The 54364-nt window shown below is 57.7% G+C and carries 65 protein-coding genes and 1 other RNA gene (2 of these 66 running past the window's edge); 9 read left to right on the top strand and 57 right to left on the bottom strand.

Annotated elements, in window-relative coordinates; genetic code table 11:
- The 39 genes from ACZ46D_RS13545 to ACZ46D_RS13355 form a co-directional block, all read right to left on the bottom strand.
- A protein-coding gene (locus tag ACZ46D_RS13545) for a DNA circularization protein (protein WP_464927970.1) crosses the window boundary here: on the bottom strand, positions 1 to 480 show its 5' end (the start). The gene continues 837 nt to the left of window position 1, outside the view; 480 of the gene's 1317 nt are visible here — the first part of the coding sequence; it begins with the start codon at positions 478 to 480; its stop codon lies off the left edge, out of view.
- A gap of 13 nt (positions 481 to 493) precedes the next feature.
- Positions 494 to 2398 carry a phage tail tape measure protein gene (locus ACZ46D_RS13540; RefSeq protein WP_464927969.1) on the bottom strand — a complete coding sequence of 635 codons (1905 nt, stop codon included), beginning with the start codon at positions 2396 to 2398 and terminating at the stop codon, positions 494 to 496.
- 138 nt (positions 2399 to 2536) lie between these two features.
- Entirely contained in the window at positions 2537 to 2899 is a 363-nt protein-coding gene (locus ACZ46D_RS13535; protein ID WP_464927968.1) for a hypothetical protein, read from the bottom strand.
- Between the two features lie 3 nt (positions 2900 to 2902).
- Positions 2903 to 3256: a hypothetical protein gene (locus ACZ46D_RS13530; protein WP_464927967.1), complete on the bottom strand. Its 354-nt coding sequence runs from the start codon at positions 3254 to 3256 to the stop codon at positions 2903 to 2905.
- 50 nt (positions 3257 to 3306) lie between these two features.
- Positions 3307 to 4728, bottom strand: coding sequence for a phage tail sheath subtilisin-like domain-containing protein (locus ACZ46D_RS13525; protein ID WP_464927966.1), 1422 nt, complete (start codon positions 4726 to 4728; stop codon positions 3307 to 3309).
- Positions 4728 to 4901 carry a hypothetical protein gene (locus ACZ46D_RS13520; protein ID WP_464927965.1) on the bottom strand — a complete coding sequence of 58 codons (174 nt, stop codon included), beginning with the start codon at positions 4899 to 4901 and terminating at the stop codon, positions 4728 to 4730. Before ACZ46D_RS13520 ends, ACZ46D_RS13525 begins: the two co-directional genes overlap by 1 nt.
- Positions 4902 to 4911: 10 nt before the next feature.
- Positions 4912 to 5421 (bottom strand): phage protein Gp37, encoded by a 510-nt coding sequence (locus ACZ46D_RS13515; RefSeq protein WP_464927964.1) that lies wholly within the window; start codon positions 5419 to 5421, stop codon positions 4912 to 4914.
- On the bottom strand, positions 5421 to 5855 hold the full coding sequence (locus ACZ46D_RS13510; RefSeq protein WP_464927963.1) for a gp436 family protein: 435 nt from the start codon (positions 5853 to 5855) through the stop codon (positions 5421 to 5423). The genes ACZ46D_RS13515 and ACZ46D_RS13510 overlap by 1 nt, the downstream gene beginning before the upstream one ends.
- A 6-nt stretch (positions 5856 to 5861) precedes the next feature.
- Positions 5862 to 6146, bottom strand: a complete 285-nt coding sequence (locus ACZ46D_RS13505) for a hypothetical protein (protein ID WP_464927962.1) — start codon at positions 6144 to 6146, stop codon at positions 5862 to 5864.
- A gap of 12 nt (positions 6147 to 6158) precedes the next feature.
- Positions 6159 to 7082, bottom strand: coding sequence for a major capsid protein (locus tag ACZ46D_RS13500; RefSeq protein WP_464927961.1), 924 nt, complete (start codon positions 7080 to 7082; stop codon positions 6159 to 6161).
- A 52-nt stretch (positions 7083 to 7134) separates the two neighbouring features.
- A complete protein-coding gene (locus tag ACZ46D_RS13495) occupies positions 7135 to 7479 on the bottom strand; it encodes a capsid cement protein (RefSeq protein WP_464927960.1) in 345 nt (114 codons plus the stop codon).
- Between the two features lie 28 nt (positions 7480 to 7507).
- A complete protein-coding gene (locus ACZ46D_RS13490) occupies positions 7508 to 8632 on the bottom strand; it encodes a peptidase (protein WP_464927959.1) in 1125 nt (374 codons plus the stop codon).
- Between the two features lie 119 nt (positions 8633 to 8751).
- Positions 8752 to 9288 carry a phage virion morphogenesis protein gene (locus tag ACZ46D_RS13485; RefSeq protein ID WP_464927958.1) on the bottom strand — a complete coding sequence of 179 codons (537 nt, stop codon included), beginning with the start codon at positions 9286 to 9288 and terminating at the stop codon, positions 8752 to 8754.
- A gap of 120 nt (positions 9289 to 9408) precedes the next feature.
- Positions 9409 to 10605, bottom strand: coding sequence for a PBECR2 nuclease fold domain-containing protein (locus ACZ46D_RS13480; RefSeq protein WP_464927957.1), 1197 nt, complete (start codon positions 10603 to 10605; stop codon positions 9409 to 9411).
- Entirely contained in the window at positions 10602 to 12062 is a 1461-nt protein-coding gene (locus ACZ46D_RS13475) for a DUF935 domain-containing protein (RefSeq protein ID WP_464927956.1), read from the bottom strand. The genes ACZ46D_RS13480 and ACZ46D_RS13475 overlap by 4 nt, the downstream gene beginning before the upstream one ends.
- The gene (locus ACZ46D_RS13470; protein ID WP_464927955.1) at positions 12063 to 13400 is read right to left on the bottom strand and encodes a terminase large subunit domain-containing protein; all 1338 of its coding nucleotides are present in this window, start codon (positions 13398 to 13400) and stop codon (positions 12063 to 12065) included.
- Positions 13400 to 13999 carry a hypothetical protein gene (locus ACZ46D_RS13465; protein ID WP_464927954.1) on the bottom strand — a complete coding sequence of 200 codons (600 nt, stop codon included), beginning with the start codon at positions 13997 to 13999 and terminating at the stop codon, positions 13400 to 13402. The genes ACZ46D_RS13470 and ACZ46D_RS13465 overlap by 1 nt, the downstream gene beginning before the upstream one ends.
- 3 nt (positions 14000 to 14002) lie before the next feature.
- Positions 14003 to 14251, bottom strand: coding sequence for a hypothetical protein (locus tag ACZ46D_RS13460; protein WP_464927953.1), 249 nt, complete (start codon positions 14249 to 14251; stop codon positions 14003 to 14005).
- Positions 14248 to 14661 carry a hypothetical protein gene (locus ACZ46D_RS13455; RefSeq protein WP_464927952.1) on the bottom strand — a complete coding sequence of 138 codons (414 nt, stop codon included), beginning with the start codon at positions 14659 to 14661 and terminating at the stop codon, positions 14248 to 14250. Before ACZ46D_RS13455 ends, ACZ46D_RS13460 begins: the two co-directional genes overlap by 4 nt.
- A complete protein-coding gene (locus ACZ46D_RS13450; protein WP_464927951.1) occupies positions 14658 to 14894 on the bottom strand; it encodes a TraR/DksA C4-type zinc finger protein in 237 nt (78 codons plus the stop codon). The genes ACZ46D_RS13455 and ACZ46D_RS13450 overlap by 4 nt, the downstream gene beginning before the upstream one ends.
- Positions 14895 to 14960: 66 nt before the next feature.
- Positions 14961 to 15194, bottom strand: a complete 234-nt coding sequence (locus ACZ46D_RS13445; RefSeq protein ID WP_464927950.1) for a hypothetical protein — start codon at positions 15192 to 15194, stop codon at positions 14961 to 14963.
- Position 15195: 1 nt separating this feature from the next.
- A complete protein-coding gene (locus tag ACZ46D_RS13440; protein ID WP_464927949.1) occupies positions 15196 to 15456 on the bottom strand; it encodes a hypothetical protein in 261 nt (86 codons plus the stop codon).
- Positions 15457 to 15481: 25 nt separating this feature from the next.
- Entirely contained in the window at positions 15482 to 15868 is a 387-nt protein-coding gene (locus tag ACZ46D_RS13435; RefSeq protein WP_464927948.1) for a D-Ala-D-Ala carboxypeptidase family metallohydrolase, read from the bottom strand.
- A 307-nt stretch (positions 15869 to 16175) separates the two neighbouring features.
- Entirely contained in the window at positions 16176 to 16553 is a 378-nt protein-coding gene (locus ACZ46D_RS13430; protein WP_464927947.1) for a hypothetical protein, read from the bottom strand.
- Positions 16554 to 16566: 13 nt separating this feature from the next.
- The gene (locus ACZ46D_RS13425) at positions 16567 to 16785 is read right to left on the bottom strand and encodes a sigma factor-like helix-turn-helix DNA-binding protein (RefSeq protein WP_464927946.1); all 219 of its coding nucleotides are present in this window, start codon (positions 16783 to 16785) and stop codon (positions 16567 to 16569) included.
- Positions 16785 to 17108, bottom strand: coding sequence for a Mor transcription activator family protein (locus tag ACZ46D_RS13420; RefSeq protein ID WP_464927945.1), 324 nt, complete (start codon positions 17106 to 17108; stop codon positions 16785 to 16787). The genes ACZ46D_RS13425 and ACZ46D_RS13420 overlap by 1 nt, the downstream gene beginning before the upstream one ends.
- Entirely contained in the window at positions 17105 to 17560 is a 456-nt protein-coding gene (locus ACZ46D_RS13415) for a regulatory protein GemA (protein WP_464927944.1), read from the bottom strand. The genes ACZ46D_RS13420 and ACZ46D_RS13415 overlap by 4 nt, the downstream gene beginning before the upstream one ends.
- A complete protein-coding gene (locus ACZ46D_RS13410; RefSeq protein ID WP_464927943.1) occupies positions 17544 to 18047 on the bottom strand; it encodes a hypothetical protein in 504 nt (167 codons plus the stop codon). The genes ACZ46D_RS13415 and ACZ46D_RS13410 overlap by 17 nt, the downstream gene beginning before the upstream one ends.
- Complete coding sequence (locus tag ACZ46D_RS13405) at positions 18038 to 18289, bottom strand: hypothetical protein (protein WP_464927942.1); 252 nt, start codon at positions 18287 to 18289, stop codon at positions 18038 to 18040. Before ACZ46D_RS13405 ends, ACZ46D_RS13410 begins: the two co-directional genes overlap by 10 nt.
- 68 nt (positions 18290 to 18357) lie before the next feature.
- Positions 18358 to 18573, bottom strand: a complete 216-nt coding sequence (locus tag ACZ46D_RS13400; RefSeq protein ID WP_464927941.1) for a hypothetical protein — start codon at positions 18571 to 18573, stop codon at positions 18358 to 18360.
- Between the two features lie 8 nt (positions 18574 to 18581).
- Positions 18582 to 18647, bottom strand: an RNA gene (locus tag ACZ46D_RS13395) — hammerhead ribozyme type II.
- Positions 18647 to 18853: a hypothetical protein gene (locus ACZ46D_RS13390; RefSeq protein WP_464927940.1), complete on the bottom strand. Its 207-nt coding sequence runs from the start codon at positions 18851 to 18853 to the stop codon at positions 18647 to 18649. The genes ACZ46D_RS13395 and ACZ46D_RS13390 overlap by 1 nt, the downstream gene beginning before the upstream one ends.
- A gap of 3 nt (positions 18854 to 18856) precedes the next feature.
- Entirely contained in the window at positions 18857 to 19645 is a 789-nt protein-coding gene (locus ACZ46D_RS13385; RefSeq protein ID WP_464927939.1) for a DUF3164 family protein, read from the bottom strand.
- On the bottom strand, positions 19620 to 20039 hold the full coding sequence (locus tag ACZ46D_RS13380; protein ID WP_464927938.1) for a hypothetical protein: 420 nt from the start codon (positions 20037 to 20039) through the stop codon (positions 19620 to 19622). The genes ACZ46D_RS13385 and ACZ46D_RS13380 overlap by 26 nt, the downstream gene beginning before the upstream one ends.
- A gap of 2 nt (positions 20040 to 20041) precedes the next feature.
- Complete coding sequence (locus ACZ46D_RS13375; protein ID WP_464927937.1) at positions 20042 to 20605, bottom strand: hypothetical protein; 564 nt, start codon at positions 20603 to 20605, stop codon at positions 20042 to 20044.
- Positions 20606 to 21343: an AAA family ATPase gene (locus ACZ46D_RS13370; protein ID WP_464927936.1), complete on the bottom strand. Its 738-nt coding sequence runs from the start codon at positions 21341 to 21343 to the stop codon at positions 20606 to 20608. It abuts the gene before it with no gap.
- A gap of 65 nt (positions 21344 to 21408) precedes the next feature.
- Entirely contained in the window at positions 21409 to 23577 is a 2169-nt protein-coding gene (locus ACZ46D_RS13365) for a transposase (RefSeq protein WP_464927935.1), read from the bottom strand.
- Entirely contained in the window at positions 23574 to 24053 is a 480-nt protein-coding gene (locus ACZ46D_RS13360) for a hypothetical protein (protein WP_464927934.1), read from the bottom strand. The genes ACZ46D_RS13365 and ACZ46D_RS13360 overlap by 4 nt, the downstream gene beginning before the upstream one ends.
- Positions 24046 to 24360, bottom strand: coding sequence for a hypothetical protein (locus ACZ46D_RS13355; protein WP_464927933.1), 315 nt, complete (start codon positions 24358 to 24360; stop codon positions 24046 to 24048). The genes ACZ46D_RS13360 and ACZ46D_RS13355 overlap by 8 nt, the downstream gene beginning before the upstream one ends.
- Before the next feature lie 218 nt (positions 24361 to 24578).
- On the opposite strand from ACZ46D_RS13355, the gene ACZ46D_RS13350 reads away from it, so the two are divergent.
- The 5 genes from ACZ46D_RS13350 to ACZ46D_RS13330 all read left to right on the top strand — a co-directional run bounded on the left by ACZ46D_RS13350 (position 24579) and on the right by ACZ46D_RS13330 (position 28509).
- Entirely contained in the window at positions 24579 to 25262 is a 684-nt protein-coding gene (locus tag ACZ46D_RS13350) for a LexA family transcriptional regulator (RefSeq protein ID WP_464927932.1), read from the top strand.
- An 11-nt stretch (positions 25263 to 25273) separates the two neighbouring features.
- Positions 25274 to 26008: a hypothetical protein gene (locus tag ACZ46D_RS13345; protein WP_464927931.1), complete on the top strand. Its 735-nt coding sequence runs from the start codon at positions 25274 to 25276 to the stop codon at positions 26006 to 26008.
- Positions 26009 to 26398: 390 nt separating this feature from the next.
- Positions 26399 to 27334, top strand: a complete 936-nt coding sequence (locus tag ACZ46D_RS13340) for a Tim44 domain-containing protein (protein WP_464929292.1) — start codon at positions 26399 to 26401, stop codon at positions 27332 to 27334.
- Between the two features lie 182 nt (positions 27335 to 27516).
- The gene (locus ACZ46D_RS13335) at positions 27517 to 28050 is read left to right on the top strand and encodes a DUF2127 domain-containing protein (protein ID WP_464927930.1); all 534 of its coding nucleotides are present in this window, start codon (positions 27517 to 27519) and stop codon (positions 28048 to 28050) included.
- A gap of 129 nt (positions 28051 to 28179) precedes the next feature.
- On the top strand, positions 28180 to 28509 hold the full coding sequence (locus tag ACZ46D_RS13330) for a hypothetical protein (RefSeq protein ID WP_464927929.1): 330 nt from the start codon (positions 28180 to 28182) through the stop codon (positions 28507 to 28509).
- Positions 28510 to 28661: 152 nt separating this feature from the next.
- On the opposite strand, the gene ACZ46D_RS13325 is transcribed toward ACZ46D_RS13330, so the two are convergent.
- Together ACZ46D_RS13325 and ACZ46D_RS13320 are read right to left on the bottom strand one after the other, a co-directional pair.
- Positions 28662 to 28838, bottom strand: coding sequence for a hypothetical protein (locus tag ACZ46D_RS13325; protein ID WP_464927928.1), 177 nt, complete (start codon positions 28836 to 28838; stop codon positions 28662 to 28664).
- Positions 28839 to 29378: 540 nt separating this feature from the next.
- Entirely contained in the window at positions 29379 to 30467 is a 1089-nt protein-coding gene (locus ACZ46D_RS13320; protein ID WP_464927927.1) for a glucokinase, read from the bottom strand.
- Positions 30468 to 31175: 708 nt separating this feature from the next.
- On the opposite strand from ACZ46D_RS13320, the gene ACZ46D_RS13315 reads away from it, so the two are divergent.
- A complete protein-coding gene (locus ACZ46D_RS13315; protein WP_464927926.1) occupies positions 31176 to 31730 on the top strand; it encodes a YcbK family protein in 555 nt (184 codons plus the stop codon).
- 26 nt (positions 31731 to 31756) lie between these two features.
- The gene (locus ACZ46D_RS13310) at positions 31757 to 32917 is read left to right on the top strand and encodes a L,D-transpeptidase family protein (RefSeq protein WP_464927925.1); all 1161 of its coding nucleotides are present in this window, start codon (positions 31757 to 31759) and stop codon (positions 32915 to 32917) included.
- 43 nt (positions 32918 to 32960) lie between these two features.
- Here the strand turns inward: ACZ46D_RS13310 and ACZ46D_RS13305 are convergent, their stop codons facing one another.
- The 5 genes from ACZ46D_RS13305 to ACZ46D_RS13285 are packed head-to-tail and all read right to left on the bottom strand — an operon-like array spanning position 32961 to position 37815.
- Complete coding sequence (locus ACZ46D_RS13305) at positions 32961 to 33323, bottom strand: DMT family transporter (RefSeq protein ID WP_464927924.1); 363 nt, start codon at positions 33321 to 33323, stop codon at positions 32961 to 32963.
- Positions 33323 to 34459, bottom strand: coding sequence for a dTDP-4-amino-4,6-dideoxygalactose transaminase (gene rffA / locus ACZ46D_RS13300; protein ID WP_464927923.1), 1137 nt, complete (start codon positions 34457 to 34459; stop codon positions 33323 to 33325). The genes ACZ46D_RS13305 and rffA overlap by 1 nt, the downstream gene beginning before the upstream one ends.
- Positions 34456 to 35148: a WbqC family protein gene (locus tag ACZ46D_RS13295; RefSeq protein ID WP_464927922.1), complete on the bottom strand. Its 693-nt coding sequence runs from the start codon at positions 35146 to 35148 to the stop codon at positions 34456 to 34458. The genes rffA and ACZ46D_RS13295 overlap by 4 nt, the downstream gene beginning before the upstream one ends.
- Positions 35145 to 36089, bottom strand: a complete 945-nt coding sequence (locus tag ACZ46D_RS13290) for a glycosyltransferase family 2 protein (RefSeq protein ID WP_464927921.1) — start codon at positions 36087 to 36089, stop codon at positions 35145 to 35147. The genes ACZ46D_RS13295 and ACZ46D_RS13290 overlap by 4 nt, the downstream gene beginning before the upstream one ends.
- A 52-nt stretch (positions 36090 to 36141) precedes the next feature.
- On the bottom strand, positions 36142 to 37815 hold the full coding sequence (locus ACZ46D_RS13285; RefSeq protein WP_464927920.1) for a hypothetical protein: 1674 nt from the start codon (positions 37813 to 37815) through the stop codon (positions 36142 to 36144).
- A gap of 441 nt (positions 37816 to 38256) precedes the next feature.
- Here ACZ46D_RS13285 and ACZ46D_RS13280 point away from each other — a divergent pair, with 441 nt between their 5' ends.
- Positions 38257 to 39894 carry an ABC-F family ATP-binding cassette domain-containing protein gene (locus ACZ46D_RS13280; RefSeq protein WP_464927919.1) on the top strand — a complete coding sequence of 546 codons (1638 nt, stop codon included), beginning with the start codon at positions 38257 to 38259 and terminating at the stop codon, positions 39892 to 39894.
- 225 nt (positions 39895 to 40119) lie between these two features.
- Here ACZ46D_RS13280 and ACZ46D_RS13275 read toward each other — a convergent pair whose 3' ends face one another.
- The 8 genes from ACZ46D_RS13275 to ACZ46D_RS13240 all read right to left on the bottom strand — a co-directional run bounded on the left by ACZ46D_RS13275 (position 40120) and on the right by ACZ46D_RS13240 (position 50707).
- Complete coding sequence (locus ACZ46D_RS13275; RefSeq protein ID WP_464927918.1) at positions 40120 to 40770, bottom strand: bifunctional 4-hydroxy-2-oxoglutarate aldolase/2-dehydro-3-deoxy-phosphogluconate aldolase; 651 nt, start codon at positions 40768 to 40770, stop codon at positions 40120 to 40122.
- 69 nt (positions 40771 to 40839) lie between these two features.
- Positions 40840 to 41082 carry a DUF6868 family protein gene (locus ACZ46D_RS13270; protein WP_464927917.1) on the bottom strand — a complete coding sequence of 81 codons (243 nt, stop codon included), beginning with the start codon at positions 41080 to 41082 and terminating at the stop codon, positions 40840 to 40842.
- 76 nt (positions 41083 to 41158) lie between these two features.
- A complete protein-coding gene (locus ACZ46D_RS13265; protein WP_464927916.1) occupies positions 41159 to 41662 on the bottom strand; it encodes a hypothetical protein in 504 nt (167 codons plus the stop codon).
- Between the two features lie 47 nt (positions 41663 to 41709).
- A complete protein-coding gene (gene edd, locus ACZ46D_RS13260) occupies positions 41710 to 43566 on the bottom strand; it encodes a phosphogluconate dehydratase (protein WP_464927915.1) in 1857 nt (618 codons plus the stop codon).
- A 13-nt stretch (positions 43567 to 43579) separates the two neighbouring features.
- Positions 43580 to 44275, bottom strand: coding sequence for a 6-phosphogluconolactonase (gene pgl, locus ACZ46D_RS13255; protein WP_464929291.1), 696 nt, complete (start codon positions 44273 to 44275; stop codon positions 43580 to 43582).
- A 212-nt stretch (positions 44276 to 44487) separates the two neighbouring features.
- Positions 44488 to 45939, bottom strand: coding sequence for a glucose-6-phosphate dehydrogenase (gene zwf / locus ACZ46D_RS13250; RefSeq protein ID WP_464927914.1), 1452 nt, complete (start codon positions 45937 to 45939; stop codon positions 44488 to 44490).
- A gap of 147 nt (positions 45940 to 46086) precedes the next feature.
- Positions 46087 to 47229, bottom strand: coding sequence for a glycoside hydrolase family 26 protein (locus ACZ46D_RS13245; RefSeq protein WP_464927913.1), 1143 nt, complete (start codon positions 47227 to 47229; stop codon positions 46087 to 46089).
- 25 nt (positions 47230 to 47254) lie between these two features.
- Entirely contained in the window at positions 47255 to 50707 is a 3453-nt protein-coding gene (locus ACZ46D_RS13240) for a glycosyltransferase (RefSeq protein ID WP_464927912.1), read from the bottom strand.
- A 220-nt stretch (positions 50708 to 50927) separates the two neighbouring features.
- Between ACZ46D_RS13240 and ACZ46D_RS13235 the strand changes: the two genes are divergently transcribed.
- On the top strand, positions 50928 to 51542 hold the full coding sequence (locus ACZ46D_RS13235; protein ID WP_464927911.1) for a 3'-5' exonuclease: 615 nt from the start codon (positions 50928 to 50930) through the stop codon (positions 51540 to 51542).
- Between the two features lie 19 nt (positions 51543 to 51561).
- On the opposite strand, the gene ACZ46D_RS13230 is transcribed toward ACZ46D_RS13235, so the two are convergent.
- The 3 genes in view from ACZ46D_RS13230 to ACZ46D_RS13220 are tightly spaced (at most 37 nt apart) and all read right to left on the bottom strand, a layout consistent with a single transcriptional unit that may run on beyond the window.
- Positions 51562 to 51822 carry a TFIIB-type zinc ribbon-containing protein gene (locus ACZ46D_RS13230; protein WP_464927910.1) on the bottom strand — a complete coding sequence of 87 codons (261 nt, stop codon included), beginning with the start codon at positions 51820 to 51822 and terminating at the stop codon, positions 51562 to 51564.
- Positions 51823 to 51839: 17 nt separating this feature from the next.
- On the bottom strand, positions 51840 to 52061 hold the full coding sequence (locus ACZ46D_RS13225; protein WP_464927909.1) for a hypothetical protein: 222 nt from the start codon (positions 52059 to 52061) through the stop codon (positions 51840 to 51842).
- Between the two features lie 37 nt (positions 52062 to 52098).
- Positions 52099 to 54364 carry the 3' portion of a cation-transporting P-type ATPase gene (locus ACZ46D_RS13220; protein WP_464927908.1) on the bottom strand. Its footprint extends 467 nt past the window's final position, so the window shows 2266 of its 2733 coding nt (coding positions 468–2733); its start codon lies off the right edge, out of view; it ends in the stop codon at positions 52099 to 52101.

The raw sequence follows: 54364 nt of genomic DNA, 5'->3' as shown, positions 1-54364 counted from the left end.
CCCCAGCGCCTCCTTCACATCGTCGGCAAATTCTTTTTTCTGATCTTCGATGCCGTCGTTGTATGCCTCCTCGGCAGCGGCCTCGACATCCGTGTGGCTGGTATCGCCTCCGTCCTCGATAAGGCCCTCGACAAAGGTGACATCGATCTCCGCCGTCCGATCGCGATCATCATGCCGCACCGACATCGACTCGACGCAGCCCCGGAGAGGACCGTATTTCGGGTGGACCAGCTCGCTGATCTCCTGAGACGCCAGGTGTTTCACCAGCTCGATGTGGGTGTCGTAGGTTGCATGATCCGCGCCGTCGTCCCAGAAATAGCAGCGGAACTTCACGATCCGCGCCTTTCGGCCCATGTCCTCCAGGAGCGCCCCATCTTTGAACGGGTACTCGTGCCGGACAATGGCTTTCTCGAACGCATCGTCGGTGGTTTCTATCTCCAGGGCGAAACCGTCGAGCTGGGCTGTGTAACGATCAGGCATTCAGTCAGTCCTCTTAATGGGACGAAGCCATCGCTGCCGGAGCAAAACTGCCCCGCCGCATGGTGTTGATCTTGGTGTGGGTGTTGGGATCGCTGGTTTGCGTTACCACCCGGTTGTTGCCGTCGATCGCGATGCTCAGGTTGATGTCGTTCTTTGTTTCACGGCCCTGGTCTGGATGGAAAAAATCGTAAGCCCTTGAGCCCAACCACCCATCGCCACCGTACTGGCCGTTGGAGAGCATGCCGCTCAATTTGCCAAGGCCTTGGTTTATGCCGGTGCCGACTAGATAACCGCCTCCGGCAGATGCCGCCGTCATTGCGGCCACCGGCAAACCCGTCCCTGCAACCCATGGCATCACGCCGCTGGCGAGTATCCCTGCCTTGACAGCCATCTTTTTCAGGACACTGCCACCGGCTGCCCCGGCAGCGACTTCAGCCACCGCGCTTGCTCCGCCGCCAAATCCACCCGGCCAGTTGGTGATAAAGACAGGCTGCACCCCGGTGGCCGCCTGTATTGCCTTACCCTCGGCTACCCCCAGGGCAGTTCCACCAGCGCCTTTCAGCAGCCCCTTGATTCCACCGATGCCCTTGAGCACCCGGCCTCCGGCGATACCACCTTTCAACAAGTGATACAGCCCGTATCCACCAGCCGCAACAACCGCACCGCCCGCCATGTAATTGGCCCCCTTGGTCAGGTCGGGATGCTTGTCGGCAAGCTGCCCGACCAGGTCAACCATGTCATTCAACTTCTTGGTTCCCTCAGTCAACCCACCCAGCATAGGGTCGAACAGCGTGGCCAGGGTGGTTTTGGTGGTACCAGCCAAAGCCTTGACATTGGCGTTAAAGCCTTTCAATCGCTCCGCCATTTTCTCTTCAAGGGTGACGGCTTTCTTGATACCCTCACCAACTTCCTCCCACGACCCAGCTCCTTCATGAGCCAAGGCCAGTGCGGCGCGACCGCCCTGTTCACCAAACATTTTTTCGATGATGTACATCTGCTCTTTGTCGGTGAATCCTTTCAAGGATTGCCGCAAATTTTGGATGATGACAGGCAGCGTCTTGAGTTTGCCCTGATGATCCCAGAAAGCCAGGGGATCACGCCCCTGGCTTTTCAGTTCGGCGTTCACCCCGCTCAACACTTTTCTTGTGATCCGGGAAGCGCCGACCAGGCGAACTAAGAAATCATTGAGCGAAGTGCCCCCCATTGATCCCCGCAGCCCCTGTTGGGCGATAACCCCCTGGGCCTGCAACATCTCCTTCCAGGACAATTTCAATGTGGCGGCGGTGCCGGATACGTATTTTGCCCCTTCCATCAGTTCCGGAACATTGGTCACCGATGCCATATCAACCTTCTGAAGATAGTCCGCCAATTCGCCGAACTGCCCACCTTTGATATTGAACGGGGATGCCATGCTGACCATGGCATCGGCAATGGTCGCTGGGGCCTCACTGGTAATGGTGGCCAAAGCCGTGGCAGCCCAGGCAGCACCGCCCTCAGCAGCGACATCCTTCAAAGAAAGCCCGGCTTTCAGGAACGTATTTTCAATTTCCACCACGTCCTGCGCCGAAAACGGGGCGACCTTGGAAACCTGTACCGCCGTCGCTCGCACCTTGGCCAGCTCGGCATTCAGAATCTTGGCATCCTTGCCCGATTCCATCAGGTTCATCTTTACATTGATCATGGCCTCCTGGAGATCACCAGCCGGGGCGATCCCCTTGGCGAGTTGCCGCACGCCATATAAGCTTACGGCAACCCCTTGCAGCCCCTTGGTGATGTGGGCGTTCATCCGGTCAAAGTCGCGGGCAACAGCCTGGCCAGCCGGACCCAAACTCAGGATGTGCTGTTTCGCCCGATCCAGGACTCCAGACATCATGTCCACGGCGGTCAACTGTAGGGCTAATTTCATGGTATCTGACATGACTATCTGTTCCCTTTTGGCCGCTTGCCTGACTTCACCACATATTTCTTCGCTTTATTCTCGCCGGACACGAGTTGGCTGTACGACCCCAAATAGCCTAAGGCTTCCGCCTCCGACATCGAGAGGACATCAGCCAGATCAAACCCCACCTTCAGCAGGGCCAGCACCTTTTGTCGCCACGGTCGCAGTTTGTCTTCGAAACGTGGCCTCCTGCTCTTCCAACCTCTTCCCGGCCTTTATAATGGCCTCGTAATCGTCTTGATGCATATCTAAGAGCATATCCACCGTGATCGCTTCCTTGGGGATATCTCCCAGCCGGACGAGGCGACCCGCGAAGAGGCAGGCGGCAAAGTACTGGTTGTTTTTCTCCGCTCTTTTGCCAGCAGCCGGGTCTTCAAAGATGTCCACCGTGTCGCGTACATATTGCGGCCGCAGCTCAAACTCCCGGTGAGTCTGGCCCTCAAACTCCACCCCGAAGGGCAATGTCCCTTTTTCCGTCATTACCTACACCCTCCCGGTCGCGCCGAAATCAATCTGTCTGGTCGCTTCCTTTTCGCCGTCGTACTTGGTGCTGCCAACCTTGAGGCAATAGACGCCGGTGTATGTCTCCCGCACGCCGTTGGTCTTGTCGATGGTCAGCGTTCCGTTTCTCACGGCCGGAAAATCGAACTCCGGCCCATCCTTTGGCACCACATACTCCACCTCGATTCCATAGCGCGGGGTGGCGGAAGCAAAGCCGGTCTTGTTCATCAGCTTTACTTCCTTGTTGACCTCGACTTCTTTTTCAGTGACGCTACTGAAGTCGCTGATCTCCTGGCCGTTTACCTCCAGAAGCACTTGCGATACGTATTCAGGCATGGTGTTCTCCTTTGTTTAGCTGACAGCCGTCAGCCGGTAGCCCGCAGTTTTTACAGCAACAGATCAATTCGCCCGGCAAAGACATGCAGGCCGTTGACCACGTCGCAGGGGATCTTCGCATCCAACCGATTGGGATCTTGCAGATCACGCTCCACGATCAGTCCAGCCATGTTGGCCGCTACCTCTTCGACGATCTCCAGTTCCTCCAGCTTGAGCAGTACATCCATCAGCTCGGTTTTAACCTTGGGTGGAGTCTTGCTGGAGAGCTTCTCGCGGGGGAAGCGCAGCGCGATCCGGGTGCGGCACGCCAGCCGGACATAGTCCAGGGTCCGGATGGTGGTCACGTCCAGGAGCGAGATATCGAGAATCCCCTGGGGATCTTTAACGTAGGTGGTAATGGCCCGCACGATCTGCACCTTCTCGCCCGGCCCGACTTCCAGCGGAGCAACCCCGTTGTTGAGGCAGTTCTCCTGTTCGGTGCGGGAGAGGCGCTGGTCGATGGACGGGGCGGAGATGCCCTTCAGCTCCAAGGTGTTCAGGGGCCGGGCAGGATCTTCCTCGTAGGCCATTACCGCAGCAAAGGCGCAGGCGATCTCGTAGGCCGGGCTCTTGGTGCCCCGCAGATATGCTCCCACTACTCGGCCATGATTGACCTGGCCTGCCAGGGTGGTGGCAGTAGCCAATGCCCCATCAATACCGTAGACACCCACCGCCCCCCGCTGCTCCATAGAGCCGGAGACGGCGTCCAGGTGATCACGGAGAGTAGTCAGGTTGGTCTGGTCGTTATACGGGGTGGCCACCACATGGTATTGTTCGGCAAAAACCTTGGCCAGGGCTGTGGAAAGGGTTGGATCAACACTGCCGCCGGTCATGGCCACCACCGTGGCGGCTACACCCTTGGCGGTGCAGTCAGCCAGCAGATCGATCTGGTTGGCCACGGTGCCCTTGTTCTTGGCGGTGAACGTCACCACGCCCACGGCTGCTACAGCCGTCACCGGCAGACCGGGGTACTTGGCCAACTCCGCCACCAGTGCAGCGGCGATGACGGTGGCGGTATCTCCGGAGGCAACACCGAGTTCGACGCGCTGCGAGCCGATGGAGATACCCAAGGTGCCGCTGGTGGTGGCAGGCCCGGCAACAGTAATGCTGCCGCTGGCTGCAACGGCAGAGCCACCATCGTCCAGGGCAATCACGGTCAGATCCAGATAGCGGTTGGCGGTGATCGCCGCCCGGCACATCAAATGGGCCAGAGAGCCATTACCGAAGTAGTCCGCTGCCTGGGCATCACTGAACACCTGAGTCGGCACCAGGGCCGCCACGGTACCGGCGACCAGCCGCTGGCCGATGATCAGCATCCGCTGAAGATTGGAGGGCAGGGTCCGGACCGCGAACCTGGTGTTGAATTCAAAATACTTGCCCGGCTTCCGGATACTGGCCGGGATGGTGTCAAAGCTGATATTCTTGGATGCCATTACTGGTCACCTCCCTTGGTTTTTACCGGGACCAGAACCAGTGAGCCATCATCGAGCAGGCGCTGGTAATAGCTGGTGTCCGGCACGACGACTCCTTTCGGGTCGTCATTGATGTACTCTCTGGGCTTGCCTTCCATCGGGCACATAAGGCCCGGAGCGGCTGTCACTTTCATTGCCTGCCTCCTATAACGTTACGGTGTCACTGGCATCGACGGTGTCGTCGCCAGGCTTGAGATAGTAATTGAGGCCGACGGTCAGAAGATCCGCCACCACCTCTTCATCGAGCTTTCCAATAACAAACGAGGTGGCCAGCTCCAGCGAGTAGACAATGAGTCCTTTCTCCCTGAATTCCTCGGTGGTGACATTCTTCCAGTTGCGCGGCACCAGCTCCTTGATGGCCAAACCCAGATTTTGCAGCAGCAGGGTTTGCACGATGCCTTGCAGGATCAGATAAACACCCTTGCGCCGCTCACCCTCGCTGGCCAGATGCGAAAAGATGACATCGACAAAAATAGTCACCTCCTGGCGGTAGCTCTGCATGGTGACCTTCTCAAACCTCGCTGCCTCGGTGGAGACATAAACGGCAGGGTGCGGAAGGCCTTCTGCCCCTTTCTGCACGGAAACCATCCCGGCAGTGGCAGCCAGCTTTGTTTTTATGCGATCGACAATCGCGTCTTCAATCTGGGTGAGCATCAATAATCTTCCAGGGTATTCCTGCTGAATACACGATCCGGCGCGTTAAACTGCGGGCCGCCAGTCTCTGGTGTCACCTCGCCGCCTGTGTTCTCGGCTCCGAGAGAAATCTTCCCGGATTGGATCTGCTCCAGGAGCTTCTGGGCGTTCTTGTAGCGCTCGGTAACGCCTTCCGGCGGAGTGAGCTTTATCCGCCTGGCGTAGAGCCGATAGATCGCCACGTCAGCGGCTAGGGTATTGATCAGGCCCGGCACCGGGGACAGGGGGAGGGGATACCTCCCCCTGAGATAGCCGTCTATCAGCTCCCCGGCGTCGGTTATGGCCCGGTCCACGTTCACCTGGTTGACAGCCACCGCCGGGGTTGAGTCGTCGGTCAACTGGACCAGGTCGTTCTCCGGCACCGTGGCCCGGATATCAGTCAACGTGCAGTACATGGCCGCTTATGCCGCCAATTCAGTGCGGCGCTTAGCAATAGCCTCCAGCACGCCCTTTCTGGTTTCCTCGGCGGCCAGCCCTTCGAGTTCCTCCACCGTGCTGGCCGCCTGCACCAGCTTGACGGTGTCGGCTACATTGAGCGGTGCTTTTTCACTACCGGGGGTTCCTTCTCCGAGGATGCCGTTGGCAATCAAGGACTCGGCCTCCTCCGGGAGCATGGTGACAGTGTCGCCCGGCAGATAGGGGGTCGGGCGGTCAAACAGCAAGGGTTCTTTCACGGGATAGTTCATGGTCATATCTCCTTATTTGACAGCCTGGATCAGGTAGCCGGAGGTAATGCCGGAAAGCACCGGCACCCGCTCGAAGCCCACACCGTAAATCCAGCTTTTAGCGTTGTTGTCGTAATAGGGCTCTTCCACCAGGGGATGACCGGTCAGGGTATAGGTGTAGCCGTAGGAAGGCTGCTCCATGCCTGAGGGGCTATCCGGCACATAGGCCAGGATGGCGTTATTACCCCAGACGTCGGTCACCACCCCGGCATCATCGGAGACAACCGCCTCGCCCACCGCGATCCGTTGCACGTCGAAGACCCGTTTCAGCATCTCCAGGGTAACGGAGTCGGGGTTCGTGTACTGGAACTGCGCCCGAATTTTGGCGTTGGTCTTGGCCGCCGAAAAGGCCTGGGCTGAGAGCAACAAGGTATTGGGCCGGATGCCGACGGAAGAGCGGATGGCTTCCTTATAGGTGTCCATCTGGGAAATAGGATCGGATGCCGGGTCGGACCATTTCGAGGTACCGGCCAGGGTGACCTTGTGGTTGGCGTCGTACTGGGCGGCATCGGTGGCCAAGGTCGCCTGTGCCGACTCAAGACCCAAGAGCAGAGAGCGCATGACAGTGCTTACCGCCCGCTGGCCAAGGTCGATGCCGGGTACTATCGCGGCATCGCGTAAAAATTCTCTCGGGACCGGGGCCTCAAGAGCGTCATTTAGCAGGGCGAAGGGCTTGCCCAGGTAGCCGAAAGAGATGCGCTTGGTACCACTACCGGGCGCTCGGCGGGAGTTGTAGAGCTTGAAGTGCTCCTTACCGAACTCAAGAATCTGGCCGCCAGAGATCTCGACCGGAACCCGAGGGAAGAGGGTGTCGCCGACCAAGTCGGCCTGTCTGTAGCCCTGGACATAGGTGGAAAGGATCGGGTTGATTACCCGTGTAGCTGCTGCATTCAACATGATGGTCTCCTTGTAGGATAGTGCGGGCTCGATACGTCATGCCCGCCTGGGTTTAATTCGGGATCAGCAATACTTCGACGAATTGACCAGCGGCAGTGGCAACCTGACCGGGCAGCAGTCGAGCCACCGCGACACCGGCGGCCTTGTTCACCGCGCGGCCCGAGGCGTCGGTCTCCAAAAGTCCTCCAGCCGTCAAGGCAGCCCCGGCTTCAACGACGGCAGTACCCAAAACATCCACCGGAATGCAGTCGCCGAGGGCGGCAGCCATCCTGGCAACCCCCAGAGTATTGACCGCAGCCCCGGCCTGAGCGCAGGCCGGGGTGACGAATCGATATTCGCCGATGACGCCAGTGGCAGTGATAGAAAGGCCCATGATCTGTTGTGCTTGTCTTGACATGATTTTCTCCTTGAGATGTGGACTGTTATTATACGGCTTTGGCGGCGTCTATATACGCGGTGCCTGGGTTCTGGCGCTGATAAGCCAGGGCCTTGTGGTGTAACTCAAGACCGGCGGGATCGACGACACAACCAGGCGCTGCGGCGAATTCAACCGTGGTCCTTTCTCCCTCGGGCTTCGCAACCTCACCGAACTCAATGATCTTCGGCTGGCCGGAGAGGAGGTTCTTGAACAACTCACAGGCGGGCACGCTCTTCTTCCCGTCTCCCTCGCCGAACTCGATCTTCTGCCCGTCCTCACGGTCAGCGGCGAAGTCGAGCATGGCCACGGCCTGTTCCTTGAGCGCAGGAAGCATTTTGCCTTCCTTCACCAGTCCCTCGGCAAAATCCAGGTGCGCCTGATGGCGGGCATTTCGCTCCTGTTGCAGCAGCTTCACCTCACGTTCGGCAAAAGCGGCCTCTTTCTGTTGCAGCGCCGCTTCCTGGGCGGCAAGTTGTTCCGGTGTCTGCATGTGGACATCCTCCTTGTTATGGTGTTGCCTCTCCGCAAACAGCGATGTGGAGGCATCTTCTTCCGACGGCTCTGGTCTTGCCGCCTCCTCAGCCAGTATTGTTACCCCGTAATCAGGGACAGCCCGATCTGCCTCTTCCAGTCCGAACTTGCCGATGAGGAAGTCGCGCAGGCTGCGCCATAATCCTGCGTTGGTCCGGTCTTCCCACTGGCCGAACTCAATTACCCCCTCTTCGGAGGCGGCAAAGCTTGCATTCTTGAGCCCCTTCACCGCCGGGGGTTGCGCTCCGAGAAATCCGACATGGCGCAGGTAATAAACCCCTGGCGCAGGGTTGCCCGGCGCGTCCGGCAAGTAGAAACTGGCGCTGATCTTCTTGAACCGTCCTGCGTTGACCAATTCGGCAAAGGCCGCATCAACCTGGTCCGGCTCTGCGGCCATGGCTCCCTCGGAGAACGAGAGGCCCTTTACCCAGCCGTAGGCGGGGGCATCGATTCCAGGATGCCCGACAACCAGAGGGGCCTCGTGCAGCCCAGGGTCATACGCCGCGATGGTGGCACGCAGATCCGCTTCACTGAACGCCAGGGTCTGTCCATTGAGAGCGGTGTGTTTCCCCGGCTTGAAAATTTCCAACGTTTTTTTCATGCTGTCCTCCATTGCCAACCGCGTTTAAAACATCTTTAGATTCTCTTGTGTGAGGCGCGGGCATCTTCGCCCGTGCCTCCAGACGTTTTGTCGACCAAAACGCCGCAACGGGCCTTTATTTACATTTTCATCCTGAGATGATCGGAGACCACCTCCAGTATCCGGTCACGGTCCTGCCGCGAGATCCCCAGAAATGGCCGGGCCGGGATATTGGACCCAGGGTGATTCACCGCTCTTGCCGGGTGTCTTCCCCCTGGCCAGGCCAGGGCCTTCTTGTTTTTCGGCCGGATCACATGCGCCCGAGTCTTGCCGCCGAACTGGTGGATCGCGCCGTATATCCGGTTGGTGCCGATCCGGACGCCATTCTCGTCCGCCTGGTACCTGATCGAGTCCGCCAGGTAGCCCCGCTGCCGCAAAATCTTGTCGCTATGGCCGCGAAGAGATTTGCTGGCAACGGTAGATGCCTTGAGCCGCTGCCAGGGGCGACCGTCCGGATCTGTCTGGTTGCTGAATCGATCCCGGGTGGAGCGCAGCAACACCTCACCGATGTTTTTGAAGGCCGGGGCAAGCCTTCTCGCTTTGGCATGCAGGCGATCGAGAGCCCTGATGATCTCGCGGTCGTCGATCTTGCTGATGATTTTAAAGGCTCCGGCCATTTGACAATCCCCGTGAATTGAGCTACATTATCCAAACGATGGTGCTGGTTGGGCCGCAGTCCCGATAACCGGCACCTGGCCGCCCGCTCTGCTGCGGAGAGAGTGAGGGCCCCATCTGTTTTACTTCCTGCCCCATAACAACTTCCCATCCCGTTGCCTGTTCAGATAATTCCGATCTGAAGTCGGCACCAGCGTCCACGCCTCCAGCATGCCGTTCTTCGCCTGGGCCGTGACCAGCACCCCGCGATCCTTGTCCAGTTGCACCAACTTGACCAACCGCTGCCGCAGCACCACCTTGCCTGTCCCCTTGTGCTGCTCGAAAGACAGCCACGTTTCGTAGGGATCTTCCAGCACCTCCGGCAACAACGGCAGATACGGGGTGCGGTCAAGATCGACATGGCTTGCCAGGCTCTCGGCGTTTACCAGCATCTTGCCTCCGGAAGGCAGCGTATAGATCCGCTCCTCGCCACCCATGATCTCGGTCAACGCCTTGGCCGCCGCGCCGGTGGAGGTGAGCTTGGGGCCAAGAGCCGCCTTTGGGGTGTCCGCCGGGATGCGTTCTGGCCGACCATTGCTTTTCCAATCGCCCGGCGTCAATCTGGCCCATGCCTTTGCGCCCTGCGCCCGCCATTCGTTCATGGTGCTTTCGGAGAGCGGCTTACCCCAGGCTGCCTCGCCCACGTTGTAATCCCAGCCCTTGTCAATACCCACCGGCGTGCCGGTCTTGGGATCGATCACGAGAGGCGGCGCTTTGTCCGGTCCGCTCTTGCCCATCCGTCCCATATCCCGCTCGGAGAGTGGTTCAACCGAGCATTTGCAACCCCAGCCGTTGGGCGGGTAATGGCTGGACCAAAAGCCGTCATCATGCGGCAGCACCAGTCCATTCCAGGCAAGATGCTGGGGCCTGGGCCTGCGGCTGTCGCCATGGCGATACCGCCAATAAGGCTGGTAGGCCAGCACGTCAGGATCGGTCATCTGCTTGTAGCGCCCGGCCATATATGAGGTGCGCAGGTTGGTGTCGTAGATCACCCTGGTGCGCCATCCTTGGCCGCCGTTATAGCTCCAGCCGTAGCGGTCCACGATCTGGTCGAAGTCCTTACGGAACGTCTCCAGGGTAGTGCCCTGCTCTATAGCCTTGCGCAGCGCCACCTGGAAATCGCAAAGCATGTCATCCCGCTGCGCCCCCGCGATCATGAAGCCCCTGGCATGCTGGCCCTTCTTCAGGTCATCCCATTGCCGAGTGGGGATGCGGACCTTGTCGCGGAAGAATTTTTCCGCTTCCTCAAAGGCCAGGCTGCCGTATTCGGCGGTCGTCATTTGCCCGCCTCATCGAGCACTTCGGCACGACCGGTCAGGTCGGCTTGGAACAGTCTGTTGCCCAAGGTCTCGCCGGTCGCAGCCACCGGAATGCGGTCGTAGACATCGAGCAATTTCTCCTGGGCTTCCTCCAGGCTGCCGACCTCGGCCAGCAGCCGGTACACTTCATTCACCATGTTGGAGCCGTCAGCCTCGGCCAGAGTCTGCTCGGTGAGCAGATCTACGGCATCCTGAGCAGCCTCGGCAAATTGCGCCGATGGCGGGCCACCTGTCGCTGACGGCTGGGGGCCGGAGACTGATAGCTTCTTCGTCCATTTGCCGCCGTAGGTGTCGTTGATGTACTGCTCGTCAGGCTCCCACCCCATATCACTCAGGTTCTTGTCCGTATCAGAGCGGGTTTTGAGATCCTCGCCCTCGGAAAAATCACGCCACACCTTGGGCGGGTTGGCATTGGGCAAATTGAACTCCACGATCCAGCGGACCACAGTCTCGTTGATGGTGTCGGACAACAAGTCTGAGTCGCCTTTGGCCAGCTCCAGCCGCACCTCGTTATGGGTCTTAGCCGCCGCCAGACTGCCGCTGCTGCCGATATTGGTGGAGAGCGTCTCTCCCAGCACGCATTCGCTGATCTGCTCGTCCATGTAACGGGCCAGGCGCTCATAGGTATCGATGGAGCCCGACCTGGCTGCCTCCAGAAACTTGACCACCATTCCCTGAGGTACGATGACCCCGGCCTCGGAGGCAATGGCCGATACTGCGGCCAGCAATTTTTTCTGGTCAGCATCGCTGGTGCCGGATGGGTATTCACCCATGGCCGTGGGGCTGGCGAACTTGTCCACGAAGGTGAGCCAGAAGGTGATGTCTTGCCGCTTGAAAAAGACCGGCCAGAAGAGCTTATGCCCGAGGCCCAGGCCGTAGGGGTTGTCATCGTCTTTCTCGCCGTAACGATGAACGATGAACTTCCTTGGCGGCAACGGCTCGCCGGGAAACAGATTGTTCAGAGTGAGCAGGCGCGGCTCCTGGTCCTCATCGAACATAAAGCGCCGCTGCGGCTTTACCTTGACCTTGGCTGCCACGATCTCAGAGCCGTCGGTCTCCCAGAGGATCTCGCCAACGCTGTATCCCTTGAGCGTGGCATCCAGCAGCTTCAGGCACATCTGGTCGAATTTGAGATTGCTCAACTGCCTCTGAACCAGCTCTGCGGCTTTTTTATCCAGGGCGCTATCCGAAGCGGGCAGCACCTGCCATTCGCGGGCGATGATGGCCAGCTTGCGTTTTTGAAGTACGGAAAAAGCGTGGCAGTCCCGCTCGATCTCGTCATAGATCTTGAGCCCCTTGCCGCCGCCCCTGGAGAGCAGGGTGTCGTCCTGGTTGCGCAGCACTCCGCCATAGGCGGGGATCATCGGGTCTTTGCCGATGGTGGCGATCTCTTCTCTCAGTTTTTCTTCAATCGCCATTTAGAACCCCACTGTGTCACGTCGACCAGCAACGCCGGTAAAGTCTGAGTAGCCTGCCGCCGGGCGCATCTGGCCGGTGGAGTGGATTACTGGGTCGAAGCCGGGTGTGGCAGCCGCATTGGCAGCCAGGAACTTGGCCCAGGCCCGGTCGGCGTGGCCAGTAGCGTCCGAGTCAGCCACAAAGCGGGGCGTGCCCGTGGGGCCGGTAATCTTCTTGAGCTTGTGCAGGTCGGCGCGCAGAGCCGGATCACCCATGGGGATGCGGCTCTTGCGGTCCTCGAATGCCTGCTTGCCCAGGGTGGCCATGGCCAGCTTGTTGGGTCCGGTGAAGAGCACTCCCTCCACCCGGCTGGTGCCGTGGCGGCGCTGCGCATCCTCCACCGGCTTTTCGCCCATGCCGGTCTGGTCCATGCAGCAACGCAGCACCCGGTAACGGGCAAACACATCATCGAGCAAGGCGTCTTGCTGGGCAAAGCTGATGCGGCGCTGGGTGATCACCTCGCGGGTCCAGGCAATGTCGCCCACCAGCTCGTCCACCCAGATCACAAAGAGATCATTCCGGGCCGCGATATCCACGCCCACATAACAGGGGCCGCCTGTGTACAGCTCCGGCCTGCCAGCCTGGTCATCCTCGCAACCGCTGATCAACTCAAAGCTGAGCCAGGCCGAGGCCTCGTCCAGCCATTTCAATTCGTATTCCTGTGCCCAGGCATCGTCATCGCCCAGGGCTAGCCGCAGCTCCTCGATGTTGCGGGGCAACCCGTCTTCCACGGCCTGGTAGATGTCGGTGGTCTGCCGGTACCAGACATCATCGCTGCCGGTCATCAGGTCGTAGAACTTGTTGCCCTTGCCGTTGGGGGTGGATACCACCCGCAGCTTGTGCCCGGCGGAGATCACGGGGAAGAGGGCGGTCCAGATCTTGCGGCTGTCGGCATGGAAGGCAAATTCGTCCAGAAAGACATTGGCCGAAAAGCCGCGAGCCGTGTCCGGGTTGGCGGGCAGAGCCGTAATCCGTGAGCCGTTGGGGAACTCGACCTCCAAGGCCTTGTAGCTTGCCCCGGCGGTCTGGTAGTCCGTCTCGAAGCTTTTTACGATGCTGCCCAGAGCCTGACAGTGGCGCTTGACCCCTTCCTCCATGGCCTCCTTGGCCTGCCGCTCGCCACGGGAAAGGATCACCCAGCGGGTTCGAGAGCCTGCCACATCCACAAGCTGACAATCCTTCGCAACCTCATAGGTGGTGGTGAAGGTCTTGCCGGTCTGCCGGGCGAACATGCCGATCTTGAACCGGCTGTCGTTTGCGGCCCAGCGTTGCTGGTATGGGTAGAAGATCTTTGACATCAGGCTCCGTACACCTTCTCGATCCGTTCTTTAAGTGCCTGCACATCCACTTCCTGGGCTGGCTCCGTGCCCGTGCCCTGGGCACCCTTGGCCTTGAGCTTTTCGATCATCTCCAGGGCCTGCTGCATTTCCTTGATCCCGGCAAGCGACACCGCGCCGGGCTGGGTGAGCATGGTGTTGATCTTTCTCTCCACTGTCTCCTGTAGGGCGGCAACCGCATCCTCTGCGGTCTTGATCGGCCTTTCGATGGTGCCCATGGCCGGGTCAGTCTGGGCCATGGCCCGGTTATCCCGCGCCTCTTGCTCGATGATCTTGCCGGAGCTGACCAGGGAGGCGAAAGCATACGCCGTCTGCGGGTCCATGGTGGTGAGCAGGGCATTGACCGCCTTGGCCTTGGCCAGCATTACTCCCCGCCGGATTGTGCTTTTAGCCTGGCGGTACTCCTTGCGCCGTTCCACCCAGCCGTCTTCGCCGCCCCACCGCTTGAGCTGCGAAATCGAAACGGTTGTCCGTTCCGCCGTCTGCTCGTAGGTGAGGCCGTCGATGATGTAGAGTTCCTCCGCCTGTTCGCGGGTCTCCCAGGAGTACGGTTCGGGCATGGATCAGATCCCCAGGGCCTTATTGAGGGCCTTGATCTCTTCAAGCAGGCCACAATACTCGGCATGCTTGCCTGCCAGCTCTACGGCCTGGGTTGCTGCCACCTCGGCATGCAGATCCTCGATCTTGGCGAACGGGTCCAAGAGATCTCGGATGGCCGCCATATCTCCCTGGATTCCCAAAGCCAGGCGTTTTGCTTCCTGCTCTTTTTCAGCCAGGCGGCCCCGATGCTTTAGTCGTTCGGTGTCTATCATCCTCTCGGCCCCTTCTCCCGGATCGCCGGGCAGTACATGTTGTTGTCGATCTTCTCAACCAAACGGGTCTGCACCTGGATGTTGAGGTGGATGACGCTGGTCAGGTCGTTGGCCAGCTTCTCATAGCCCCGGACCAGCAGGACGTTGTCCTCATACATCCGGACAACCTCTTCGAATCGCTGGTTGTGCGCCTCCAGGGTCGCGCTGAATTGTTCCTTCAGTGTCGCAACAGTGATGACGCTCTGCTTGTCATGATCTGCTGCTCGCCGTTCCAGGCTGCGGCTGACCAGAAACAGCGTCAGCCAAGGGCAGACCACCACCAGCAACAGTATCAGTCCGATCGGCCAGGAGCCGACACTGCCCAGGATCTCGGCCATGGCCGTGGCGATTGCAATGTGTTCTCCTGTCACATTCCCCCCTTTATGCGCTCATACAGCGATTGGCATTCAACACATCTGGTGCAGCCCGGCTGTTTCTTGCGACGCTCTTCCGGGATCTTCTCTTCGCAGTCATCGCAGATCTCCAAAGACGGAGCCGCCATCTGGTTTGTCATTTCTGCCCGGTGGGTGGCAATGGCTGCGGCATTGAGCCTAGCCTGATAGTCCTGGGCTATCTCGCCCTCGTCCATTGGTTCACGATCCACTACCTGCACCCCTCCAACGCCTTGAGCAGCGCTTCGTTGTCGCTGTAGAGCTGGTCCAGCTCCTGTTTACTGATGGTCACTTGCTCTCCCCCCGGCATGACCACGTAGCGCTTCGCGCACCCGGTCATGCTGTTCGCCAAGAGCGCCATGCACAGCAGCAGGCTCGTCATCCGCCAGCGCCTCGCGCAGCTCGTTGCGTTTGGTTTCATGGCTTTGCTCCCGCTCCTTTTTTCCAGTAAGTGCGGCGTTGAGCAGCAGGCCAAGGAGCCCGACGATCACCGCCGCAATGGTTTCCGCCATGTCACTTGCCAGCCATGGACTTGAGGCCGTTGACCACCAACTGGAAGATGGAGTTGGCCTTGATGCCCGGAATAAGCGCCAACACTTCGGAGACCGCCAGGAGCGCAGCCAGGAGCACGGCTTTGTTGGCGATGATGGTATCCAGCAAGGAGGCGTTGGTCATGGCCGGAGTAGCGACCACAGCCGCTTCCATAGCGAGGGCTACACCAGTGCTAATCAAACAGGCCAGGCAGGCAGTCAAAAGCATCAACAACTTCTTCATGGTGATTTTCTCCTATGCGTGTGGGTTAATAGGTCCACACCCGAGGGCGCGGATGGATGTTAGGTGGCAGATCGTCCAGATGGATAAACCTGGCTGCGAACGGCCCTTTCTGCTTGATGCCGATCCCCGTAAAGCCGACCAGATAGGCCAACTGCAAGAGCTTGTGGGCGTCTGCCCCGGAGATTGCAATATCCACCGCGCCCACGGTATGCGGCCCTGCATCGCCGGTTTCGGCAACCTCCGCATTGTGCTTGGGGCAGCGGTAACCGGAGTTGATAATCATGGGCTTGTCAAAGGCGGTCCGCAGATCCTCCAGCTTGTCGAGGAAGGGTTGCGGGATCTCCATGCGATCGCAGCCGCATTTGCACTTCAGTTCGTCGCGTGAGAAATGCTTGGTAGCCATGAGGCTCATGCGTTTGCCCTCCGCCAACGCCAGATCATAAGCAGGTTCTCCAGATACTGGAGCCGTCTGGCCTGGCCCATGGTCTGCATCATGTTTTTCTTCATCGTGTCTCCTTGTGGAAAAAGCATCCGGACCGGACAGTCCGGCCCGGATGCGCAAGGGAGGTGGGTGGTGCATTCAGGGATATAATTACAGGGGTTTGGGGGAGGGGGTAAGGCTGAACGGGTTCAGTAGTGGGATTGCAGGGTGGGGAAAAAAGGTGCTGGATATAAAGCGATGAGGCGGGGCGGCGCAGGGGCCGCCCCTAGGGGGAAGATTACTGCTGAGACGGGCCGATTGACCAGGTATCGATCGGCAGGTTGAAGTGCTTGATCGTGCTGTTCAGCCGCAGCCAGTACACGCGGTCTTGCGGATCTTCCAGGATGAGGACAACCCCGGCCCGCTTGCCGGTTTGCAGCGAGTAATAAAGGGCTTGGCCGATGGCCTCGGCCCATTTCGGCCCGAAGTCGTGCTCGACAGCATGGGTGGCCGTGATGCAATCGGCGCGTGTGCTGTCCGGAAGAACCACCTCGGCCTGTCCGCCATGCTCGGAGCACCATTGATCTTGGTACCACTTCTCCTTATGCAGATGCGCAGCGGAGGCGATTGCAGGAAGGCATAGGCAGGCGAACAGGATTATCGTTGTTTTCTTCATGGTTGATTGCTCCTTACAGCGCATCGCGTAGCCCGGCGGCAATCAGCCGCGCTCGCAATTTCTTCATGGCCTGGCGCTCGATCTGCCAGATCAGTGACCGCGAGCAGTCGCACACTTCCGCGATCTCTTGGCATGTCAATCTCTGGCCGCGATGGGCTATGATCGCCAGTATAGCCAGTCCGGCGTCAATCGTGTCGTTTTTTTGCTGGCCGTTCCCTTTCCAGCCTTCCATCACCACATCCTCATCTGCCGTTCATCCGCCTCTGCTGTGCCGAGGATATTCCAGATGTGCCGCTCACTGAGCTTGTATTTGCGGCCCAGTTCGACGGCGGAGACGCCCTTGTCTGAATCCTTACGGATACAGCGATCTCGGTGGCGGCGTAGCCATTTCTGCACACCATAGATGCGGATCGGTGTCCCGCCGAAAGCCTGGGCAATCCGCAAGGCCATTCCAACACCAACCAACTCAGCCAGCAGGCGCAGATCTCCAGATATCTGGTCTATCTCCGGCAGCGCATCTTCCGGCAGTTCTATTACGTCCAGTTCGTCAATCATCCTGGCTCCGGATCGATACCGACATTCATGCACCGCTGACGCAGATCCGTGACCAGGACGAACAGATCGTGGGCATCTTCAAGCCACTCGAACCGCTCCACATTAAACTGCTTTTTGCAGCGGGCATGCAGCTTGGCAACGTCATAGTCCAGGGCGTTCCACAGGGCCAGGATGTAGCGCTTTTGTTTTGCATTCGGCCCAGGCTTGATCTCGATAAAGTTGTCATCCTTACGGCGCTGGGCAGAACGGCCATGTTTTACAACCGCGCTTTTCTTCGGCTTCCAGCCTTTGGCCCGAAACTTGTTGAGCAGCACCACAACCTGCTGGGGCTTGAGGTCTTTGGCGCTCGACACCTGAAAATGCAGGTGCAGCATATCGCGGTATGCCTCATCGGTGAGGCCCAGCTCTTTCTTGGCGATGTGGATCTTGGCAAGATCAGCTCTGTTCATCATCAAAATCAAACCCCATCAGTTTGGCCAGCGGACTTGTGCTGACAATGCGTTCCCTGGGCTGGTTCCCGGCCCGTTCACTTTCGTTGCGCTGCTTCTCTCCCTTGGCATCCGCCTCGTCGGCCAACTGCCAGGCCACCTGGCGCAGGTAGTTGTGGTTCGGCATGGGCCGGGTGATCCGGTCCCGCCGGTCCAACATCTGCCCCATGGCCTCGGCCCAGATCCTGGGCGGACATGGCCGGGAGGGCTTACCCTGCACTTGGACATGGCCGGAACCAACGAGCTGCGCCAGCTCCGCCACGATCCGGCCCGCTTTCTTCCAGCTCAAGGCCCGGTTCTCCGGGCGAAACAGCCCCAGGTACGGCAGGCAGGCTTCCGGTAGCGGATGCGGCAAGCGGGCCACAATCAGCAGCAGCTCACGGGCCTCAGCATCATTGAGCCACGCCTCCACCGAGGCGGTGAGGCCGCAGCCTGGGCAGATCAACCGCATGTGTCACCGTTCAAGGCGTTTCTGGTCATCGCCTCCAGGGATGCAGGGTAGGGGCAGGCAGGACAGCGGGTCGGGTCTTTGGGCGACAACGCCTCGACCATCACGCCAAGCCGGGTGAAAATCAACTCCAGGGCCTGCAATTCCTTCTCTATGGCAGCGGCCCCGGCCAGCTCAGAACCCAGCACCGGATTCATCCGCCGCAGGCATTGCCTGATGTGTTCGATCCTTTCTATGGGAGACATCCGTTGTTCCTCGCACTCCAGTTGTATCTTCACCGGGCACCAATCGCACCAGCCGCCCTGGCAGTTATTCACGCTATTTTCCACTTGCACTTTCCGCAAGCCGTCATCTTGCCTTGATTATCTCGACACCACTCAATGCCGGCCCCGGCATAGATGCCTGTTGTTGGCCAGGCCGGACAACCAACAAGCCTCACCCCGTTGCTACCAGGGCGCAGCTTGACCACCACCGGCTTGTTCCGTGAGGGGCGTTGTTCTTCTTCCTGTTCCAATGGTTCCGCGCTCATTTTTTATCCTTCGGCCGCATCATCAGACCCAGGCAGCCACGCCTGGATGACCGGGCCAGAACCCGGTTTCGCACTACCGCTTTGCCACAAAATAAAGTTGCATCGTTTCCTGGTCGATACTTACCCAACCGATCAACCCAGCCTGGTTCAACCGTTCCATTTCAAGTCTGGCAATATCCACCCGCAGCTGCTGGTTGACGTGGGCGAAAATTGCCGCCCCGGCAACTAGCACAAGAAACATGGCTGTGACTATCTTGTCTGGGTCCACGCCGCGCTTCATCGCTCACACCCCCGAGAAATCCAGTTGAACCTGCTGGTACTCGCCGCGATCGTCTCGCTCATACACCCGGTAGTAGGTGCAGGAACCGGTCACGGTGAGGGCGTCGCCGATGGCCTCCATGGCTTTGAGCCAGGTTGGGTCATCGATCTTGAGCTGCCTCAAGCCCAGGATTCGTTTGGCATTAATCCGGCCCTTCTTGTCCACCTGGAAGGCGTTGTCGATGAGCGCCCGGATCTCGGAGCGGCTGTCCTTGGTCCATTCCCGCAGGCAATCATCGATTAGACTTTTTGCTGCCTGGAGCCGTTCATCAAACTCCAGGCGGTCTGCCACGGCCCGCAGCACCTTGTACTTGCCGTCGAAGCTCACCAGGCTCAGGTTGCCCCTGGCTCCGCCCATGTCGGCCCCGTATCTCTCGGCGGAAAGTTCCAGGAAGGCCTGGATGTCTCCGGCCAGCGCGGCCTTGAACTCGGCGAGCATGGCGCTGATCTGCTCCGCCTTCTTAATCACGCCCAGGACAAACTCATCCCTGGTCAGGTCGATCTCTCTGATGTTTTCGATGGGCACCAGATTGCCTGCCGCATTGCGTTTGTAGCCTTCCGGCACCGGTTTTTCGTTCATTGCCTTGCCTCCGTAAATTTCCAGCACCTTGTCGCGGATCGCGTCGGTGCTGCCGTTGTAGTTGCCGCCCAGCACCAGGCTGATGGTGGCCGCGCTGTAGTCTATTTTGCGGCCTACGGCAGCTTGACCGCCTTCGACCCGTACCGCTTTACGCAGTAAGCTGAGCCAGTCCATTGCCGCCCTCCCGTCGCCGCATCATGTTCTCTGCCCGCTTTACCAGCAGATAATTGTTGATCCGGTTGTGTGCCGCCTCCGCAGCCAGGGCGATCAGATGCAGCTCATCGTCGGTTCTGTCTCCATCCGCCCCGGCTGTTTTGTTGACCAGCGCCGAGGTCAACCCCTGGAGCACTTCAAGTACGTCCAGCCGATAGCCTTGGCCGATTGGTCCGTCCGGTAGTGGTTCTGCCTTCCCTCCAGCCAGCAGCGCCCTGGCCTGAATCTGGATGTTACGCAGCCCCTGCCGAACCACCACCGGGACCATGCACTGCCCGTTTACCGCCGTTTGCACTGCGACCACATCGTCAAGGATGCTGTGAGCCGCATCTTGTACCGTCTGATTCTTGTCCATGGCTATTCCTCCATCTCCGTTATGGCCTGGTGCGCCTTACCGAGCAGCTTCTGTGCCGCCGCAAGGTCCGCCAGGGCCTGTTGTTTTATCTTCTTGCGCCGCTCCCTGAGGTATTCCGCCTGCTTTGTGTCCTCAGGCATCTCCACGGTGTCTTTGATGAGATGCCAGACACGGGGCTTGCTCGCTCCGCCTGGGCAAGTCTTGCGCACCACCTCGCGGCCTTCGAGCATACACAGCCAATCGCGGGCATAGTTCACGCTGGCCCCGGCCATCTCCACCAGATCGTCCACCGTGACCCGGCGGCGCATCCGCAAGATCCGCCACATCACCTCCCGGAGTTCCGGCTGGTTCTCGCGCAGGATCAGGGCATACACCCCCTGGCGCACCCGGACCACCTTGCCAGCATTTTTCAGATCAGAAAGCGTGTTGAGCATGCGTTTGTGCGTGACCCTGGTCTGGATCATCAGGGCACCGGAAAGATCAGTAACGCTTACCTCCCCGCCATGGCCTCCGGCCATCCGTGTCAGGGTATCCAGCACTGTTTTCGCAAAGGAAGCGTGCGCCATTTACTTGCCCCCCATGCCGCATTTACAGGCGATCTTGGCCAGCTCCGCATCCACCTCGCCAGTACGTTGCAGGCTGGTGGCAGCATGGGCCAGGTTGATGGTGTCCCGACGCACAACCCGAAGATCACCGCCGCTGGCCTGGTGCATCATCTCCGCAGCTTGGGCGCTCAAGGCAAGCCCGGTTGTCTGCCCCACATAGGCAACAATGTCGCTGGCTGAGACCGGATCAAACTCCATCTCCCGGTAGGTGCGGGACCACATCCTCCGGTTCTGTTTCATCAGGTGTGGCAGCTCCTCTTCTCCGATCAGTACGATAATGCCGCCGGTGATCTTGGCCAGGTCGCGGACAATCTCCAAAAACCGCTGGCCGAACCGCTCGATCTCATCAATAAAGATGGGCCTCGGCGTAACCAGCATCGCGTCGATTGCCGCCTTGAAACACAGGCCCCGGCGGCCAGGGGATTGCCGGAGGCCCAGCTCGCGGCAGAGCGCCTGAAGAAAATCCAGCTCGCTCCATACCGAGACAGTTTCGAGGTACACGCAGCCGTTTCTGGCCGCCCAGGTCTGCACCGTGCGCGTCTTGCCGCGCCCGGCCCGACCCCAAACGCAGCCCAGCCGCTCGTCACCTTCCCCGGCCCCGCCCTTGCCTATAGCCAGCCCTTTCATCATGGTGTCGAATCCACGCACGTTTTTGGTCTGGACAAATGCCGGGTTAAATTTTATAATCTGCTTTGACATGAAACCTCCCTTTGGTTGGGGTTGATGGATGGCCGGTGCTCGTAACACCGGCCTTTTTTTTATCTTTACTGCGATACCCGCTCCGCCCGGTGCATGATGGCATACGCCATCCGGCGCTGATCCCAAAACTCCGGTGAATCCAGGTACTCGTCGCTCTTCTCGAAAAAGGCCATGAAGCCGGTCCATTCCTCGGCCAGTTCCACACCCTTGGCTGCCAACTCCAGCAGACGGTCATACCGATCGAACGATTCAAGGGCCATCAGATCATCACGGAAGTCTCGTTCGTCAGCCTCTGCTTGGTATCTGGCGTTCTCCGCGACCTCTCGGGCCAGCTTCTCTGCGTCGATATGCACCACTTTTGCCGTCGGAGCCGGGAGCTGTCTTTTCTCTTCACCGTCCGGCAATAGGCCGATCTGTTCTAGTTGCCGCTGATGCTCTGGCAGTACCACCGTGCGCAGCAACTTGCGGGCCGGACCCACGGTCAGGCTCTTCATCCGCTGCTTGGTGGCGGCCTCCTGCTTGAAAATATCCAGTTCATCGTCATTTCCCAGCAGGCGAGCCGCCGGGTGCACCCCTATTTGCGGCTCGGCCCGGCAAATGAACTCGCCGGTCTTTTCATAGAGATACAGGCAGGATCGGTCCCGCAGGTCGAAGCGGGCCACCACCGGCTCACGGCGTCCATAGATGGCCGGGTGGTAGTAAAATTCGCCGAACATCTTCACCCCTTCCTTGCTCACCGACCGGATCTCCACGCTCATCATCAGCTCGTGCAGATCCTCCTGGTCCACTCCTGGCCCGCGCCCCTGTTCGAATACAGCGAGCGGGCTCTTGCCGTTCAGGTGGCCGCGTTGCGGCCTGAGGGCGTAATCGTCAAACCAGGCCGCAAGAATCTCGTGGGCCTGTTCAAGGCTGAGGGTGATCTGCGCCCCGCCGTATTTCTCCCACAGCTGTCGGTGCATCCTCTCGCCACGGTGCAGCCTGGCGGGCTTATTGCTGATCGAGTTACCGGTGTAGGTGGGTAAAATAGACTCCGCCTCCAGCAGGGTGCCGAAAAAGCGCTCAACGGTCTTTGCTTGTCCGTGGTACGGGGTGGCAAAGGTGGTGGCAATACCCAGCCGGGCGTACAGTCCGGCGATGGCCCCATTATCGAAATCGCTTGCGCCGGTAAAATGCTTGCCCTTAAAGGCGCGGCCGTTATCGAGATATGCCACCCGAGGCAGCTTTCCCAGGGCTATAATCGCCCGGCGCAGGGCCGTGTGGATCGCCGCCGTGTTCTCAGTGGGCATCAGCTCCCACCCCAGGGGCATGTTGCTTGCACAGTCGTACCAGAGAATCAACACCGGGCGGCAGGGCTTGCCGGTCCAGGGGTTGATGACTTGGAAATTCATCACATGACCGTCCGCCGTGAGCAGATCTCCCACCGCGATCTTGCTCCAATCGCGCTTTATGGTGTAGCCGCACTTGTTTTCCAGGGCCTGTTCGCCCTCGCGACAGAAGATCCAGAGCGGGTAATCCTTGTCACGCAAGTTCTCTATGTAGCGCTGATAGGTGGCCCCGCTCATGGTGTCGATACCGCGTTTGCGCATCACCAGCCGCGCCCAACGCACCGCATGCGCTGGTTTCAACTTGTTCGGGTGGTGGGCGAAGGTCCGCAGGATGCCCATTTGCTCGATACTGAGGCCGGTCTTGCCGCGCCTGGATACGCCCCGCGTGTCGGCCAGGCTATACGGGTCGCCGGTTTCGCGCAGGGTGAGCTTCCAGGCCTCGATGGTCTTCCAATGCACCTCGCCCAGCAGCTCCCGCAGCGCCTGCCACTCCCCGGCCTGGTACAGTAGAATGAATTCGTCCCGCGCCTGGGTCTTTCTTTTGTGGAGCGCCTTGGCAAGATAGGCCACATACAGCCGCACCATCTCGTATTTGGCCCGCGCTTTTGACTTTTGCTCCTCGCACAGAGCGGGCGCAGGGCCGCATGGTTTTATGGGTATGGCCTCTCCTTTGGGCATTGCCATGGGCAGGTTTGGGTCGGACGGTGAATGGTTTTGATTTGGCTGGCCTATGAGGGAGAGACGGGTTTCTTCCGGGAGTGATTCTGTGGCATACTCGCGCCCGCCGCCACGTCCTGCCCGCTGGCGGAACAACCAGTCGGCCTTTTTGGCGAGACGAATAACTCCACTCTCGGTGCCCGGCATCCCAGGCAGACCTGCCAGCTCCCTGGCGCTACAAAACTCATTCACTTTTCCATCTCCCTTAGAAAAAGTTCCCGTTTTCTCCGTTCGGCGTTGATGCGCCGCGACTCTTCCTCCAACCTTCTGATCTCGCTCCGCAAGGCATCCGGCCCCGGCAAAGCGAAGAGCCCGGCAGTCTCGGCCAGCACGCGCAGCGGCCCGTGGTCTGCCGTCACCAGGCAGAAGGCGGGCAGATACTCGCCGGGCAGCCGGTGGCCGTCCTTGCTCTCCGCTGTCCAAGCATCAATCTGATACTTGCTGATTTCGCAGCCCAGAAGGTGGCTCATTCGCCCGGCTATCTCCCAGCGGGAGAGTGGGCATTGCTTGATCGCCGTGCACAGGGCCAGCCGCAACCGTTCCCGCACATTGGCAGTTCCCTCTTCGCCCGTAGTTTCCAAGCGGGCCGCGTTCTGGACCTGGGTCAGCAGATCCAACAGGCTCATCTGGCCTGGGGCAACGTCTACTTTTTTCGACCTTTTAGCCATTGACCGCTTTCCGCCGCGCTGATATTGTGGGGGAAACGAGGAATTTAGCTTTCAGCTTGCCCTCGTATTCGGTGCGCTTCCTATTGATCTCGCACTCGATAAGCGGCTTGAGGTGGCGGGCCGCACGTGGTCCAAAACACTGCTCAACGGTCAGGCAGAGGTACCCAGCCACCGGCCCCTGGATGAAAGGGTTTTTTCTCACTCCCTTGACGTTCTTTTGCACCGAGTGGTGGTCAAGACACAGGATATCGGCTAGCGCCTGCATACTGATGCCGCGTGCTCTGAAAAGTCTTTGGAGGTCGTTCATAATTTCACCAATTTTGTCGGTTACGTGTCTAACGTAAAGTTATTTTCAGACATAAGTTAAAGTTATTTTTTATGGATGTCAAATTAAAACTTGATGGTCAGAGTTATTTTTTTGTGAAAAATGAAAAGAAAGCCAATAAAAAACAAAACATCAATGAGATGCGTAACTCTGACCATGCCAGACGCAGGTCAGAGTTACGTCAGAGTTATCTTTGAATTATGAAGCGAAACTCTGACCATAACTTTGACGCAGCATGGGATCGGATACGCACGCTCACTGGATGGAAAAACTATGGCGACTTAGCTGATTATCTCGGAATAAAATCCCCCGGCGTCTCTGGAGCTAAAAAGCGCGGGATTATGCCGCTTGAGTGGGCGTATAAAGTTGCCAGCGGCCATTATGGGTCAACAGCCTGGATTCTCACCGGAAGAGACCCCGTGCGCCGTGGAGACACCGGGGGTGCCGAAGCCCCAGCAATCGGAAGCGATTTTGTCCATATCCCCCGCTACGAGGTAGAGGCCAGCGCCGGTGGCGGGGCTATTATCCACAGTGAACAGGTGGTCGATTTTCTTTCTTTTCGGGCGGAATGGGTAAAGAACACTCTGGGTGTCTCGGTACGCGATCTGGCACTGATCAGCGTGATCGGTGACTCCATGGAACCGAGCCTTTCCGAGGGGGATGTGGTACTCCTGGACATGACCACCAAAAGTGTTTTGGATGGGTCAATTTATGCGCTACAATTGAATGGTGGCTTGCTCGTCAAGCGCATCCAGCGCATGCTCGATGGCAGTATTGTGGTGAAACCAGATAACCCTCGCTATGACACGGAAATTATCTCCGAAGACAGCGCTGATCTGCTCAAAATTATTGGCCGTGTCGTCTGGGTAGGAAGGCGGCTATAAAGGTGAACAAAATGAATAGAATGATCCTGGTTGCAGTGTGTTGTCTTTCAGTATTCACCGCGTGTTCGGAAAACCCGATTGACCGCCTTATCCCACTAAGCGCCACAAAAGGAGGCTTGGCAAACTTCACCGTTGCTGGAGTAGAGGTGCAGGAAGGTAAGTCGAGAAATGGCGGCACGCTTGTTTCTGCTTTTGTGGCGGTCCCTCACGACATCAAAAGAGAGCAGGTAAAACCAACTCTTTTGGCTGCAATCAAGGGACTGAAGGATAAATACAGAAAGTGCGAGTGGATAGTCGTCTATGCTATTCCAAGCCCGGCATTAAAAGGGACTGGCATAAATGCTGGAATGGCGGAATATGCCGAAGGGAAAATCAGAATTGATTATGGGGTTCCAAGCGCAACACAACTCGCTGAACCAATCGGAGAAGAATTTAAAAAAACCTTGGGTGCTGATTATGAACCGGTACGGCTTATGAGTCAGGAAGAGTTTGACCTAGCTGTTTCCGTGGATTCAACCTGGCAAGAACTTCATTTAAGGCTGCTTGACGAAGCCCAGAAAAAAGCGACACAAAACAGGGCTAGGTACTCAGAGGTTTATCGTCACGAAACAAAAGATATCTCGGATGCAAAATTACTCAAATTAACATCTCAAAAACTGAATATACCTGAAGCCCAGGCCAAAAAACTGCGAAAACAGCTCCTTATGTATTATGGACCTTTTTGGGGTAATGAAACCATCGGTTAAGGAAATGAATGTTTTGTTGTAAAATTTTCTTAGCTCATTTGCAAAAATCACATAAAGTTATGAACTGACCGGCCAATTTTCTTAACATGGAAATCGCGCCGAAAAATATTTTCTCATCATCTGAAGGTCCGCATAAAGTCTGGCAAAAGTCTCATTCAAGTCTCATCAAATCCAGCAATATCAATTTTCTTATTCTTCATGCCCCCCTATATCAGGGAACATAGTGAACCTCTCGTTGGTCTCTTAAGTTACCAAGATCCCGCAAAGTCCTCAAAAACCACCATGCAACAATGTAGATTGTCGACACTAACCATCTGAACTCAAAAGGAAGTTACGAATATTATGTACAAGAGAATTTTTACCGCAGCTTTTTGCATCATTGCGGCGGTTATGCTCATTTCTATTACTCCTCAAGACTCACAGGCCCGTGCGGGTGGCGGTCGCTCTATGGGGAGCCGGGGCTCACGCAGCTATTCAACGCCAGCTGCTCCTACCCCTCAGTCCAGCCCGTATCGGCAGGGGACACCGCAACAGGATCCCAGGTCGTCAAGCCCTCCACCATATCAAGCACCCCAACCATCTGGCGGAGGATTTTTCCGCAATATGGGTGGTGGCATCCTCGGCGGTATTGCCGGTGGGTTGTTGGGCGGCATGCTCTTTCGCAGCCTTGGCATGGGAGGTGGCTGGGGTGGTGCAGGTGGCGGTGGAATCGGGATCTTTGAAATACTGTTGATTGGCGGCATTATTTACCTCCTCTACCGTTTTATAAAAACCAAACGAGAAGCAACTCAGTCCAGCCAGGATGTTTATTCCATGGATGATTACCGGGAACCTTCCATGTATCAATCGGCAACACAAGCACCAATCTCTCCGCCTGTGGATATGGCGGCCGGTATTTCGCATATCAGGGAGTTCGACCCATCCTTTGATGAACAACGCTTCTCCGATCAGGTTCTGGATATCTTCTTCCAGATTCAAAGCGCCTGGATGAATCGGGACCTCTTACTTGCCGGGGCATTGCTGACACCAGAGGTTAGACGCACACTTCAGGATGATATCGACCGGTTGCTCAAAGAAAAAAAGGTTAATCGACTGGAAAATATTGCTGTACGGAACGTTGAGATCGTGGAAGCCTGGCAGGAATCTGGCCAAGACTATATAACTACGCTGATCTATGCCAATCTGCTGGATTACACCACTGACGACACTACCGGACAGGTGGTTGAAGGAAGCAAGACCGAACCGGTCAAGTTTGAAGAATACTGGACGCTTACCAGACCAGCTGGAAACAATCAGTGGCAGCTTTCGGCCATTGGCCAGAAATAGGACAGCGAATGATTGAGGGGAATTTACTTTCTGCGTTACAAGAACTGCTGGAGGCATCAGATGCTATAATGGATGGACAACCTGCGTCTGCGCGAGCCACGTTGCACGCTATCACCGTGCTCGTGAATGGACATAGCATCTATTAACCGTGCAGAAAAATCACGAGCACTGGGATAGCCATTTTGGACAAACAGTCAGGTGTTACAGACTTCCCAATAAGATCTGAGCCCACAGAAAAGGGCCTCAGAATTGTTGCGTTTTTTGAAGGTGCAAAAGGCGCTATTGTGCTGCTCACAGGCTTCGGGTTTTTCCTGCTTGTTCACAAGGACTTACATCGAGCAGCAGCTGACCTTGTCAGGCAGCTACACTTTAATCCTGCTAGTAAATATCCTCATATTTTTCTCGACCTCGCGGACCAGACCAACGATGCAAATCTATGGGCCATGGCATGTGCTGCGGTCATTTATGCAGCAGCCCGATTTGCCGAGGCTGTTGGTCTCTGGCTTAATCGTAGATGGGCAGAATGGTTTGGGCTTCTGACTGGAGCGATGTATATCCCTGTTGAGCTATTTGAGCTGGCCCAAGGGGTTACATGGCCTAAAACAACTGTATTCACGATCAACGTGATTGTAGTCCTATATCTGCTGTTTGTGCTTCTGGAACGTCGCAAAAATCGGAAACGTCCTAGTCACACATTACAAAAGACCATATCATGACATTGAGACGCTGCAAAAAATCAGGCGGGCAAAAAACACATATGGGGAAATCTGAAAAAGCTTGGCAATGCTGACAACACCCCCACATTGCCAAGGTTATCCAGTCGATGCACTGTCGAGGAAAGGGAAATGCTGAAAAACATTACAAATCCAAAAGATGCCCGGGAAATTATGCTTTCGCTACTGTCGACGAGTGGAACGCTGGCAGGTGTCAGTCTCGTCCTCGTTAGCATAGTTAGCCTGATGGTACACAACACAAAAATTCAAACAATAGCCGACGATCTGTTTTTGTTTGCCTCCTGTGGCTTTGTAGTGGTGTGTTATATTATTTTTTTTGCATTGAGACGTCTTCACTCTACGCGTTTACACTATTGGACGAACTCGATTGACGCTTTCTTCCTTTTCTCGCTTACTCTTTTGGTATTGGCAGGCTCCGTGGTAGTTTATTCGTTTTTGTAGTTAGATCCAGAGCATCAGCAGGGAAACAAGAAACGTAACCGAAAGATTCCCCTCAAAACAGATTACTAACCTCTTGGCGCAGAATTCTGCCTAGCCCCTGACAGAGACCTGGGCTAGCTTATGTAGACCTCCCGAGCAAACGGATTCTCGGTTTAGTGGACGGCCTGGATCTTCAGAACTTTGCTGTCAGTAACCTTGGTGGCCTGGGTCAAATTGGTCGGATTAGGCTTGTGGTCGCTTGCGAATTCCATAGCAAATTCGGGTTCGTTTTCCTCGGCAAAGGTAATTGCAGCCATCAATCGGTCAAAATGAGTCAGAATGGTCTTCATGTTGATTCTCCTTATGCTTTGTTATGTGGCGTAAAATGGAGGAAACTATCGTTCCCTGCCTATTCAATGAGCAACAAGCGTGCCACCCAAGATGTATTTTTTTTTCACGTTATATCAGTGAATTGACGCTTAGACGTGGCACGAGGCAGCGTTTCTAATTTGCAACATTAATCTGCTTAATAAAATAAAATCACATAATATTAGCCGGATACAAAATGCTGCAACCAGTAAGGCAATGTTGCCAAATGCAACGCCTAGAGTTTCCCGGACACAGGGAGTCCTTCTCGCCGCCACCAATGCAACTGACCGTCCCCTGAAAACTGAGCCATTGCGGAGTTTGCAAACCAGATAGAGAGATGTGATGTGCACGAGGTGGACTTGGTGGGCGCTGACAACTCAGCTCAAATGATGTGCTGGGCATCAGGCGGAAATGAAATACTTCACTCCGGCCTTCCGGCAAAGAGTGATCATAAATTTTTTCCGTTTATTGAACGGCCCTACCTGCCATGCGTTTTCGGTTCTGCTCCAATGCCGATGCCTTTAGCCTTGCGTTGCTATGCTCATTTTTTCCCTAACCCCCCGCAGAACTGCCCCGATGAGCCCGACTTTGGGATTCAGGATAACGTGAACGGGGATCTTCTCCAGCTGCAGACGCATGCGTCCTTTGTTGCAAAAGGCCTTCATAAAAACCTCCTGCTGGAGCATCGGCAAAATCTTTGGCGCTATTCCCCCTGCCAGGTAAAGCCCGCCAAAGGGAAGCATCTTCAGGGCAAGATTTCCCGCCTCGGCACCATAAGCTCTGACAAAGAGGTTCATCGTCTGCTCGCATAGAAAATCACCGCCCGCCAGCGCAGCCTTTGAAACCTCTGCGGCCAGATCGACTGTCTTGTCTTTCTTGCCGATTTCCCGTGACCAGAGCTGATACTTTTCAGCCATCGCGGCAGACTCTTCCTTCGGGTTGGCATCCCTGAAAAACTGGTAGATCGAGGCAATGCCTGTTCCTGACACCACTCGTTCAACCGAAACCCGAGGCAGGTTGTTTTTCTCCCGCAGATATTGCAGCAACTGAAATTCAAGGTCGGACTGGGGTGCAAAATCGGTATGTCCCCCTTCGCTGGAAAAGGCGTGATAAGTCCCATCGGGACCCGGGATCAGAAATCCTTCTCCCAGCCCCGTGCCCGCACCGATGACCGCTATCGGCGCCGTGGGATCAGGGGGTGCGTCCTGCAAGGTTGCCGATTCCCCTTTCTGCAGACCGAAGATTCCGTACCCAATAGCAGCAAAGTCATTGATCAGGGTAACCCGTGGAATGGCAAGGGCGTTCTCCAGGCGTTCTCCTGACAAGGACCAACTCAAATTCGTCAATTCCGAGGCGTTAGCGGAGACAGCGCCGGCAATGCCAAAGCAGGCATGGTCCACGGCTGAAACAACTCCGGAGGATTCGGCAGCCTCTTTCATAAACTGGTGCACCATCGGCACCAGGTCGGAGAAGTTCTTGCTCGCATACGTCTTTTCCGACAGAGTGGTCAACACAGGGGCTGAGTGACCAGTGCCACCCACCTCCACACTCACCAGTCTCAAGCTCGTTTTTGTTCCGCCAATGTCTCCGGCAAGTATGGTCAATTTCATCTCTTTACTCCTGTCAGGCAACTGCCCCTGATGTTCGATCCCAACCGCATACTCCGGAATGGTCGGCACACTCCCTCCCAAAGGAGCGTCGACGGTCACGTAGAGTTGCTGCCCATCGCAAGTAATCTTCTGGTAGAATACGTGATTGCTGACAAAATAGCCCCTGGTCGTTGACCGTTACCCTGTAGGGCTTGGAGAGGGAGGGGAGCACGGCGCCAACCGGTGGAGATGTCACCTTTTTTGCTTACCGGAGAGGGTATGCAAGGAGACGAGAGGCCGACTTTTCCCCAAACACACCGATGCTAAGCCTTCAAAAGTGTCCAGCGGAACTTTCCGTCTTTCTTAAATTATAGGGCACCCTCCTCATTAAAATCAAACTCTTTCCGGCGATTTTGGCAGCAGCATGAACAAGGCAAACAGAAACGTCAGGTTGACAATTTTTTACAGGAAGGAGCTGTTGGGGCAGGCCTGTCCGGTGGCCCCGTGGGGATGACAGAAATGAATTCCGCTTCTTTTTGAAGTAACCATAACTTCTACATATGTTTACTTTTTTATTTTCTGCCCCCACCAGATTCCGTATGTGTTGAAAAAAAATAGGCAATTCCAGGCAAATACGGTTAAAATGGTGCGCACGATCCCGGTTTTCTGCGGCGCAGCCCCGCGCTGACCGCACAAACTTTTCCTCAAGAAACCCAGGAGAATCTTTCCATGCATCTTCCCACCAGCAGACGCTCTTTCCTCAAAGTCTCGCTGCTGACAACCTTTGCCTTTCTCCATCCCGGAAAGGCAAGGGCGAATTTCCCCACGGAAAAGCAGCCGTCAGGCCGACTGAATTTGTACAACATCCATACCGGCGAAAAAATCAACACCACGTATCGCGACCCGGACGGTCAGTACAACACCCAAGCCATCAACGAGCTGAACCGGCTGTTGCGCTGCCACTATACAAACGAGCAGCACCCCATTGATCTCCAGACCCTGGATTTTCTCGATCTGGTGAACAGTCAACTGGGCTGCAACAACGAAATTCATATCATCTCCGGCTTTCGCTCGCCGAAATACAACGACTATCTCATCAGCCAGGGCCACAAGGTGGCGAAACACAGCCTGCACATGGAAGGCCGCGCCCTCGACATCCGCATCCCTGGCACACCCCTGTCCAATCTCCAGCGCACCGCCCTCTCGCTCCGCATCGGTGGGGTTGGCTATTACCCAAGCAACGATTTTGTCCATATTGATTCAGGATCATTCCGCACTTGGTAGCCTGGCCGAAGAAATCACCTACCCCCATGTCCCTTGCCAAAAATCTCTTCCGCTTTTTCGGCTGCGTCTTTATCATTGCCCTGCTTTCTGTTCCCGCAATGGCAGAACCCGAAGTCCCCACGGCAAGGGGCGAACTCTGCCTGCTGCCCGCCCTGGAGAGCGCTCTTTCCCACTATCGGCAACTTGCCGCGCAAGGTGGCTGGCCCCAGATTGCTGTGGGCCCCACCCTGCACGAAGGCGACATGGATGAACGCATCCACTTTCTCAGGAAACGCCTTGCCGCAAGCGGAGACCTGGCTACGCCACTGGATCAGGGAGTTTTTTTCGATGAACTTCTCAAAGAGGCGGTACAGAGATTCCAGGCCCGCCATGGCCTTACCGCCGATGGGGTGGTCGGGACCAGAACCCTGACCGAGCTCAACGTCCCCATCAGCAAACGCATCCAGCAGCTCGCCGCAAGCCTCGAACGCTGCCAGCCGCTACCGTCTCTTTTAGAACCGCGCCATATCCTGGTGAACATCGCCGACTTCACCCTCAAACTGTACGAGGATGGCAAACTCCGGCTCTCCATGCCCGTGATTGTCGGCAAGACCTACCGGCAAACCCCGGTGTTCACTGGCCGCATCTCTTCCCTGGTTCTCAATCCGAGCTGGGAGGTGCCGCGCAGCATCGCCACCAAGGATCTTCTTCCGAAGATCAAAAAAAATCCAGGCTACCTGACCCAGTTGCACCTCCGGGTATTACGGGACTGGACAAGCGAAACAGAGCTGGACCCGGCCACCATCGCCTGGGCAAACCTTTCCCAGGCGCACTTTCCTTACCGGCTTCGCCAGGATCCCGGACCAGCCAATGCCCTTGGCCGGGTGAAGTTTCTCTTTCCCAACCCCTACGATGTCTACCTGCACGACACCCCGGCCCAGGCGTTGTTCCAACAAGATTCACGCACCTTCAGCTCCGGCTGTATCCGCCTGGCAAGGCCTATGGAACTGGCCGTTTATCTCCTCCAGGGCACTCCCCTCGGTTCCATGGATGCCCTGAACGCAGCGCTCTCCCTCGGAAAGACGCAGAGCGTAGCAATCCCCTCGCCCATCGCCGTCCATATCGCCTACATGACCGCCTGGGTTGATCGGGAAGGCATCATCCAGTTCCGGCCCGATATCTACAACCGCGATCCGGCTCTGCAATAGTGGGTTTTAAAAAATTGCGGGAAGGGCAGAATGGCGCTGAGAATCAGCCCCTGCTGGAGATGACGATGCCCAGCACGATGAGGATCAGGCCGACAACCTTGTACATGGTGACCTGTTCGCTGAGCAGGATAGCAGAAGCCAGGAATACCAACACAAAGTTGAGGCCCATGAAGGGGTAGGCGTAGCTGAGCTCAAAGGCGGTCATGGCCGCCATCCAGCAGAGCGAGGCGAGAAAGGCCGCGACAAAGCCGCTCATGATGAAGGGGTCGAAAAACAGCTTGAGCAGAAAGATCAGCTTGGGGAGCATCTCGCCGGGCAAGCTCCCGTGAAACGGCACCCGCCACTTGATGACCAGCTGGCCGTAAACCGTGAAGAGTATAGTGCCCAAGATATAGAGATGTGCCATCAGTTTTTCCCGCTCCATTCCACGATCTGCTCGCAGACCGTATCAATCTCTGCCATGGTAATGCCATAATAGAGGGGCAGCCGGATAAGCCGCTCACTCTGGCTGGTGGTGTAGATATCCCTTCCGGAAAAACGCCCGTATTTCAGGCCTGCCGGCGCGCTGTGCAGCGGCACATAATGGAACACCGCCCAGATCTCGTCCTGCCTGCACTGTGCCAGAAGCTCGGTGCGCTCCTCCAGATCCTTAACCTTGACATAAAACATATGGGCATTGTGCTCGCAGGTTTCCGTGACCACCGGCAGCTCGATAACCCCTGCCGCCGTTAGGGGCTCAAGCCTATCGCGGTAGGCGAGCCAGCTTTTGAGCCGGTCGGCGTTGATGGCCTCCGCCATCTCCAGCTGCCCCCAGAGATAGGCGGCCTGGAGTTCGCAGGGCAGATAGCTGCTGCCGATATCCACCCAACTGTACTTGTCCACCATGCCGCGAAAGAACTGGCTGCGGTTGGTCCCTTTCTCGCGGATGATCTCGGCCCGCTCGGCAAACCGCCCGTCGTTGATGATCAGCAACCCGCCTTCGCCGCCGCTGGTGTAGTTCTTGGTTTCATGGAAGCTGTAGGTACCGAGATGACCGATGGTCCCCAGCGGCCTGCCCTTGTAGCGGCTCATCATCCCCTGGGCCGCATCCTCGATGACAAAAAGGGAATATTTTTCAGCCAGGGTCATGATCACGTCCATCTCGCAGCCCACGCCGGCATAATGCACCGGGACGATGGCCTTGGTCTGGGGAGTGATCGCCGCTTCGATCCGGGTTTCGTCGATGTTCATCGTGTCGGGACGAATGTCCACGAAAACGATGCGGGCCCCGCGCAGGGCAAAGGCGTTGGCGGTGCTGACAAAGGTGTAGCTGGGCATGATCACCTCATCCCCGGGCTCAATGCCGATGAGGATCGCCGCCATCTCCAGGGCATGGGTGCAAGAGGGGGTGAGCAGAGTCTTCCGGCAGCCAAGTTGCTCTTCAAACCACCGCTGACACCGCTTGGAGAACGGGCCATCACCGGAGATTTGCGGGCTCTTCATCGCCTCAAGGACATACTGCTCTTCGTTCCCGGTATGCGGGGGCTTGTTGAAGGGGATCATCGTTGTACGCCTTTCATGAATTTCGGGGCATTTTTGCCTTCGTTAAACAGCAGATCCACAATACTCACTCCGTGTTCAAAGGGCGGAAAGAGCTGGCTGTATTCCGGGTAGCCCCTGTAATCCATCCACTCGACCTCTATTCCCACCGCCGCGAAAATCGAGGCATCGAGATAGTCGCTGGCGGCAGGCCCGCTCAGGTAGGTGGTCGCGCCCAGGGTCTTGCATAATTCCAGGAGTCGCTCGCTTTTCCCCGGCGCCAGGGTAAACTCGCTGGAGCAGCGGATGGTGGTGGTAATCCCCAGCAGCCCATTGATGGCCAGGATGAATTTCCGGTTTATCTCGCTGAGATAGGTCTCGGTGGCGCCCAGGTACAGCTCCTCGAAGACATCCTTGTACTCCTTGAAATGCGCGGCCTTGGCGTAGTTCTGGGCGAGCATCTTCCAGTGCTGCTTGTGCCAGGCCGGATTGGCGATCTTGGTCTCCAGGATCGTCTGGGACAGCGATTCCACCCGCACGGGGATGGTGATCCACTCCAGGCCGTTTCTGGTCTTGATCTTGTTGCGATTGCGCCAGTCGTTCTTGGTGTACTGCATGTCGTCGTAGAGCACGAACTCGTCAACGCTGCCGATGATGTCGAAATATCCCTTCCAGGGGATATAGTTGGACTGGAGAATGGCGATTTTCTTCATGATTTTGGCTCGAGATTGACGGCTTCCTGGATGATGTAAAGCGGCCTCCCCTTGACCTCGTCAAAGATCTTGCCGATGTACAACCCCAAAATCCCCAGGATGCCGAAAAGAAGGCCGAACATGAAAAACATCGAGACCATCAGGCTGGTCCACCCCTCGGCGATATCGCCGTAGAGAAAATAGCTTAAAACCAGCCAGAGGGCGTACCCCATGCTGCCCAGGGCAATAAAGAAGCCAAACTGGATGAAAAGCCGCAGCGGCTTGTTGGAGTGGGCCACGATGGAATCGATGGCCAGATTGACCAGCTTGGCAAAGTTGTAGGACGACTTGCCGTACAACCGGTCATCGTGCTCCACCGGAATCTGCGTTCTCTTGAAGCCGACGATCTTGACAAACAGGGGAAAGGAGCGGTTCTGCTCCCGAAAGCGATTGACGGTTGCGATCACCTGGTGCGAAAAGATGCCGAAATTGGCAATGGTCTTGTCGTGCTCCGTGTCGGTGAAATACTCCAGCACCCGGTAAAACATCCGGGAGGCGAGCTTCTTGAAAAAGCTATCCTGCCGCTCCACCCTCTGGCCGAAAACGATGTCGTAGCCTTCCACGGCCTTGGCATAGAGCTTAGCGATCTCCTCGGGTTTATCCTGCAGATCGCAGTCCATCACCACCACCCAGTCGCCCTGGGCATGGTCGAGCCCGGCGGTAATGGCGTAGTGCTGGCCGAAATTACGGGAGAGGTTGATGCCCTTGATCCTGGGTTCCTGGAGGGCAAGCGCCTGGATCTGCTCCCAGGAACCCTGGGGGCAGGCATCGTTGACCAGGATGATCTCAAAGTCGTCGGTGATGGGGGTAAGGGTAGCGGCAAGCCTTTCACAGAGGGCTCCCAAACACTCCCTGCAGCCATACACCGGGGATACCACACTGATCTTTACCGGCTTGGGCACGGGATTCCCCCTTTGTCGTTAACGGTTGCGGTTCGTTCAACAAAAAACACGGTCATTCTCCCTCTCCCTCTCCCTCTCGGCAGGCACGCCCTTTCTCTGCGATCCCAGGCAGGGGATTCTCGGCAAAGACAACCACCGTGTAGTTTCCCTGCGGAAAGGATTCGGCGGGCTGGGGCAGGGAAAGGGTTTCACAACCGTCCTTCCAGTTATCGAGTTTTTCGTTGGGCACCAGAAAGAAAACCTTGCCGTCGGCGTAGCCCTTTTCGTACCACCGATCGCTTGAAAGCCACAGACACAGACCGATCCCGCGCACGTCGATGTCAATGGGCCGAATGCTCACCTTGCCGTTGCTCAACACGGTGTAGACATGCGAGTCCCAGTAAGGGGCATACCCGGAGACAAGCCCGCGGTCCTTGAGGGCGGCGATCAGATCGGTCCGAGACTTGGCCGTTTCCTGCCAGCCCTCGGGGGAGATATTTTTCCAGGTGGAGGCCATTGCCAGCAAAAAGGCCACAACCAGCACCACTTTGGCAACCTGGGGGAAAAAGCGCCAGACCACCACCGGGCAGACCAGCACCATCATCAAATAGGGAATGATGTAGCGGATGTTGTTGCGGGCGGCATAAGCATTTTCGTGCAGGGTGCTCACCGAGTACAAAAAGAAGATCAGGGCAAAGCCGAGGTAGGAGAGGGCGATAAAAAATCTTTGCCCCTGCTCCATGCGGGAGAAATTTTTCATGGCATAGTAGGCGGGAAGAGCCAGAACCAGCGGGTAAAACCCCAGCCTCAGCAAGGAAAACACCCCTTCCACGGAGGCCAATTCCACCTTGTCTTGCCACTCCGCGCCGATAAAGCTCAACAACCCCAGCACCGAATAGGCAGCATGAAAAGGCAGATCCTGGAGCGGGACCAACAACGCATGGTTGGCGCCTTCGGCATGAAGGACTCCGACAAGCAACAACTTGTAGCAGAAGACTCCCAGCAGAAGCACCCCGATAATGGCTGCCGCGGGAATGATGCGCGGGAAAAGCGCCGCCCGCCAATCACTTTTTTCGCTCTCGAGCAATGCCTCCCGCTCCGCATAGAGAAGCAACAGAAAAGCGCCAAAAAACGGCACGATGTAATAGATCATAAAGCGCATGGGATTTTCGAGCACCACGAGGTAGACAAGGACCAGCAAGAGGAGAAACAGGGCTGGTTTCGCATACCTTCCGGAATCCGGCCGATTGGTGCGGAGCAGGAGAAGAAGGAAGGAGATGATAAAGGCGAAGTACCAGGTGTAGGCGGCCTCGCCGTAAACCTCCCGCAGATACAGGGGGGAATATCCCAAGCCGATGATGACACAACCCATCATGGCCGCTGTCTTAGAAAGCCCCAGCGCCCTAAAGAGCAGGGCGAGCACCGCCATGGTGGTCACGATCACGATGGAAACGGAAACGCCATGGGCAAAAAAGCTGTTTTCCCCGGCCATGACCCACGGGATCAGCAGCAGATGCTTGTAAAACACCCAGAGATCATCGTTAACATACCACCAGGTCTTTGGAAAAAGCTCCCCGGACCGGACGATTTCCTCCGCCAGGATATTGGCAATGGCGGCGTCGGAGTTGAAGAAAGCCTGGTACGAACAGAAGATATAAAAACCGAGGGCTCCGATGGTGGCAGCGAGCAGAAGCGCGGCACCACGAAAAAGCCATTTCTGCATGGGGGAAGTCGGTAAGGTAGTCACTGCGCTCTCTAGGTCCGTGGTCGGCAGGAGGGAAACAGAGGCAAGCCCGTTGGGAGATTTAAGGGGAAATAGACACCACCGTCACCTGCTTTGGCAGCGGCGCCGCGCCCCTTGAAAAAATACCTGCCCCAGGCTGGATCGTCGCGAAATAATACAAAAAATTCTCCGGCACTGTCAAGGGGAATCAGCAGGCAGCCAGAGGCCTGCCGCGCCAAGAACTCGCTGGAGCGAACCAGGCCCCGGGCACACACCAACGGTTGCGGAACAATGGCTGTTTCTCCCACAAAAACACCGATATTCGTATCGTTATCGTGCAACTGCCATTGTCATTTTGCGCCATATACTGTATAATGTGCGGTTTAAAATCGCCCGCGCCCTCTCCTCTCCACCGAGGGCGCCGGAAACACCCCCTGTTTTATTCATTGCAGCCAAGGAAATATCATGATCACCGCAGTCAATATCGCCCTCTCCTACGGGAAAAGGATTATCTTCAAGGACGTCAACATCAAATTCGCCCCTGGCAACTGCTACGGGCTCATCGGCGCCAACGGCTCCGGCAAATCCACCTTCCTCAAGATCCTGGCCGGGGAAAAAGAGGCGGACAAGGGCGAGATCGTGGTCGGCCCCAAGGAGCGGATCGCCATGCTGCGCCAGGACCATTTCGCCTTTGACGAAGAAACCGTGTTCGACACGGTGGTCATGGGCCACAAACGCCTCTACGAGCTGATGCACGAGCGGGAGTCGCTCTACGCCAAACCGGAACTCAGCGAAGCGGACGGCATCCGGGCCGGGGATCTGGAGGCGGAGTTCGCCGAGATGAACGGCTACGAGGTAGAATCCGAGGCAGCCGTCCTGCTCAAAGGCCTCGGCATCTCCGAGGAGTTCCGCGACAAGAAGATGAAGGAGCTGGAAGGCGGCGACAAGGTGCGGGTGCTGCTCGCCCAGGCCCTGTTCGGCAACCCGGACGTGCTGCTGCTGGACGAACCCACCAACCATCTGGACCTCAAGTCCATCGCCTGGCTGGAGGATTTTCTCTTCCGCTTCCAGAACACGGTGATCATCGTCTCCCATGACCGCCATTTCTTAAATCAGGCCTGCACCCACATCGCCGACATCGACTTTGGCGAAATCCGGGTCTACGTGGGCAACTACGATTTCTGGTACCAGGCCAGCCAGCTCTTCGTCAAACAGAAGCAGGACGAAAACAAGAAGACCACGGCCAAGGCCAAGGAGCTCACCGACTTCATCCAGCGCTTTTCCTCCAACGCCTCCAAGGCCAAGCAGGCCACCTCGCGCAAAAAGCTGCTGGACAAGCTCACCATTGAGGACATGCCCTCCTCGTCGCGCAAATACCCCTTCGTGGTCTTCAAGCCCGAACGGCCCTGCGGCGACATCATTCTCGAGGTTATCGGCCTTGGCAAGGAACTGGACGGAGTCACGGTCTTAAACGACTTCAACCTCACGGTCCACAAGGGCGACAAAATCGCCTTCATCGGCGCCAACTCCGTGCCCAAGACCGCCCTTTTTGAGATCCTCACCGAAGGGATGGCCCCGGACCGCGGCAGCTTCCGCTGGGGGATCACCATGTCCACCTCCTACTTCCCCAAGGAAAACAGCGCTTTTTTCGACAAGGAAATGACCCTGGTGGAGTGGTTGAGCCAGTACACCCCGCCCAGCGAGGGCGAAAACTTCGCCCGGGGATTCCTGGGCAAGATGCTGTTCTCTGGGGAAGAGGCCCTGAAAAAAACCAGCGTGCTCTCGGGCGGCGAGAAGGTGCGCTGCATGCTCTCCCGAATGATGCTCACCGGAGCCAACGCCCTGATCCTGGATGAGCCCACCAACCATCTGGACCTGGAATCGATCACCGCCTTAAACAACGGCCTCATCGCCTTCCCGGAGGTAATCCTCTTCGCCACCCACGACCACCAGATGGTGGCCTCCACGGCAAACCGGATCATCGAAATCCTCCCCAACGGGATCATCGACAAGAGGATGGATTTTGATGATTATCTGGAAAGTGCGGAAGTGATGGAGTTGCGGGAATCGCTGAGTAATGGAGAGGTGGCGTTGAGTCTGTAGCAGTAGCAGTCAAAATCCCATTGGCCCGCAGCCGAGCACCGGAGAGGCTGCCGAAAAGGGGATTTGCACTGTCTGAGGCGAAGCCGAGTTTGCAAAGCCCCGGCAGCATCGAGGAGCACAGGGTATCCCGCCTTCGGCGGGACAAGGGACACAGGGGGCCCTTTCTTTGGTTCGTTTCTTTGGGCAAGCAAAGAAATGAACAGAAGAGAATGCGAAAGAAAAACGCTATTTCCCTGCACCCTCAACCGCCTCACGGGCCAATTTGGTTATTTTGACCCAATCCCCTTGGGCCACCGCCTCGGCAGACGCCACCCAAGAACCACCCACACAAGCCACATTCCCTAACGCCAAATACTCGCGGTAATTCCCCAAACCAATCCCGCCGGTCGGACAAAAAACCACCTTGGGAAACGGCCCGGCAATGGCCTTGAGCATGGGGATGCCGCCCGCCGCCTCGGCGGGAAAAAACTTAAAATGATCATAGCCCCACTGCAGGCCGGTCATCAATTCGGAAACGGTGGCAATGCCGGGGATCAGGGCAATAGGCATATAGTTGGCGGCCTCCAGCAGCTCCGGGGTAAGCCCCGGACTAATAGCAAAAACAGCCCCAGCCTCGCTCACCGCCGCAAGATCCTCCGCCGTGGTCACGGTCCCGGCCCCCACCACCGCCTCCGGCACCGCACGGGCAATCTCCCGGATAGCCTCAACAGCAACAGGGGTCCGCAGGGTAATCTCCAGCACCCTGATCCCGCCAGCCACCAGAGCGCGGGCCAGCGGCACCGCATGGGCGAGATCCTTGATCACCATGACCGGCACCACCACCCCCTGGGCAAAAACCTCGGCAGGGGCCATTTTCCAATTTCTTGTCCGCGTCATCCTTGATTCCCTCGCAACATATCGTCACACCGGTGGAAATATTTCAAGCACGTCCCCGTGATATTCCCCTCAACCGAGGATAGAGAGAACGACAAAAGGCACCAGATTAAACAGAATAATTCCTATTTTGAAGATGCTCATTCCGGCGTAGTGAACGACGTCGAACTGGTCACGGGACAGATGAAACCATTTGCCATGGAGATGCTGAATCCAATCATGCGCGAACACGAAGACCAGAAACCACACCAGCAATACCCCGTAGTTGATGGCCGTACACCATAAAAGAAAATTTCGGATGACTTCGATGCTCATCTTCTCCTCCCTTCGGGGAAACCAAAGAAATCGGGGGAGTGTCCCTGATTTCTTTGGATATTGCGACTATCAAAATTCACAAAGTCCCTGGATCGCAGGACAGTACACTCTCGCTGGCAGTATTCCCCTCCCTCAAGACAGGTCGTAGCGTTGCCTCCGCACCTTCGTCTCTACTTTCCTCTGTGAAATTTATTCCCGTTTTCTTCTCTAAATAATCTTTCGTCTCTTTTAATGGTTTTGGAATTACAACAGCAACAAATGTGCTCCACCCGCAGCCACGCTCCCCATTAACATCACATACACCAATGTAGATGGTCCTAACCGGAAGCCCCATTACTTGGCTTTTTATCGAGTAAACCCAAGCATTTTTTTCTTTCTTCTTTGGCTTGCCCTCTGCAATTAATCTGTTCATCACCCCATACAAATCTTGGTTCATTTCACATTTATCAAAACCATGAAACACCTGGGGACTTATTGACATAAGATCATTTTCACGGTTTTCACTGAAACCGTTTTGTGCATAAGTGAAAGCAAGGAATATGGTCAGAACAAAAAAACATATCAAAAGAACCTGTTTCATCCACAATCTCTCCATCGATATGGATACACGGGAACATCCGTCATCACCTACGGTTCCGCCGAAAAGTTCACCTTGCATTTCTCGTTCACATAGGTGAACAGCGAGCTCGCCCCTTCCTCAGCCCCCAGCATATCACTGCGCAGGGCAGCAAAAATCTGCCTGCCCACGCCGTACCGCTGTTCACCTAATTCCGTCTCGGCATACTCCCGCTTGGCAAGCTCCACCGCATCCACCAGCAACTCCAGACTTCCGGCGCCCACATCGATGCGGATCATATCCCCGTCCTGCACCTTGGCCAGTAACCCGCCGCACAATGCCTCCGGCGTCACATGGATGGCGGCCGGAACCTTGCCGGATGCCCCGGAGAGCCTGCCGTCGGTGACCATGGCCACCCGATAGCCCCGGCCCATGACCACGGCCAGCGGAGTAATCAGCTTGTGCAGCTCGGGCATGCCCGTGGCCTGCGGGCCCTGAAAGCGGATAACCGCCACGACATCCCGGTCCAGCTTGCCTGCCTGGAAGGCCTCTTCCAGTCCGGTCTGGGTGTGGAACACCATGGCCGGGGCCTCGATTTTGGTGGCCGCCCCGTCCGTCAAGGCAGAAACCTTGATCACCGCCCTGCCGAGATTGCCATCAAGAACCTTGAGCCCGCCGGTGGGGGAAAAGGGCTGGGCCAGCGAGGCGAGGACCTCTTTCTCCAACGATTGCCTCGGCTCCTCGGACCATTGGACCTTTCCATCCACCAAAGTAGGAGTCCGGGTGTACCGCTCCAGCCCCTCCCCAGCCACGGTCATCACCTCGTTATGGAGAAAACCGCCAGCCAGCAGCTCGCCGATCAGCACCGCCATGCCGCCAGCCGCCTGGAAGCTGTTGATGTCGCCGGGGCCGTTGGGGTAGATGCGCACCAGCATCGGCACCGCTTCGGAAAGCTCGGAAAAATCATCCCAGTTGATACGGATTCCCGCGGCCCTGGCCACGGCCACAATATGCATGGTCTGGTTGGTGGAGCCGCCGGTGGCCAGCAGCCCGACGATGCCGTTGACCACGGAGCGTTCGCTGACCACCCTCCCAATGGGGGTATAGTTTTCGCCCAGATGGGTCAGCTCGCACACCCTGGCCGAAGCCGCATTGGTCAGGGGTTCGCGCAGCGGGTCGTCCGGGTTGACAAAGGAAGCGCCGGGCAGGTGCAACCCCATGATCTCGGCGATCAGCTGGTTGCTGTTGGCCGTGCCGTAAAAGGTGCAGGTTCCGGTCCCGTGATAGGAGGCGCACTCCACCGCCAGCATCTCCTCCTTGGTGATCTTGCCCTGGGCGAACTGTTCCCTGGCCTGGGCTTTTTCCCGATTGGGAAGCCCGGTGCGCATGGGCCCGCCCGGCACCAGGATCATGGGCAGGTGCCCGAACTGCAAGGCCCCCAGCAGGAGGCCCGGCAGAATCTTGTCGCAGATCCCCAGGAGCAGGGCGCCGTCAAACACGTTATGGGAGAGGCCGATCACCGTGGACATGGCGATGACATCCCGGCTGATCAGGCTGAGATCCATGCCCGGTTCGCCCTGCGTGACCCCGTCGCACATGGCTGGGACACCTGCGGCCACCTGGGCCGTGCCGCCCGCCAAGGCCACTGCCTTCTTGATCATGGCAGGGTAGTGCTCGTAGGTGTGGTGGGCCGAGAGCATGTCGTTGTACGAGGTGATGATGCCGATATTTGGGGCCTGGACGCCGCGCAGGGCTTGGCATTCCCCGCCCTGGCAAACCGCCAGGCCGTGGGCCAGATTGCTGCTCGGCAGCCGGTGGCGAAACGGCCCAATCACCCTGGCCTCCTCCATATGGCGCAGATAGCTTTGGCGATGGGCCAGACTGCGGTTGATGATCCGGTCGGTTACTTTTTCGACGATGCTGTTCATGACTGCTCCTTGTTCATGGGGCCCAGAAAACCGTAACCGGCGTGGTGGCCTGCCCCAGCACCGCCCGGATGGGCATCTCAGCCACCGGTCCGTTGGCCAGCGCCCTTTCGTACACCGCGCGTTTGCCCGGTCCGACAAGGTGGAGGATGATCCGGCGGCTTTGCAGCAGGGCGGGCAGGGTGAGGGTCATCCGTTCATGGGGCGCGGCCGGCGGGGTGATGGCCATACAGAGCCGGCCGGAGTCCAGGGCAAGGGCCTCGCCAAGCCGCGATGCCTGAGGAAACAGCGAGGCGGTATGGCCGTCGTTGCCCATGCCCAGGATGAGCACATCAAAGGGCCTCGGCAGCAGAGCAAGACGATCACCGCACTCTTTCTCCCCCTGCACTGCGGTGGCTGCCTCGGTCTTGAGACCAACGAAATGGGCTGCTGCCGCCAGATTTTGCAAAAGATGGAGCCGGACCAGACGCTCGTTGCTGTCCGCAGCAGCAGGGTCCACCCAGCGTTCGTCCGCCAGGGTGATCGTCACCTGTTTCCAGTCAAGCGCCAGCTCCGAAAGGGCCGCGAAAAAAGGCACCGGGGTAGAGCCGCCGGACACCACCAGACTGGCCCGGCCCCGCTCTTTGATACCAGCCCGCAGCAGTTCGGCAACCTGGGAAGCCAGCACCGCCACCAGGGTGGAAGAATCCTTGAACTCCTTGAATTCTGGCATGATCCAACCCTCTTTATTCGTCATAATCGCTCACCTGAAACGAAAAAACGCGATCCCATTTCTAACATGTAAACGTTCAGCAGCGCCGCTTCGCTGCTGCCGCAGATGCGCGGAAGAGGCCTGCGAAGTGTGCTGCTGCACATGAGCCGGCCGATGACAGCTAAGCGAGCGCAGCGAGACTGCGAAGCAGATGCTGTGCTGCTGGGCGTTTACTACTCGTCCCAGGCCCGGCCATCCCTTGCCATGAGGGCCACCGAGGCCACCGGCCCCCAGGTGCCTGCCGGATAAGGCATGGGCGCATCGTTGCTGGCCTGCCAGGCATCTTGAATCGAATCGACCCAGGTCCAGGCCTGCTCCACCTCGTCCCTCCGGATAAAGAGGGACTGGCTCCCCTCCAGGGCGGCCAGGAGTAAGCGCTCGTAAGCATCGGCAACGTGTTCCGCCTGGAAGGCCTCGGAAAAACTCAAATCGAGGGTGGTCCGTTGCAGCTTGAGCCCCGAGACAATGCCCGGCACCTTGTTCAGCATCTCGATCTCCACCCCTTCGTTGGGCTGGAGGCGAATGATCAGCTTGTTGGAGGGCAGGTTCTTGTAGCTTTCCCGAAAAATGTTGTGGGGCAGCCTTTTAAAATAGATCACCACCTCGGAGAGCTTTTTGGTCATGCGCTTGCCGGTGCGCAGATAGAAAGGCACCCCGGCCCAGCGCCAATTGTCGATATCCACCCGAAGGGCGACAAAGGTCTCCGTGAAACTCCTGGGGTTGCCTGCCTCCTCCTCGTGGTAGCCGGGCACCGGCCCGCCCTTGAGAAACCCGGCGCTGTACTGGCCCCGGACGGTTTTTTCCTCGACATTGTCGCGGGTGATGGGGCGCAACGCCTTGAGCACCTTGAGTTTCTCGTTGCGGATGCTCTCGCTGCCCAGAGTGACCGGCGGCTCCATGGCCACCAGGGCGAGGATCTGCAAAAGGTGGTTCTGCACCATATCGCGGAGCTGGCCGGACTTGTCGAAATAGCCCCAGCGGCCCTCGATGCCCACCTCTTCGGCCACGGTGATCTGCACATGGTCGATGGTGGTGTTGTCCCAGTTAGTGGTAAAGATGGAGTTGGCGAAGCGGAGCGCCACCAGGTTGAGCACTGTTTCCTTGCCCAGATAATGATCGATCCGGTAGACCTGTTTTTCCTGAAAAAACTTGGCCACCGCGTCGTTGATGACCTTTGAGGAGGCGAGGTCGGTGCCCAGGGGTTTTTCCAGCACCACCCGGGTCTGTTCCGTGATCAATCCGGCCTGGGCCAAGCCCTGGCAGATATCGCCATAGATGGAGGGCGGCACGGCGCAGTAGTTGACCATGACCCGCCCAGCCGGGTCGATAATCTCGCAGAGCTTGCGGTACTGGTCATGGTTGGCAAGATCGAGCTGCACATAGCGCAAACGCCCGGCAAACCGCTCCCAGACCTGGCCATCCACCTCTTCCTTCATGAAGGTTGCCAGGCTTTCCCTGGCCAGGGCGACATACTCCTCAGCACCCATCTCCTTGCGCGCCACCCCGACAATCCGCAGGTCCGGCTCCAGGAGCCCGGCCTTGTCCAACTGGTAGAGCGAAGGAACCAGCTTGCGGGTGGCCAGATCGCCATGGGCTCCGAACAAGACAAAATCACATGGTTGCATTTTTTTCTCCCTGGCCTTCCCGGCCTTCTCAATGGAACAACCCGGCGCTTGCCCCTGCCTCTCTCAAAAGCCTACGGCTGTTCCAAAAATGAAGTCAAGGAAAATATAGGAGGCCAGACCTTGTGGTGGCTGGATATTCAACGCCCATCAGGGGGAGGCCGGAGGTTTCTGCCGCAAGCGAAATTGCGGACGGTCGAGCCAGTACGGGGCAGCCACCCCGCCTCGGTAGGCGTCAAGGGCCTCGGGAGAAGAATTGACCCGGAGATTGCTGTAGCTCCCGTCCGTATTTTCCCAGCGTTCATGCCAATAAACCGCGGCCTTGACCCTGGGGTATTTCGTCGGTAACTCAGCAAAGGCCTTGGCAATGAACTCGGCCTTGTTGGCCGGGGGAAACTCACCCACGCCCCATTCTGCCAGGATTACAGGCTTTTGCAGGTCCAACCGGCAGATTTCCTGATAGGGCGCGGCCATCACTTGATCAAAGGAATTCCAGTCCTCCGAATGGAGCATCTTTCCGTAAACGCTCAAGCCGAGCCAGTCCACATAGCCCGGCCCAGGGTAGTAATTGGCCATCATGTTCCAGGGGGCATGGGGCATGGTGTAATGGTTGGCCTGAAAACCCCAGAGGATATTGTCCGCCTTTCGCGCCCTTACCCGGTCAACCACATACCGGTAAGCCTGCTTTACCAACTCCGGCCCGGCATAGAGGGGCTGTCCGTCTTTATGGCCGATAATCTTGCCACCGCCATAGTAGACGCCTGACCAGGGAAACCAGGTACCGTTCATCTCAACCCCCCAGGCCACCAGCATGGGTTTCCCGTAGTTCCGGGCCGCATCCGCCCATTGGTCGATATAGACATCCCACTTGCCCGCCAGGATATCGGGCAAATTGAAGCGATCCGGCCCGTGGTCTTCCGCGTAGGGCCTGTCCCAGGGCGACCAGTAGATCAGCGGAATCGCCCCATAGCCCGAAACGATGCGCACCGTTTTTGTAGGAAAGGCCTGTTCACCCCAAAAATTGCCAAAGGCCACCACGGCAAGATGCTTGCCGGTCAGCTTCTCAAAGGCCGTTATGGCATCAAAGGTGACATTGTCCTCACCCTCGCCGAAATCCACATACGCCCCGGTGTAGGCCCCCTTGCCGGGCATCACAAGTTCTTGCGGGCCTTGGTCCTTGGCCCGGGCAGCCTCCTCGTGCCGGCAGCCAGCGCACAGCGCCAGACAGCAGAGCACAACAGCGACACAGCCGAGAACTGTTTTTTCTCCGACGATTGAATCTCTCGTAAACATTGGCTTCATGGTTCCTGCCTTTTCCTCAAGCGTTGTATGTGACCGAGGCGGTACGGTCGAGTTTGCCCCAACCGACCAACACCCCTTTGCTCGCTTTGACAATGGCCTTTATCACCGCATAACTGAGCACGGGCCGGTAGATAAACCGCATGGGCAGGACCAGCCAGATCTGGGACAAAGGCTCCCTTTCAATAAGGCAGGCAACTGCAGCCAGCAGCAGGTCGGCCCCGAGAAAGACTAAAAAATAAACATAGAGAATACTGTTGGCCGGGCTCAGCAGCAGCGACAAAAGCAGAATAGCATCGATGATCGGCCCGAGCGCCACCAGCAGGATATTGAAAAACCAGGCGCTTGGCAGACTGAACCAGCCCAGGGCCCTGTATTTTCCATTAAAAAGCATCTCCCGGTGTTTCCAAAGACACTGCAAGGTGCCGAAAGCCCAGCGGAACCGCTGCTTGGCAAAGGCCCGTATGGTTTCCGGCGCCTCGGTCCAGGCCACGGCCTTGGGGGCATAGCAGATTTTAAGCCCCCGCTTGTGCAGGCTCAAGGTAAGGTCGGTATCCTCCGCCAGGGTATCGGTACTGATCCCGCCCGCCGCGAAGACCTCGCTCTTTTTAAAAGCGCTGACCGCCCCGGGCACCACTGTGATGCAGTTGAGTAGGTGATAGGCCCTCCGATCCAGATTAAAGCCGCAGGTATATTCAAGGGACTGGAACCGGGCCACCAGCGTTTTGGCATTGCCAACCCTTGCCCGCCCCGAAACCGCAGCCACTTGAGGATCGGCAAAGGGCCGGACAAGCTCGGCAATGGTGTCGGGGGTAAATTGGGTGTCGGCATCCAGACTGACCACAATTTCGTGGCTGACCGCGTCAAAGCCGGTCTTCAAGGCTGTGGCCTTGCCAAGGTTGATTTGCCTGAGCAGATGGAGGCGGTCCTCGCTGTGCGCCATCCCGGCCACGATCTCGGCAGTTTTGTCCTGTGAGCCGTCATCGACCACCACCACCTCGATTTCGCCCGGGTAGCTGCTGTGCAAGAGCGCCCGCAGTGTTTGGCCGATAACCTTTTCCTCGTTATAGGCGGCGATCAGGATGCTTACAGGCGGCCATACGCCAGGGGCCGGGGGGTAGGGCGGCAGCCCGGCCTCGCCAATCCTTCGGCTCCGGATTGCCAGCCAGGCCACGCTCAAGGTCCTGACCACAACCAGGGCGGTCGCCACGATCATAAAGGCCCAGAAAAATTGCGCCACCGCATGGATGGCCTTGAAGCCGCTTTCGCTCACCACCCTGGTCATGGACCGCTGACTCTTGAGAACCGGCGGCATCAGCTGCTCCAGCGGAATCCCAAGCATGGCGGAGAGGCTAATAATGTTGTCCCCCCTGGCCTGCAGGTAATCGATGATCCTGGGCAGCGCCTCAATGGTCTGGCTCCGGTCCCCGCCCGCATCATGGAGCAGAACGATATTCCCGCCCTGCTGACGGCCCCTTTTGACATTCTCAACCATGGCCGCAACTCCCGGCTGTGACCAATCTTCCGGGTCGATATCCTCGGTCACCGTGATGTACCCCAGTTTCTGGGCAAGCTTGATGGGAACCAGCTCTTCCGGGTCATGGGGGTTGGTGTCGGCGTTATAGGGCGGCCGAAAAAGAATGGTGGAATGATTGGTTATGGCCTCGATCAACCGCTGGGTCGCATTGAATTCCAGGTAGGCCCGCTCCTCGGAGACCAGGGCGATATTCGGGTGGGTATAGGTGTGAACTCCCACCGTGTGCCCCTCGCGGACAATGCGCCGGACAAGGTTGGGATATTTCTCCATGTTCGAGCCAACCAGAAAAAAAGTGGCGCTCACCCCCTTGGCTTTAAGAATATCGAGGATCTTCGGGGTCCACTTGGGATCAGGTCCGTCATCAAAGGTGATGACGGCAGAATCCTTTGCCCCCCGGCCCTGATGCACGATGGTGAGGTAGCTGGGGAATTGCTCATAGCGGGCAATCATCTGGGGCTCGGGATCAGCATTTCTCTCAAGCACAAGCCGCCGCGCCCCGTCGGCGCGTTCATCCGCCATGGTGATGAAATTTCCCCTGCCGATATGGGCTATCGTTGCCCCGGGCCGAATGGTCTCCAGGGAGGCAAGATTTGCCCGGGTAAAGGGCTTGGCGGTATCCAGCTTCAGGACATCCCAGACGCCAGGGTCCTCCGTGCCAAGCCGCGAGATGGCAACGCCCCCGACATGCTGCGCTCTTCCGGCCTTGAGCTGGTTCAAGAAGGTAACCGCGTCCAGAAACCAGAGGGTATGGGGTGCGCCTGAATCCTCATAGTCAAAATGCGGATTATAGGTCGGGGCGTCGAACTCGCAGGCGCTGAGCGAAGAGTGGCCTGCCCGGCTCATCACGTCCTGAAAACGGATGGTCTCCGCCTCCTTTTCTCCCTCGGTCCAATCATAACCATAGGAGCCGAGGGCCAACACCCACTGTGCCGGTTCCCCGTATTCAATAATGGTATCGAGCCAGCCATTGAACCATTCTGCTGAGGCAATCGGGCCGGGCGGGTCGGATTCGGAATTCTCATCATGGAGCATGGCGACGAAGTGGTCGACATGTTCGGCAAGGGTGTCCAGATCAAGAACCTTCAGCTCCCTGCCCATGGGCACGCAGAGCCACAATTCCATTCCCTCGGCATGGAGCGCCGAAGCAATCCTTTTCAGTAAGGCGGTCATGGCGCCTCGATAGGAAGGATCAACCTGTTCCCAGTCGATGACGACCCCGCCCGCACCCATACCCTTCAAGCGCCCCTTGAGGTCGGTAATAAATTGATCCTGCCGCGTAGCCGGCCCGTTGACCAATCCTTCAACCGCCTCGGGCAGCCAGGCCCCTTCCCCGCCCATGTTGCGAAGAAGCGGCAGAAGAACGAGGCCTCGATCCTTCACCAGCTCAAGCACCTTCTGCTCCGTTACGACCTTGAGTCCGCCTCGACCATCCTCAACGGTGAGCCAATCCGGGCAGAGATGGGTCAAGTTATCGGCGTTGGCCTTGAGAGAATCAAAGCTGCCTGGGTCCCAACTTTCATAAAAACCCAGCCGAATCTCCTGAACAAAGGTGGGTTCCGGTCTCGGCGCTTTTTTCAAGAAAGAGACAACGCCAGATTGATTGGCAATGAAGGGAAAAATCGCCGCACCGCCGCTAGTGCCCTTGGCAAAATTCAGCCACAACGGCCTGGGCGCCAGCTGTCTGGCCTGGTGTTCCTTTTTCTGAAGGGTCTTGAGTCGGGACTTGAGTTGCTGCACCCCAGGCGGAAGGGTAAGCTGCGAGGGAAGAAACAGGGTCTGCGTGAAGAGGATCACCCCGATAAAGAAAAGAAGTCCCGCGACAAACAGGATGAGTCGGAGCCTGGGCCAGCGTTTCCCGCGCGCATCCAGAAAGACGAAGGAATCCGTGTTGGCGGCAGAGGGTGGGCTTTTTGACTGGCGAGGGTTATCCGTCATTTTCAGTCACCGCACCCACGGAGCACCCGAACACGCCAGGACTCTCCAGGTGCCGGTTTATTATTCAGCCGGGAGCGGTTCGCCGGAGGTTGAAGATATTTCATACTATAAATCATACGCCAATCACCACGGAAAAGCTAGCTGCCTGCAAGGTGGGAAAGCTTTGCCGGCGAAGGAAAAAATCCTTCCAAACCAGCAATGGTTCCCGTATATAGACTCCATGCACACCATCGACCCTCGCCCTGGCTTTGCCCAGCGGATGACCAAGGAAGAAATCAATACCTGCCCCATATGCCGATGGGAGGGGGTGGTCCACGTGGTCCGCACCCCAGAGGGGTTGGCCCACGCGGTCCGGGCCCTGGCGGAAGAGAGCATCCTCGGCTTTGACACGGAAACCCGGCCCGCCTACCACAAGGGGGAAAGCTACCTGCCCTCGCTCCTGCAACTGGCCGGGGAAAAAGAGGTCTATCTCTTTCAGTTGAAACCACTCGGCCTGCCCGCTCCCTTGCGGGAAATCCTGGCCGACCCCAAGGTGGTCAAGGCAGGGGTATCGCTGGCCTATGATCTCCAGGAGCTGCACAAGCTGGCCCAGTTCAAGCCAGCCGGCTTTGTGGATCTTGGCCATCTCGCCAAGAAGGCCGAGATAAAAAACCACGGCCTGCGGGGGCTGGCTGCGGTGCTCCTGGGCTTTCGCATCGCCAAGGGGGCGCAGACCTCGAACTGGGCCAAGGATGTCCTGGCCCCGGCCCAGATCCAGTATGCCGCCACCGACGCCTGGGTGGGGAGGGAGTTGTATCTGAAATTACGGCAGGACGGGGAGAATTCCTGCCGCTGAAGTCCTTTCGAGCTGCAGGTTAGAAATCAAACAGCTCACCCAGCAACCCCTTATGCTTTTTCTTTTTATAATCGTCGTGACCATGGTGCTCCTGGAACGATTGCCGTGCCCCGCGTTCTTCCTGGCGCGGGGGTTGGGCCTGGAGGCCTGAACGCTCGATGATCTTATCCAACTCCCCCCGATCCAGCCACACCCCGCGGCATTCCGGGCAATAATCGATCTCCACTCCCTGACGTTCAGCCATAACCAAGTTCACCTGCGTGCATACCGGACATTTCATGGTCTCTCTCCGTGGTGTTATTTTTTTCCGTCTTCTTCTTTCTCCGTCTCTTTGCTCGACGGACCATCTTCCTTTTGAGCCTGATCCCCACCACCGTTGACGGCCTTGCTAATCTCCGCGACAACGTCCTGCTTCGCTTTTTCCGCCGCCTGGGTTGCCAGATCCTTAACCTGATCACAACCGCTCAACCCCATGACCGAGAGAAGCAGCAGGGTGGTGATCGTTCGAACATGTTTCATCGTTAGATTCCTTTTGTTGTTTTGGAGTAATAAGCCATCAGACACGAACCCTTGTCTTTTTGTTCCACAGACTCTTTTCAATTTCGACAATCACAAAAACCACCACCCCGGCCACCACGGTCCGACCCCAAACGGCAAGAGTAACCGGCGCGCTCTGAAACAAGCGGTTCATCACCGGCAGATGGGTGTAGGCAACCTGCAGCAGGAACATGGCGACCACCCCGCCAAGCACCCAGAGGTTTGAGAAAAAGCCGAGCCGGAAAACGGATTTTTCCAGGGAACGGCAGTTGAACAGGTAGAACAGCTCGACCATGACAAAGGCATTGACTGCGGCGGTGCGCGCCTCGGCAAGGGTGGCGCCGTCGGAGAGTTCCCAGGCAAAGAGCCAGAAGGCGGTGCCCAGCATCAGGAAGCTCACCAGGGTAATCCGGAAGATTACGCTCCTGCTCAGGATCGGCGAGTTCGGTTCCCTTGGCGGCCGCAGCATGATGCCCTTTCCCTTGGGTTCAAAGGCGAGGGCCAGGCCGAGGATGCCGGCGGTGGTCATGTTGATCCAGAGGATCTGCACCGGCAGGATGGGCAGGGTGACCCCGAGAAAAACGGCGGTGAGGATGACCAACCCTTCGCCAAGGTTGGTGGGCAGGGCCCAGGCAATGAACTTGACCAGGTTGTCGAACACGCCCCGCCCCTCCTCCACCGCCGCCTCAATGGAGCTGAAATTGTCATCGGTGAGGACCATGTCCGCCGCTTCCTTGGCCACCTCGGTGCCGGTGATGCCCATGGCCACCCCGATATCCGCCCGTTTCAGGGCCGGAGCGTCGTTGACCCCATCGCCGGTCATGGCCACCACCTGGCCCCTGGCCTGGAGCGCCTCCACCAACCGGAGCTTTTGCTCCGGACTCACCCTGGCAAAGACCGCGGTGTCTTCAGCCCTGGCGATGAGTTCGCTGTCCGAGAGTTTTTCCAACTCCGGCCCGGTGAGCACCGGGATAGCCTGGATCGAGGCCGAAACGCAAAGCCCAACCTGGCTGGCAATGGCTGCGGCGGTAAGGGGATGATCCCCGGTGATCATCTTGACCCGGATACCCGCGGCCTGGCAAATCTTGACCGCAGCCACCGCTTCCGGCCGCGGCGGATCGATCATCCCCTGCAACCCGAGAAAGATCAGGCCATCGGTCAGATCCGCATGGTGAATCTCCGAGATTTCCGCGTCCACCTTCTTGCCAGCCATGGCCAATACCCTTAAGCCCTTGGCGGCCATAGCCTCCACCGCCCCCTGGATTTCGGCGGTACGCAGGGGGACCGCATTGCCCAGTCCGTCAAGCTGGCTTGCGCATCTGGCCAGAACCGCCTCCACCGCGCCCTTGAGATAGACCCGCCGGGTCGCCGCGCCGGGCCCGGCCTCGTGCAGACTGGCCATGTACTGGTGTTCCGATTCAAAGGGCACCGTATCCAAGCGGGGGCTTGCGGCCACGGTTTCCGGGCCGAGGCCGCCTTTGCGGGCCGAGGTCAGCAGCGCCCCCTCGGTGGGATCGCCATGCACCTGCCAGACCCCTTTCTCTTCGATAAGCTGGCTGTCGTTGCAAAGAAGCCCGGCCCGCAGGCATTCCAGCAACGCCGCAGATGTGCTGGCGGTGCTGCCGGAAGCCGCTTCCGGCCCCTCGATCCTGCCCTGCATGGGGCTATAGCCGGTGCCGGTCACCGTGTACGACAACCCGTCGGCCACGATCTCCTGCACGGTCATCTGATTTTCGGTGAGGGTGCCGGTTTTGTCGGTGCAGATCACCGTGGTGGAGCCCAGGGTCTCCACCGCAGGCAGTTTCCGGATAATAGCCCGTTTTTTGGCCATGCGCGAAACACCGATGGCCAGGGTGATGGTTACCGCCGCAGGCAGACCTTCGGGGATGGCGCCCACAGCCAGGGCCACTGCCGCCATGAACATATCGACAAAAGTCTGACCCCGGAGAAGCCCGACCACAATGGTGAGCGCGGCCAACCCCAGAATCACGTAGAGCAGAACATTGCTGAACTCGCTGATCTTGCGGGTGAGCGGGGTCTCCAGCTCCTTGGCCGCCGAGATCAGCTGGGAGATGCGCCCCACCTCGGTTGCATCCCCGGTGGCGGTGACCATGCCGGTGCCCTGTCCGTAGGTGACCAGGGTCGAGGCGTAGGCCATGTTCCGCCGGTCGGCCAGGGCAGTCTCGCGGCTGTGCTGGCCGTGGTCCTTGGCCACGGGCGCCGACTCTCCGGTGAGGGCTGCTTCGGCGATCTGCAGGTCACGCACCTGGAAAAGCCGCAGGTCA

The organism is Thiovibrio sp. Mzg5 (genome assembly GCF_055379285.1).
This window is presented reverse-complemented; position numbering and strand designations above follow the sequence as displayed.

Bases quoted from the DNA above. Each gene is read 5' to 3' on its own strand.
- ACZ46D_RS13540 (WP_464927969.1), bottom strand. From the start codon at position 2,398: ATGTCAGATACCATGAAATTAGCCCTACAGTTGACCGCCGTGGACATG.
- ACZ46D_RS13535 (WP_464927968.1), bottom strand. From the start codon at position 2,899: ATGACGGAAAAAGGGACATTGCCCTTCGGGGTGGAGTTTGAGGGCCAG.
- ACZ46D_RS13530 (WP_464927967.1), bottom strand. From the start codon at position 3,256: ATGCCTGAATACGTATCGCAAGTGCTTCTGGAGGTAAACGGCCAGGAG.
- ACZ46D_RS13525 (WP_464927966.1), bottom strand. From the start codon at position 4,728: ATGGCATCCAAGAATATCAGCTTTGACACCATCCCGGCCAGTATCCGG.
- ACZ46D_RS13520 (WP_464927965.1), bottom strand. From the start codon at position 4,901: ATGAAAGTGACAGCCGCTCCGGGCCTTATGTGCCCGATGGAAGGCAAG.
- ACZ46D_RS13515 (WP_464927964.1), bottom strand. From the start codon at position 5,421: ATGCTCACCCAGATTGAAGACGCGATTGTCGATCGCATAAAAACAAAG.
- ACZ46D_RS13510 (WP_464927963.1), bottom strand. From the start codon at position 5,855: ATGTACTGCACGTTGACTGATATCCGGGCCACGGTGCCGGAGAACGAC.
- ACZ46D_RS13505 (WP_464927962.1), bottom strand. From the start codon at position 6,146: ATGAACTATCCCGTGAAAGAACCCTTGCTGTTTGACCGCCCGACCCCC.
- ACZ46D_RS13500 (WP_464927961.1), bottom strand. From the start codon at position 7,082: ATGTTGAATGCAGCAGCTACACGGGTAATCAACCCGATCCTTTCCACC.
- ACZ46D_RS13495 (WP_464927960.1), bottom strand. From the start codon at position 7,479: ATGTCAAGACAAGCACAACAGATCATGGGCCTTTCTATCACTGCCACT.
- ACZ46D_RS13490 (WP_464927959.1), bottom strand. From the start codon at position 8,632: ATGAAAAAAACGTTGGAAATTTTCAAGCCGGGGAAACACACCGCTCTC.
- ACZ46D_RS13485 (WP_464927958.1), bottom strand. From the start codon at position 9,288: ATGGCCGGAGCCTTTAAAATCATCAGCAAGATCGACGACCGCGAGATC.
- ACZ46D_RS13480 (WP_464927957.1), bottom strand. From the start codon at position 10,605: ATGACGACCGCCGAATACGGCAGCCTGGCCTTTGAGGAAGCGGAAAAA.
- ACZ46D_RS13475 (WP_464927956.1), bottom strand. From the start codon at position 12,062: ATGGCGATTGAAGAAAAACTGAGAGAAGAGATCGCCACCATCGGCAAA.
- ACZ46D_RS13470 (WP_464927955.1), bottom strand. From the start codon at position 13,400: ATGTCAAAGATCTTCTACCCATACCAGCAACGCTGGGCCGCAAACGAC.
- ACZ46D_RS13465 (WP_464927954.1), bottom strand. From the start codon at position 13,999: ATGCCCGAACCGTACTCCTGGGAGACCCGCGAACAGGCGGAGGAACTC.
- ACZ46D_RS13460 (WP_464927953.1), bottom strand. From the start codon at position 14,251: ATGATAGACACCGAACGACTAAAGCATCGGGGCCGCCTGGCTGAAAAA.
- ACZ46D_RS13445 (WP_464927950.1), bottom strand. From the start codon at position 15,194: ATGGCGGAAACCATTGCGGCGGTGATCGTCGGGCTCCTTGGCCTGCTG.
- ACZ46D_RS13440 (WP_464927949.1), bottom strand. From the start codon at position 15,456: ATGAAGAAGTTGTTGATGCTTTTGACTGCCTGCCTGGCCTGTTTGATT.
- ACZ46D_RS13435 (WP_464927948.1), bottom strand. From the start codon at position 15,868: ATGAGCCTCATGGCTACCAAGCATTTCTCACGCGACGAACTGAAGTGC.
- ACZ46D_RS13430 (WP_464927947.1), bottom strand. From the start codon at position 16,553: ATGAAGAAAACAACGATAATCCTGTTCGCCTGCCTATGCCTTCCTGCA.
- ACZ46D_RS13425 (WP_464927946.1), bottom strand. From the start codon at position 16,785: ATGGAAGGCTGGAAAGGGAACGGCCAGCAAAAAAACGACACGATTGAC.
- ACZ46D_RS13420 (WP_464927945.1), bottom strand. From the start codon at position 17,108: ATGATTGACGAACTGGACGTAATAGAACTGCCGGAAGATGCGCTGCCG.
- ACZ46D_RS13415 (WP_464927944.1), bottom strand. From the start codon at position 17,560: ATGATGAACAGAGCTGATCTTGCCAAGATCCACATCGCCAAGAAAGAG.
- ACZ46D_RS13410 (WP_464927943.1), bottom strand. From the start codon at position 18,047: ATGCGGTTGATCTGCCCAGGCTGCGGCCTCACCGCCTCGGTGGAGGCG.
- ACZ46D_RS13405 (WP_464927942.1), bottom strand. From the start codon at position 18,289: ATGTCTCCCATAGAAAGGATCGAACACATCAGGCAATGCCTGCGGCGG.
- ACZ46D_RS13400 (WP_464927941.1), bottom strand. From the start codon at position 18,573: ATGAGCGCGGAACCATTGGAACAGGAAGAAGAACAACGCCCCTCACGG.
- ACZ46D_RS13390 (WP_464927940.1), bottom strand. From the start codon at position 18,853: ATGAAGCGCGGCGTGGACCCAGACAAGATAGTCACAGCCATGTTTCTT.
- ACZ46D_RS13385 (WP_464927939.1), bottom strand. From the start codon at position 19,645: ATGGACTGGCTCAGCTTACTGCGTAAAGCGGTACGGGTCGAAGGCGGT.
- ACZ46D_RS13380 (WP_464927938.1), bottom strand. From the start codon at position 20,039: ATGGACAAGAATCAGACGGTACAAGATGCGGCTCACAGCATCCTTGAC.
- ACZ46D_RS13375 (WP_464927937.1), bottom strand. From the start codon at position 20,605: ATGGCGCACGCTTCCTTTGCGAAAACAGTGCTGGATACCCTGACACGG.
- ACZ46D_RS13370 (WP_464927936.1), bottom strand. From the start codon at position 21,343: ATGTCAAAGCAGATTATAAAATTTAACCCGGCATTTGTCCAGACCAAA.
- ACZ46D_RS13360 (WP_464927934.1), bottom strand. From the start codon at position 24,053: ATGGCTAAAAGGTCGAAAAAAGTAGACGTTGCCCCAGGCCAGATGAGC.
- ACZ46D_RS13355 (WP_464927933.1), bottom strand. From the start codon at position 24,360: ATGAACGACCTCCAAAGACTTTTCAGAGCACGCGGCATCAGTATGCAG.
- ACZ46D_RS13350 (WP_464927932.1), top strand. From the start codon at position 24,579: ATGAAGCGAAACTCTGACCATAACTTTGACGCAGCATGGGATCGGATA.
- ACZ46D_RS13345 (WP_464927931.1), top strand. From the start codon at position 25,274: ATGAATAGAATGATCCTGGTTGCAGTGTGTTGTCTTTCAGTATTCACC.
- ACZ46D_RS13340 (WP_464929292.1), top strand. From the start codon at position 26,399: ATGCTCATTTCTATTACTCCTCAAGACTCACAGGCCCGTGCGGGTGGC.
- ACZ46D_RS13330 (WP_464927929.1), top strand. From the start codon at position 28,180: ATGCTGAAAAACATTACAAATCCAAAAGATGCCCGGGAAATTATGCTT.
- ACZ46D_RS13325 (WP_464927928.1), bottom strand. From the start codon at position 28,838: ATGAAGACCATTCTGACTCATTTTGACCGATTGATGGCTGCAATTACC.
- ACZ46D_RS13320 (WP_464927927.1), bottom strand. From the start codon at position 30,467: ATGAAATTGACCATACTTGCCGGAGACATTGGCGGAACAAAAACGAGC.
- ACZ46D_RS13315 (WP_464927926.1), top strand. From the start codon at position 31,176: ATGCATCTTCCCACCAGCAGACGCTCTTTCCTCAAAGTCTCGCTGCTG.
- ACZ46D_RS13310 (WP_464927925.1), top strand. From the start codon at position 31,757: ATGTCCCTTGCCAAAAATCTCTTCCGCTTTTTCGGCTGCGTCTTTATC.
- ACZ46D_RS13305 (WP_464927924.1), bottom strand. From the start codon at position 33,323: ATGGCACATCTCTATATCTTGGGCACTATACTCTTCACGGTTTACGGC.
- rffA (WP_464927923.1), bottom strand. From the start codon at position 34,459: ATGATCCCCTTCAACAAGCCCCCGCATACCGGGAACGAAGAGCAGTAT.
- ACZ46D_RS13295 (WP_464927922.1), bottom strand. From the start codon at position 35,148: ATGAAGAAAATCGCCATTCTCCAGTCCAACTATATCCCCTGGAAGGGA.
- ACZ46D_RS13280 (WP_464927919.1), top strand. From the start codon at position 38,257: ATGATCACCGCAGTCAATATCGCCCTCTCCTACGGGAAAAGGATTATC.
- ACZ46D_RS13275 (WP_464927918.1), bottom strand. From the start codon at position 40,770: ATGACGCGGACAAGAAATTGGAAAATGGCCCCTGCCGAGGTTTTTGCC.
- ACZ46D_RS13270 (WP_464927917.1), bottom strand. From the start codon at position 41,082: ATGAGCATCGAAGTCATCCGAAATTTTCTTTTATGGTGTACGGCCATC.
- ACZ46D_RS13265 (WP_464927916.1), bottom strand. From the start codon at position 41,662: ATGAAACAGGTTCTTTTGATATGTTTTTTTGTTCTGACCATATTCCTT.
- edd (WP_464927915.1), bottom strand. From the start codon at position 43,566: ATGAACAGCATCGTCGAAAAAGTAACCGACCGGATCATCAACCGCAGT.
- pgl (WP_464929291.1), bottom strand. From the start codon at position 44,275: ATGCCAGAATTCAAGGAGTTCAAGGATTCTTCCACCCTGGTGGCGGTG.
- zwf (WP_464927914.1), bottom strand. From the start codon at position 45,939: ATGCAACCATGTGATTTTGTCTTGTTCGGAGCCCATGGCGATCTGGCC.
- ACZ46D_RS13245 (WP_464927913.1), bottom strand. From the start codon at position 47,229: ATGTTTACGAGAGATTCAATCGTCGGAGAAAAAACAGTTCTCGGCTGT.
- ACZ46D_RS13240 (WP_464927912.1), bottom strand. From the start codon at position 50,707: ATGACGGATAACCCTCGCCAGTCAAAAAGCCCACCCTCTGCCGCCAAC.
- ACZ46D_RS13235 (WP_464927911.1), top strand. From the start codon at position 50,928: ATGCACACCATCGACCCTCGCCCTGGCTTTGCCCAGCGGATGACCAAG.
- ACZ46D_RS13230 (WP_464927910.1), bottom strand. From the start codon at position 51,822: ATGAAATGTCCGGTATGCACGCAGGTGAACTTGGTTATGGCTGAACGT.
- ACZ46D_RS13225 (WP_464927909.1), bottom strand. From the start codon at position 52,061: ATGAAACATGTTCGAACGATCACCACCCTGCTGCTTCTCTCGGTCATG.